Annotated in this window: 62 protein-coding genes, 3 tRNA genes and 1 pseudogene (2 of these 66 running past the window's edge); 19 read left to right on the forward strand and 47 right to left on the reverse strand. The window is 66.4% G+C overall.

What is annotated here, in order from left to right:
* The 3 genes in view from ACIQCM_RS08605 to pdhA are tightly spaced (each overlapping or abutting the next) and all read right to left on the reverse strand, a layout consistent with a single transcriptional unit that may run on beyond the window.
* Positions 1-772, reverse strand: the 5' portion of a protein-coding gene (locus ACIQCM_RS08605) for a dihydrolipoamide acetyltransferase family protein (protein WP_400606187.1). It extends 659 nt beyond the left edge of the window; the window shows 772 of its 1,431 coding nt (coding positions 1-772); the start codon lies at positions 770-772; its stop codon lies beyond the left edge, outside the window.
* Positions 769-1,779, reverse strand: a complete 1,011-nt coding sequence (locus ACIQCM_RS08610) for an alpha-ketoacid dehydrogenase subunit beta (protein WP_400606185.1) — start codon at positions 1,777-1,779, stop codon at positions 769-771. Before ACIQCM_RS08610 ends, ACIQCM_RS08605 begins: the two co-directional genes overlap by 4 nt.
* The gene (gene pdhA, locus ACIQCM_RS08615; RefSeq protein WP_400606183.1) at positions 1,779-2,948 is read right to left on the reverse strand and encodes a pyruvate dehydrogenase (acetyl-transferring) E1 component subunit alpha; all 1,170 of its coding nucleotides are present in this window, start codon (positions 2,946-2,948) and stop codon (positions 1,779-1,781) included. The genes ACIQCM_RS08610 and pdhA overlap by 1 nt, the downstream gene beginning before the upstream one ends.
* 195 nt (positions 2,949-3,143) lie before the next feature.
* On the opposite strand from pdhA, the gene ACIQCM_RS08620 reads away from it, so the two are divergent.
* Together ACIQCM_RS08620 and ACIQCM_RS08625 are read left to right on the forward strand one after the other, a co-directional pair.
* Complete coding sequence (locus ACIQCM_RS08620; protein WP_400606181.1) at positions 3,144-3,617, forward strand: Lrp/AsnC family transcriptional regulator; 474 nt, start codon at positions 3,144-3,146, stop codon at positions 3,615-3,617.
* A gap of 292 nt (positions 3,618-3,909) precedes the next feature.
* Positions 3,910-4,326 carry a hypothetical protein gene (locus ACIQCM_RS08625; protein WP_400606179.1) on the forward strand — a complete coding sequence of 139 codons (417 nt, stop codon included), beginning with the start codon at positions 3,910-3,912 and terminating at the stop codon, positions 4,324-4,326.
* Between the two features lie 150 nt (positions 4,327-4,476).
* On the opposite strand, the gene ACIQCM_RS08630 is transcribed toward ACIQCM_RS08625, so the two are convergent.
* Both ACIQCM_RS08630 and ACIQCM_RS08635 read right to left on the reverse strand, forming a co-directional pair.
* Positions 4,477-6,093 carry a cation acetate symporter gene (locus tag ACIQCM_RS08630; RefSeq protein WP_400606178.1) on the reverse strand — a complete coding sequence of 539 codons (1,617 nt, stop codon included), beginning with the start codon at positions 6,091-6,093 and terminating at the stop codon, positions 4,477-4,479.
* On the reverse strand, positions 6,090-6,470 hold the full coding sequence (locus tag ACIQCM_RS08635; protein WP_400606176.1) for a DUF485 domain-containing protein: 381 nt from the start codon (positions 6,468-6,470) through the stop codon (positions 6,090-6,092). Before ACIQCM_RS08635 ends, ACIQCM_RS08630 begins: the two co-directional genes overlap by 4 nt.
* 182 nt (positions 6,471-6,652) lie before the next feature.
* Here ACIQCM_RS08635 and ACIQCM_RS08640 point away from each other — a divergent pair, with 182 nt between their 5' ends.
* The 4 genes from ACIQCM_RS08640 to ACIQCM_RS08655 are packed head-to-tail and all read left to right on the forward strand — an operon-like array spanning position 6,653 to position 10,417.
* On the forward strand, positions 6,653-7,855 hold the full coding sequence (locus ACIQCM_RS08640) for a sensor histidine kinase (protein ID WP_400606175.1): 1,203 nt from the start codon (positions 6,653-6,655) through the stop codon (positions 7,853-7,855).
* A 24-nt stretch (positions 7,856-7,879) separates the two neighbouring features.
* The gene (locus tag ACIQCM_RS08645; RefSeq protein WP_400606173.1) at positions 7,880-8,596 is read left to right on the forward strand and encodes a LytR/AlgR family response regulator transcription factor; all 717 of its coding nucleotides are present in this window, start codon (positions 7,880-7,882) and stop codon (positions 8,594-8,596) included.
* Positions 8,593-8,943 carry a hypothetical protein gene (locus tag ACIQCM_RS08650; RefSeq protein ID WP_400606171.1) on the forward strand — a complete coding sequence of 117 codons (351 nt, stop codon included), beginning with the start codon at positions 8,593-8,595 and terminating at the stop codon, positions 8,941-8,943. The genes ACIQCM_RS08645 and ACIQCM_RS08650 overlap by 4 nt, the downstream gene beginning before the upstream one ends.
* 7 nt (positions 8,944-8,950) lie before the next feature.
* The gene (locus tag ACIQCM_RS08655) at positions 8,951-10,417 is read left to right on the forward strand and encodes a cation acetate symporter (protein WP_400606169.1); all 1,467 of its coding nucleotides are present in this window, start codon (positions 8,951-8,953) and stop codon (positions 10,415-10,417) included.
* A 19-nt stretch (positions 10,418-10,436) separates the two neighbouring features.
* On the opposite strand, the gene ACIQCM_RS08660 is transcribed toward ACIQCM_RS08655, so the two are convergent.
* From ACIQCM_RS08660 to rpsB, 6 genes are all read right to left on the reverse strand, one after another.
* Entirely contained in the window at positions 10,437-11,021 is a 585-nt protein-coding gene (locus ACIQCM_RS08660) for a DivIVA domain-containing protein (RefSeq protein ID WP_400606168.1), read from the reverse strand.
* Between the two features lie 75 nt (positions 11,022-11,096).
* Positions 11,097-12,020 carry a phosphatidate cytidylyltransferase gene (locus ACIQCM_RS08665; RefSeq protein WP_400606165.1) on the reverse strand — a complete coding sequence of 308 codons (924 nt, stop codon included), beginning with the start codon at positions 12,018-12,020 and terminating at the stop codon, positions 11,097-11,099.
* Positions 12,020-12,577, reverse strand: coding sequence for a ribosome recycling factor (frr, locus tag ACIQCM_RS08670; RefSeq protein WP_400606163.1), 558 nt, complete (start codon positions 12,575-12,577; stop codon positions 12,020-12,022). Before frr ends, ACIQCM_RS08665 begins: the two co-directional genes overlap by 1 nt.
* A gap of 127 nt (positions 12,578-12,704) precedes the next feature.
* A complete protein-coding gene (gene pyrH / locus ACIQCM_RS08675) occupies positions 12,705-13,442 on the reverse strand; it encodes a UMP kinase (RefSeq protein WP_079595549.1) in 738 nt (245 codons plus the stop codon).
* Positions 13,443-13,571: 129 nt separating this feature from the next.
* Positions 13,572-14,408 (reverse strand): translation elongation factor Ts, encoded by an 837-nt coding sequence (tsf, locus tag ACIQCM_RS08680; protein ID WP_400606160.1) that lies wholly within the window; start codon positions 14,406-14,408, stop codon positions 13,572-13,574.
* A gap of 130 nt (positions 14,409-14,538) precedes the next feature.
* Entirely contained in the window at positions 14,539-15,390 is an 852-nt protein-coding gene (gene rpsB, locus ACIQCM_RS08685) for a 30S ribosomal protein S2 (protein ID WP_377215444.1), read from the reverse strand.
* Positions 15,391-15,863: 473 nt separating this feature from the next.
* Here rpsB and ACIQCM_RS08690 point away from each other — a divergent pair, with 473 nt between their 5' ends.
* Positions 15,864-16,454 carry a M23 family metallopeptidase gene (locus ACIQCM_RS08690; protein ID WP_400606158.1) on the forward strand — a complete coding sequence of 197 codons (591 nt, stop codon included), beginning with the start codon at positions 15,864-15,866 and terminating at the stop codon, positions 16,452-16,454.
* On the opposite strand, the gene ACIQCM_RS08695 is transcribed toward ACIQCM_RS08690, so the two are convergent.
* The gene (locus ACIQCM_RS08695; RefSeq protein WP_400606157.1) at positions 16,429-17,637 is read right to left on the reverse strand and encodes an acyl-CoA dehydrogenase family protein; all 1,209 of its coding nucleotides are present in this window, start codon (positions 17,635-17,637) and stop codon (positions 16,429-16,431) included. The genes ACIQCM_RS08690 and ACIQCM_RS08695 overlap by 26 nt on opposite strands.
* 415 nt (positions 17,638-18,052) lie before the next feature.
* On the opposite strand from ACIQCM_RS08695, the gene ACIQCM_RS08700 reads away from it, so the two are divergent.
* Complete coding sequence (locus ACIQCM_RS08700) at positions 18,053-18,253, forward strand: helix-turn-helix domain-containing protein (RefSeq protein ID WP_400606154.1); 201 nt, start codon at positions 18,053-18,055, stop codon at positions 18,251-18,253.
* Here the strand turns inward: ACIQCM_RS08700 and ACIQCM_RS08705 are convergent.
* From ACIQCM_RS08705 to ACIQCM_RS08715, 3 genes are all read right to left on the reverse strand, one after another.
* On the reverse strand, positions 18,250-21,252 hold the full coding sequence (locus ACIQCM_RS08705) for a phage tail tape measure protein (protein ID WP_400606152.1): 3,003 nt from the start codon (positions 21,250-21,252) through the stop codon (positions 18,250-18,252). The two genes, ACIQCM_RS08700 and ACIQCM_RS08705, sit on opposite strands and share 4 nt — an antisense overlap.
* Positions 21,253-21,472: 220 nt before the next feature.
* Positions 21,473-22,531, reverse strand: a complete 1,059-nt coding sequence (locus tag ACIQCM_RS08710) for a phage minor head protein (RefSeq protein WP_400606150.1) — start codon at positions 22,529-22,531, stop codon at positions 21,473-21,475.
* A 1-nt stretch (position 22,532) separates the two neighbouring features.
* Positions 22,533-22,778 carry a hypothetical protein gene (locus ACIQCM_RS08715; protein ID WP_400606148.1) on the reverse strand — a complete coding sequence of 82 codons (246 nt, stop codon included), beginning with the start codon at positions 22,776-22,778 and terminating at the stop codon, positions 22,533-22,535.
* Positions 22,779-22,848: 70 nt separating this feature from the next.
* Between ACIQCM_RS08715 and ACIQCM_RS08720 the strand changes: the two genes are divergently transcribed.
* Complete coding sequence (locus ACIQCM_RS08720; protein WP_400606145.1) at positions 22,849-23,262, forward strand: hypothetical protein; 414 nt, start codon at positions 22,849-22,851, stop codon at positions 23,260-23,262.
* Between the two features lie 364 nt (positions 23,263-23,626).
* Positions 23,627-24,082 (forward strand): DUF4145 domain-containing protein, encoded by a 456-nt coding sequence (locus ACIQCM_RS08725; protein ID WP_400606144.1) that lies wholly within the window; start codon positions 23,627-23,629, stop codon positions 24,080-24,082.
* 50 nt (positions 24,083-24,132) lie between these two features.
* Here ACIQCM_RS08725 and ACIQCM_RS08730 read toward each other — a convergent pair whose 3' ends face one another.
* The 17 genes and pseudogenes from ACIQCM_RS08730 to ACIQCM_RS08810 all read right to left on the reverse strand — a co-directional run bounded on the left by ACIQCM_RS08730 (position 24,133) and on the right by ACIQCM_RS08810 (position 31,749).
* Positions 24,133-25,308, reverse strand: coding sequence for a tyrosine-type recombinase/integrase (locus ACIQCM_RS08730; RefSeq protein ID WP_400606141.1), 1,176 nt, complete (start codon positions 25,306-25,308; stop codon positions 24,133-24,135).
* Positions 25,308-25,592, reverse strand: a complete 285-nt coding sequence (locus ACIQCM_RS08735) for a hypothetical protein (RefSeq protein ID WP_400606140.1) — start codon at positions 25,590-25,592, stop codon at positions 25,308-25,310. Before ACIQCM_RS08735 ends, ACIQCM_RS08730 begins: the two co-directional genes overlap by 1 nt.
* A complete protein-coding gene (locus ACIQCM_RS08740) occupies positions 25,589-26,230 on the reverse strand; it encodes a hypothetical protein (RefSeq protein WP_400606139.1) in 642 nt (213 codons plus the stop codon). The genes ACIQCM_RS08735 and ACIQCM_RS08740 overlap by 4 nt, the downstream gene beginning before the upstream one ends.
* 16 nt (positions 26,231-26,246) lie before the next feature.
* The gene (locus ACIQCM_RS08745; protein WP_400606136.1) at positions 26,247-26,690 is read right to left on the reverse strand and encodes a hypothetical protein; all 444 of its coding nucleotides are present in this window, start codon (positions 26,688-26,690) and stop codon (positions 26,247-26,249) included.
* A gap of 13 nt (positions 26,691-26,703) precedes the next feature.
* Positions 26,704-27,147: a hypothetical protein gene (locus ACIQCM_RS08750; RefSeq protein WP_400606134.1), complete on the reverse strand. Its 444-nt coding sequence runs from the start codon at positions 27,145-27,147 to the stop codon at positions 26,704-26,706.
* 291 nt (positions 27,148-27,438) lie between these two features.
* Positions 27,439-27,897 (reverse strand): hypothetical protein, encoded by a 459-nt coding sequence (locus tag ACIQCM_RS08755; protein ID WP_400606132.1) that lies wholly within the window; start codon positions 27,895-27,897, stop codon positions 27,439-27,441.
* Entirely contained in the window at positions 27,894-28,493 is a 600-nt protein-coding gene (locus ACIQCM_RS08760; protein ID WP_400606129.1) for an HGGxSTG domain-containing protein, read from the reverse strand. The genes ACIQCM_RS08755 and ACIQCM_RS08760 overlap by 4 nt, the downstream gene beginning before the upstream one ends.
* Positions 28,490-28,846 carry a hypothetical protein gene (locus tag ACIQCM_RS08765; protein WP_400606127.1) on the reverse strand — a complete coding sequence of 119 codons (357 nt, stop codon included), beginning with the start codon at positions 28,844-28,846 and terminating at the stop codon, positions 28,490-28,492. Before ACIQCM_RS08765 ends, ACIQCM_RS08760 begins: the two co-directional genes overlap by 4 nt.
* Before the next feature lie 3 nt (positions 28,847-28,849).
* Positions 28,850-29,026 carry a hypothetical protein gene (locus ACIQCM_RS08770; RefSeq protein ID WP_400606124.1) on the reverse strand — a complete coding sequence of 59 codons (177 nt, stop codon included), beginning with the start codon at positions 29,024-29,026 and terminating at the stop codon, positions 28,850-28,852.
* Entirely contained in the window at positions 29,023-29,169 is a 147-nt protein-coding gene (locus tag ACIQCM_RS08775) for a hypothetical protein (protein ID WP_400606121.1), read from the reverse strand. The genes ACIQCM_RS08770 and ACIQCM_RS08775 overlap by 4 nt, the downstream gene beginning before the upstream one ends.
* Complete coding sequence (locus tag ACIQCM_RS08780; RefSeq protein ID WP_400606118.1) at positions 29,166-29,372, reverse strand: hypothetical protein; 207 nt, start codon at positions 29,370-29,372, stop codon at positions 29,166-29,168. The genes ACIQCM_RS08775 and ACIQCM_RS08780 overlap by 4 nt, the downstream gene beginning before the upstream one ends.
* Entirely contained in the window at positions 29,369-29,725 is a 357-nt protein-coding gene (locus ACIQCM_RS08785; RefSeq protein WP_400606435.1) for a hypothetical protein, read from the reverse strand. The genes ACIQCM_RS08780 and ACIQCM_RS08785 overlap by 4 nt, the downstream gene beginning before the upstream one ends.
* Before the next feature lie 315 nt (positions 29,726-30,040).
* Positions 30,041-30,193: pseudogene (locus tag ACIQCM_RS08790) on the reverse strand (helix-turn-helix domain-containing protein); the annotation flags it as partial.
* A 95-nt stretch (positions 30,194-30,288) separates the two neighbouring features.
* Positions 30,289-30,603: a hypothetical protein gene (locus ACIQCM_RS08795; RefSeq protein WP_400606116.1), complete on the reverse strand. Its 315-nt coding sequence runs from the start codon at positions 30,601-30,603 to the stop codon at positions 30,289-30,291.
* 54 nt (positions 30,604-30,657) lie between these two features.
* On the reverse strand, positions 30,658-31,149 hold the full coding sequence (locus ACIQCM_RS08800) for a hypothetical protein (RefSeq protein WP_400606114.1): 492 nt from the start codon (positions 31,147-31,149) through the stop codon (positions 30,658-30,660).
* Between the two features lie 16 nt (positions 31,150-31,165).
* The gene (locus ACIQCM_RS08805) at positions 31,166-31,507 is read right to left on the reverse strand and encodes a hypothetical protein (protein WP_400606112.1); all 342 of its coding nucleotides are present in this window, start codon (positions 31,505-31,507) and stop codon (positions 31,166-31,168) included.
* Positions 31,504-31,749 (reverse strand): helix-turn-helix domain-containing protein, encoded by a 246-nt coding sequence (locus tag ACIQCM_RS08810; protein ID WP_400606109.1) that lies wholly within the window; start codon positions 31,747-31,749, stop codon positions 31,504-31,506. The genes ACIQCM_RS08805 and ACIQCM_RS08810 overlap by 4 nt, the downstream gene beginning before the upstream one ends.
* Before the next feature lie 90 nt (positions 31,750-31,839).
* On the opposite strand from ACIQCM_RS08810, the gene ACIQCM_RS08815 reads away from it, so the two are divergent.
* Positions 31,840-32,478, forward strand: coding sequence for a helix-turn-helix domain-containing protein (locus ACIQCM_RS08815; RefSeq protein ID WP_400606106.1), 639 nt, complete (start codon positions 31,840-31,842; stop codon positions 32,476-32,478).
* The gene (locus tag ACIQCM_RS08820) at positions 32,471-33,664 is read left to right on the forward strand and encodes a tyrosine-type recombinase/integrase (protein ID WP_400606104.1); all 1,194 of its coding nucleotides are present in this window, start codon (positions 32,471-32,473) and stop codon (positions 33,662-33,664) included. Before ACIQCM_RS08815 ends, ACIQCM_RS08820 begins: the two co-directional genes overlap by 8 nt.
* A 92-nt stretch (positions 33,665-33,756) precedes the next feature.
* Here the strand turns inward: ACIQCM_RS08820 and ACIQCM_RS08825 are convergent.
* From ACIQCM_RS08825 to ACIQCM_RS08845, 5 genes are all read right to left on the reverse strand, one after another.
* Positions 33,757-33,830, reverse strand: a tRNA-Ile gene (locus tag ACIQCM_RS08825).
* Between the two features lie 79 nt (positions 33,831-33,909).
* Entirely contained in the window at positions 33,910-35,106 is a 1,197-nt protein-coding gene (locus ACIQCM_RS08830) for a glycosyltransferase (protein WP_400606103.1), read from the reverse strand.
* A 93-nt stretch (positions 35,107-35,199) separates the two neighbouring features.
* Complete coding sequence (locus ACIQCM_RS08835; protein ID WP_400606101.1) at positions 35,200-36,108, reverse strand: DMT family transporter; 909 nt, start codon at positions 36,106-36,108, stop codon at positions 35,200-35,202.
* A complete protein-coding gene (locus tag ACIQCM_RS08840) occupies positions 36,108-36,731 on the reverse strand; it encodes a CDP-alcohol phosphatidyltransferase family protein (protein WP_400606099.1) in 624 nt (207 codons plus the stop codon). The genes ACIQCM_RS08835 and ACIQCM_RS08840 overlap by 1 nt, the downstream gene beginning before the upstream one ends.
* An 80-nt stretch (positions 36,732-36,811) precedes the next feature.
* The gene (locus tag ACIQCM_RS08845; protein WP_400606096.1) at positions 36,812-37,654 is read right to left on the reverse strand and encodes a phage holin family protein; all 843 of its coding nucleotides are present in this window, start codon (positions 37,652-37,654) and stop codon (positions 36,812-36,814) included.
* Between the two features lie 178 nt (positions 37,655-37,832).
* Between ACIQCM_RS08845 and ACIQCM_RS08850 the strand changes: the two genes are divergently transcribed.
* The 3 genes from ACIQCM_RS08850 to ACIQCM_RS08860 all read left to right on the forward strand — a co-directional run bounded on the left by ACIQCM_RS08850 (position 37,833) and on the right by ACIQCM_RS08860 (position 39,782).
* On the forward strand, positions 37,833-39,056 hold the full coding sequence (locus tag ACIQCM_RS08850) for a multidrug effflux MFS transporter (RefSeq protein WP_400606094.1): 1,224 nt from the start codon (positions 37,833-37,835) through the stop codon (positions 39,054-39,056).
* Positions 39,057-39,085: 29 nt separating this feature from the next.
* The gene (locus tag ACIQCM_RS08855; protein WP_400606091.1) at positions 39,086-39,301 is read left to right on the forward strand and encodes a hypothetical protein; all 216 of its coding nucleotides are present in this window, start codon (positions 39,086-39,088) and stop codon (positions 39,299-39,301) included.
* A gap of 73 nt (positions 39,302-39,374) precedes the next feature.
* Entirely contained in the window at positions 39,375-39,782 is a 408-nt protein-coding gene (locus ACIQCM_RS08860) for a hypothetical protein (protein ID WP_400606089.1), read from the forward strand.
* Between the two features lie 54 nt (positions 39,783-39,836).
* Here the strand turns inward: ACIQCM_RS08860 and ACIQCM_RS08865 are convergent.
* The 6 genes from ACIQCM_RS08865 to ACIQCM_RS08890 all read right to left on the reverse strand — a co-directional run bounded on the left by ACIQCM_RS08865 (position 39,837) and on the right by ACIQCM_RS08890 (position 46,094).
* Positions 39,837-39,909, reverse strand: a tRNA-Asn gene (locus ACIQCM_RS08865).
* A 133-nt stretch (positions 39,910-40,042) separates the two neighbouring features.
* Positions 40,043-40,115 (reverse strand) — tRNA-Asn (locus tag ACIQCM_RS08870).
* A gap of 84 nt (positions 40,116-40,199) precedes the next feature.
* Positions 40,200-42,113 (reverse strand): DNA primase, encoded by a 1,914-nt coding sequence (gene dnaG, locus ACIQCM_RS08875; protein ID WP_400606087.1) that lies wholly within the window; start codon positions 42,111-42,113, stop codon positions 40,200-40,202.
* 82 nt (positions 42,114-42,195) lie between these two features.
* Positions 42,196-43,506, reverse strand: a complete 1,311-nt coding sequence (locus ACIQCM_RS08880; protein ID WP_400606085.1) for a deoxyguanosinetriphosphate triphosphohydrolase — start codon at positions 43,504-43,506, stop codon at positions 42,196-42,198.
* A complete protein-coding gene (gene dusB, locus ACIQCM_RS08885) occupies positions 43,490-44,671 on the reverse strand; it encodes a tRNA dihydrouridine synthase DusB (RefSeq protein ID WP_400606083.1) in 1,182 nt (393 codons plus the stop codon). The genes ACIQCM_RS08880 and dusB overlap by 17 nt, the downstream gene beginning before the upstream one ends.
* A gap of 61 nt (positions 44,672-44,732) precedes the next feature.
* Entirely contained in the window at positions 44,733-46,094 is a 1,362-nt protein-coding gene (locus ACIQCM_RS08890) for a YibE/F family protein (protein ID WP_400606082.1), read from the reverse strand.
* A gap of 152 nt (positions 46,095-46,246) precedes the next feature.
* On the opposite strand from ACIQCM_RS08890, the gene ACIQCM_RS08895 reads away from it, so the two are divergent.
* Positions 46,247-46,954: an alpha/beta hydrolase gene (locus ACIQCM_RS08895; protein ID WP_400606079.1), complete on the forward strand. Its 708-nt coding sequence runs from the start codon at positions 46,247-46,249 to the stop codon at positions 46,952-46,954.
* Positions 46,951-47,751 (forward strand): DUF1295 domain-containing protein, encoded by an 801-nt coding sequence (locus ACIQCM_RS08900; RefSeq protein ID WP_400606076.1) that lies wholly within the window; start codon positions 46,951-46,953, stop codon positions 47,749-47,751. Before ACIQCM_RS08895 ends, ACIQCM_RS08900 begins: the two co-directional genes overlap by 4 nt.
* Before the next feature lie 70 nt (positions 47,752-47,821).
* Here the strand turns inward: ACIQCM_RS08900 and ACIQCM_RS08905 are convergent, their stop codons facing one another.
* The 3 genes from ACIQCM_RS08905 to ACIQCM_RS08915 form a co-directional block, all read right to left on the reverse strand.
* The gene (locus tag ACIQCM_RS08905) at positions 47,822-48,883 is read right to left on the reverse strand and encodes a GNAT family N-acetyltransferase (RefSeq protein WP_400606074.1); all 1,062 of its coding nucleotides are present in this window, start codon (positions 48,881-48,883) and stop codon (positions 47,822-47,824) included.
* Positions 48,884-48,885: 2 nt separating this feature from the next.
* Positions 48,886-50,271: a glycine--tRNA ligase gene (locus ACIQCM_RS08910; protein WP_400606072.1), complete on the reverse strand. Its 1,386-nt coding sequence runs from the start codon at positions 50,269-50,271 to the stop codon at positions 48,886-48,888.
* Positions 50,272-50,405: 134 nt separating this feature from the next.
* Positions 50,406-51,416 (reverse strand): DMT family transporter, encoded by a 1,011-nt coding sequence (locus ACIQCM_RS08915; RefSeq protein ID WP_400606070.1) that lies wholly within the window; start codon positions 51,414-51,416, stop codon positions 50,406-50,408.
* 32 nt (positions 51,417-51,448) lie between these two features.
* Between ACIQCM_RS08915 and ACIQCM_RS08920 the strand changes: the two genes are divergently transcribed.
* Positions 51,449-51,682: an RNA-binding S4 domain-containing protein gene (locus tag ACIQCM_RS08920; RefSeq protein WP_400606068.1), complete on the forward strand. Its 234-nt coding sequence runs from the start codon at positions 51,449-51,451 to the stop codon at positions 51,680-51,682.
* Between the two features lie 36 nt (positions 51,683-51,718).
* Here the strand turns inward: ACIQCM_RS08920 and ACIQCM_RS08925 are convergent, their stop codons facing one another.
* Complete coding sequence (locus ACIQCM_RS08925; protein ID WP_400606066.1) at positions 51,719-52,369, reverse strand: alpha/beta hydrolase; 651 nt, start codon at positions 52,367-52,369, stop codon at positions 51,719-51,721.
* A 115-nt stretch (positions 52,370-52,484) separates the two neighbouring features.
* Here ACIQCM_RS08925 and ACIQCM_RS08930 point away from each other — a divergent pair, with 115 nt between their 5' ends.
* Positions 52,485-53,009, forward strand: the 5' portion of a protein-coding gene (locus ACIQCM_RS08930) for an SGNH/GDSL hydrolase family protein (protein ID WP_400606419.1). The gene runs 363 nt beyond the window's last position; the window shows 525 of its 888 coding nt (coding positions 1-525); it begins with the start codon at positions 52,485-52,487; its stop codon lies off the right edge, out of view.

Here is a 53,009-nt window from a genome sequence, read left to right on the forward strand (position 1 = left end):
TGAATTTCCGGACACCCTTGATGGGCGTGCGGACTTCGCGCGGCTGGCCGGAACCACTGACGGAAGCGGCACCGGTTTCCGTGGACTGTGCGCCGCCGGCGTAGGCCTGGACATCTTCGCGGGTGATGAGCCCGCCGGGCCCCGTCGCAGCGACCGAAGCCAGGTCAACGCCCAGGTCCTTGGCCAGCTTCCGCACCGGCGGAGTGGACCGCGGGCGCTCACCGGAAGCAGCCGGCGCCGCGGGAACAGGCGCGGCAGCCGGCGCGGGCGCAGGCGATGCGGCAGCAGGCGCGGGCGCAGGCGATGCGGGAGCAGGAGGCGCAGACACCGCGGCGAAGTTCCGCGGCCGCCGTGCAGGACGGCCGGAACTTTCGACGACGGCGCCATACCCCACCAGATTGGGTTCGCGTTTGGCGGTGCCGCCTGCAGCCGTACCGCCGCCGGCGGGGCCGGCACCAGCCTGCCCGGAAGTACCCGGGGAGTCACCGCCGCCTGCACCGGAAGGCGCGTCGCCGCCGTCGTCCGCTACCTCGAAGGTGACGATGGGCTTGCCCACCTCCACCACCGTGCCGGGCTGCTCGTGGAGTTCCCTGATGACGCCGGCGAACGGGGAGGGCAGCTCCACGACGGCCTTGGCCGTCTCCACCTCGGCGATCACCTGGTTGAGCGTAACGGTATCCCCCACCCCCACCTTCCAGCTGAGGATTTCGGATTCGGTGAGGCCCTCACCCAGGTCCGGAAGCCGGAATTCCTTGATCATGGTGGCGCTCATCCTTCCAGCCCGCTCAGGGAGTTGGGCCGGCCCAAGGCGCGGTCCACGCCGTCCAGGATGCGGTCAAGGCCAGGCAAGTGGTGCATCTCCACCTTCGAATAGGGATAGGGAACATCGAATCCGGTCACGCGCACCGGTGCGGATTCCAGGTAGTAAAAGCATCGTTCGGTGATACTGGCGGCCACTTCCGCGCCCACGCCGCCGGACTGGCCGGCTTCGTGGGTAATGACCATGCGCCCGGTCTTCCGCACGGAGGCAACCACGGTGCCGTAATCCACGGGAGCGAGGGAGCGCAGGTCGATAACCTCGATGGAGATGCCCTCATCCGCTGCGGCAGCGGCGACGTCAAGGCAGGTCTTGACCAGGGGACCATAGGCCACGAGTGTGACGTCGGAGCCCTGCGTGAGGACACGCGCCTGCTCCATCGGGAATGCCGAGCCCGGGTCGATGGACTCATCCACCTCGCCCTTGTCGTGGTAGCGGCGCTTGGGCTCAAAGTAGAGGACGGGGTCGTCGCAGGCGATGGCCTGCTGGATGACGGTGTGGGCGTCCTGCGGGTTGGATACCGTGACCACGCGCAGCCCGGAGGTGTGCGTGAAGTAGGCCTCAGGGGATTCGGAGTGGTGTTCGGGCGAACCGATGCCGCCGCCGAACGGGACACGGATGGTGATGGGCATCTTGACGGCCCCGCGGGTGCGGTAGTGCAGTTTGGCCACCTGGCTCACGATCTGGTCGAAAGCCGGGTAGATGAACCCGTCGAACTGGATCTCCACCACCGGCCGGTACCCGCGGTAGGCCAGGCCGACGGCGGTTCCCACAATGCCGGATTCCGCCAGGGGCGTGTCCACCACCCGGTGCTTGCCGAAGTCCTTCTGCAGCCCGTCGGTTACGCGGAACACGCCGCCCAGCGTGCCGATGTCCTCGCCGAGCAGGACGACTTTGGGGTCATTTTCCAGCGACTTGCGCAGCCCTGTGTTGATCGCACGGGCAAAGGTCATCTGCGTCATCAGCGTGCACCTTCCTGGGAAGCGGCGCCTGCGGGGTCACCGAAGGACGCAAGGTAACGGGCGTAGTGGTCCTGCTGCCGGTCCAGCCAGGAGTGGGGCGTGCTGTAGACGTGCTTGAAGACATCCAGGGGTTCCGGGTCCGGCATTGTGATGCAGCCCGACCGCATTTCCTTCGCTACGGCGTCGGCTTTATCCTTGACCCGTTGCTCCAGCTCCTCGGTGAGGAGGCCCTTGCGGTCCAGCAGGGAGGCAACGCGGGTGATGGGGTCCTTCGCAGCCCAGTCCTCGAGTTCATTGGGGTCCCGGTAGCGGGTGGGGTCGTCCGCCGTCGTGTGGGGTCCCATACGGTAGCTGACGGCCTCGATGAAGGTGGGCCCGCCACCGCGCCGGGCCCGGTCCAGCGCCACCCGGGTGGCGGCCATGACGGCCAGGACGTCGTTTCCATCCACCCGGAGACTGGGGATGCCGAAGCCGGTGGCCCGGTCTGCCAGCTGGATGTGGGACTGCAGCCGCACAGGCTCGGAAATGGCCCAGTGGTTGTTGGTGCAGAAGAACACGACGGGAACCTGGTAGCTGGCGGCAAAGACCATCGCCTCGTTGACGTCGCCCTCGCTGGTGGCACCGTCACCAAAGTAGGTCATGGCCACGGAATCCGAGCCGTCGTTCTGGATGCCCATGGCGTATCCGGTGGCGTGCAGTGTCTGTGCGCCGATGATGATCTGCGGGGTGGCCATGTTCACCGTGGCCGGGTCCCATCCGGAGGAGGCATTGCCGCGCCACACCCGCACCAAGTCAGTGAGGTCTACGCCGCGGCAGTAGGCGACCCCGTTTTCCCGGTAGCTGGAGAAGATGAAGTCATCCTCCCGGAGCGCCCGGGCGGAACCGACCTGCGCGGCCTCCTGGCCGAGCAGCGGAGGCCACAGGGCAAGTTCACCCTGGCGCTGCAGGGCGGTGGCTTCAACATCTATCCGCCGGATGACGGTGAGGTCTTCGTAGAGCGAGCACAGCTGCTCGTCCGTCACGTCCCTGACCCAGAAATCGAATTCGGGATGGCTGATGCGCTCCCCTGCCGGGGTGATCAACTGGACCAGGTTCTGCCCTGCTCCTTGGGTACTCCGGGCGCCGTTCCGGGATCCTGCCCCGCTTTGGCCCGCTTCGTCTGTAGACACGATAGCCCGCAACCTTCTTACGTCGTTGACCTGCGGTTGGAGGAGCTTGTGGCCCCGGCCAGCGCCGGCCTTCCGGGCGCCGTTGCCCCGGATATTGTGACCCTACTCACAATGCTCAGGGGGCACAACCACTTTGAAATTCCTTGAGCATAATGCTCTGTCCGGGCACTCGTGACCGTGCTAACGTTGCGCATTATGCAAGCTTTGGATGGCACTGACACCCGCCTGCTGTCAGCCCTCGCCCAGGACCCCCGCAGGACGGTGGTGGCACTGGCCCAGAAGCTGGGACTTTCCCGGAATACGGTGCAGGCGCGCATGGCCCAGCTGGAGAAGAAGCACGTCTTCCTCTCGTTCGAGCGCCGCATCAACCCGGCGTCCCTGGGGTATCCGCTGATGGCATTCATTTCCGTCCATGTCCAGCAGCAAAAACTGGGTGAACTGGCCGGCAAGCTCGCGGACATCCCGGAGATCCTGGAAGGCTACGGCCTGACCGGGTCCGCGGACCTGCTGTTGCGCGTGGTGGCGCTGGATGCGGAAGACCTGTTCCGGATCAACGGCAAGATCCTGGCATGCGAAGGGGTCGACCGCACGGATACGGCGCTGGCCATGGGCGAACTCATTCCGTTCCGCGTCCAGCCTTTGCTGGAGCGGGGATCCGCCGCGACCTGACGGCAGCGGCCGGGACGCAACGAAAGTACGGACCCCGCCGGGTGCCCTATAGGCTGTTGCACGTTATTGCGCGGATTCAGCCCGCGCGTCCAGGCGGTGCCCCGCACCATGTCCGGAAAGGCTCCCCTTGAGCGGTCTCCAGGAACCTTACCCGCCACAGCAGCATGGCCTCCCGCGCGGCCTGCCGCCCCTGCCGGAAAGGCAGCCGGGGCAATCGCCCGGACAGGATCCCGACGACGGCGGGCGGCCGGGCGGGCGGCGGCGGGCCCGCGTTCAGAGCAGGCGCCGGCCAGTGGTCCTGCTTGCCGCCGCCGGCGCATTGGTGGTCCTGGTGGTTCTTGGCATCATCATGTTTTTCAACATCACCGGCAGCACCAGCAACAAGGCGCGCGGCCTGGCGGAGGACTTCACGGACCTGGTGATTGCTGGCGATACGGCCAAGGCCTACCGCGAGTACCTTGACCCGGCCCTGCAGGAGCAGCTTTCCAAGGAGCAGTTCATGACCGGACTCGGAACGCTGAAGCTGGACGGGGCGTGCGAGCCGGCTTTCAGCGACTTCACCGTGGGCAACGGCCAGGGCGAGGACGTGAAGCGCGCTGATGTCACCGGGTTCATCACCTGCGGCGACAGGAAGATCGACCTCTCCTACCGGTTCGAGGGTGCTGACCAGCTCAGGATGACCAGCATCACCCTGCGCCCGGCGGACTAACACCCCCGGACCGCTTCCCCAGCCCCGCAGGCAACCCGAAGCCCCTGCGCACTGGACCGTTGATCCAGGGCGCAGGGGCTTCGTTTTGTGCGGGTTGAACTGATTGCCAGGGCGCTTGGATGCAGTGCCCCTTGCCCGGACGCGGGCGGCTTAGTGGTCCACTGCTTTCTCGGCGCCCACGCCGGTCAGCGACCGCACTTCCATTTCTGCCTGTTTGGCGCTGTCCTCCCGGTTCTTGTCTAGGACCGTTCCCAGCCAGCCGAGGAGGAAGGCCAGCGGGATGGACACGATACCCGGGTTGCTGAGCGGGAAGATGGCAAAGTCGGCGCCCGGAATCATGGACTTCTCCGTCCCGGAAACCACCGGGGAGACCATGATCAGGATGATCGCCGACGCGAGGCCGCCGTACATGCTCCACACCGCACCCTGCGTAGTGAACTTCCGCCAGAACAGGGAGTACACGATGGTGGGCAGGTTGGCTGAGGCGGCCACCGCGAAGGCAAGCGCCACCAGGAAGGCGACGTTCTGGCCGTTGGCGAGGATGCCGCCCAGGATGGCCAGGACTCCGATGACCACAACGGTGCGGCGGGCCACCTTAACCTCGGTGTCGGCGTCGGCCTTGCCCTTGGAGATGACGCTGGCGTAGATGTCATGGGCGAAGGAGGCGGCTGCGGTGATGGTCAGGCCGGCCACTACGGCGAGGATGGTGGCGAAGGCCACCGCCGAGATGAAGCCGAGCAGGAGCGGACCGCCCAGGTGGAAGGCCAGCAAAGGGGCAGCCGAGTTGACGCCGCCGGGAGCGGACTTGATGGTGTCGGCACCCACCAGGGCCGCGGCGCCGTAGCCCAGGACCAGGGTAAACAGGTAGAAGAGGCCGATCAGCCAGATGGACCACACCACTGACTTCCGGGCTTCCTTGGCCGTGGGAACGGTGTAGAAGCGCATCAGGACGTGGGGCAGGGCTGCGGTGCCCAAAACCAGTGCCAGGCCCAGGGACATGAAGTCCAGCTTGGAGGTCTCGGACTTCCCATACTGCAGGCCCGGGTTGAGGACGGCGGGGTTGTTGGCGGTGTCCACTGCTGCACCGAGCAGGCTGGAGAGGTTGAAACCGTAGATGGCCAGGACCCAGAGGGTCATGACCGCGGCACCGGCGATGAGGAGGATGGCCTTGATGATCTGCACCCAGGTGGTGCCCTTCATGCCGCCGATCAGGACGTACATGATCATGAGGCCGCCGACGACGATGATCACCAGCGCCTGGCCGCCCCAGTCGCTGATACCGAGCAGGAGGGAGATGAGGCTGCCGGCGCCGGCCATCTGCGCCAGGAGGTAGAAGAAGCAGACGGCCAGGGTTGACAGTGCTGCCGCGATCCGCACCGGGCGCTGTTTCAGCCGGAATGAGAGCACGTCCGCCATGGTGAACTTGCCCGTGTTGCGGAGCAGCTCAGCCACCAGGAGCAGTGCCACCAGCCAGGCCACGAGGAAGCCGATGGAGTACATGAAGCCGTCGTATCCGTTAATGGCAATGGCACCGGTGATGCCCAGGAAGGAGGCTGCGGACAGGTAGTCGCCCGCGATGGCGGTGCCGTTCTGGGAGCCGGTGAAGGACCGGCCGGCCGCGTAGTAATCGGCGGCGGTCTTGTTGTTCCGGCTGGCGCGGAAAACGATGACCATGGTGACGGCCACGAAGAGGCCGAAGATGCCCATGTTCAGCAGCGTGGTGTCCTTCAGGGCGGACACGTCCACCGCAGCGGGGATTCCGATCATTTGTTCACTCCGCCCACTGGGTTGCCGTGCTTATCAAATTCATGCCCTTCGATTTCGTGGCGGATCTCCGCCGCGATCGGGTCCAGCCGCCGGTTGGAGTAGCTCACGTACCAGCCGGTGATCGCAAAAGTGGAGACGAACTGGAGCAGCCCCAGGATCAGGCCGATGTTGATGTTCCCCCAAACCTTGGCGGACATGAACTCCACCGCATAGTCCGCGAGCAGGACGTACGCGAAGTACCACAGCAGGAATGCCGCGGCCATGGGAAAGACAAAGCTGCGGTGACGTTTGCGCAGTTCCTGGAACCGCTCCGTCGATTGGACCTCTTCAAAGTCCACGGACGCCGCTGCGTCCGGAGTGTGGGTATCGTGACCCATCATTCCTCCTCATTGAGACTTGCCTGGACACACCGGGCGGCAGGACCTTGCAAGGCATACCGGCGCTGTGACTCCCATCACTCTGCTGTGTGCGGTGGACAACATTCCAGCCCCGCCGCGCGCGCGGTCGCTCAACGGTCCCGATGCTGCGACAAACGGCACCCGCCGCTACGCTGGGCACCATGCCCGACTCCCCCCTCCTGACCGCCGCGGCAGTGGCCGTCATCGCCCTGGCCGTCGCCGTCGTCGTCGGCGTGGGGCTGAAATTGCTCCGCTCCTTCCGCGAGCTGGGCACAGACGCCGAGCGGGCCACGTACCACACGCTGCACGCGGCATCCCAGGCGGGCCAGCACCTGCGCCGCGGGCTCAATCCCGCCGGAGCGGCCAAGGCAAGCCGGCAGCTCCGGGCCCTGCTGGGCTGCGAAGCCCTGGCCATCACGGACACGGCCGGCGTGCTGGCTTGGGACGGCGCCGCTGAGGAACTGAAGCCGCGCCTGATGGACCTGGCGGCGGGGCTCCTGGCGGGCGGCCGTACCGCGGTGCTGCGCGCCGGCAGCCCGTCCGGGCCGGAACCGGCTGACGCTACCGGCGGCGCCCTTGCCGCGGTCATCGCGCCCGTGCGGGCCGGCACCCGGGTGGTCGGTGCGGTGGCGGCCTTTGCGCCCACCGCCGGTGCCGGGCTCGTGCGGGCGACCAGCGAGGTGGCGGACTGGGTGGCCGTGCAGGTGGAACTGGCCGAACTGGACGCTTCACGCACCCTCCTGATGGAGGCCGAAGTGCGCGCCCTCCGCGCCCAGATCAGCCCACATTTCATCTACAACTCGCTGAATGCGATTGCGTCCTTCATCAACACGGACCCTGCCCGGGCACGCGAACTGGTGGTGGAATTCGCCGACTTCACCCGCTACTCCTTCCGGAGGCACGGTGACTTCACCACGCTGGCGGAGGAACTGCGCTGCATCGACCGTTACCTGCTGCTGGAGCGGGCGCGGTTCGGCGAGCGCGTGCAGGTGAGCCTGCGCGTGGCGCCGGAGGTCCTCAGCACCGTCATCCCGTTCCTGAGCCTGCAGCCTTTGGTGGAAAATGCCGTACGGCACGGGCTGGAGGCCAAGGAGGGGCCCGGGCACATCAGCATCACGGCCAACGATGCGGGTGCCTTCGCCGAGGTGACCATCGAGGATGACGGCGTCGGCATGGACCCGGCGCAGCTCCAGTCCGTCCTGGCCGGGCACGCGGACGGCGACCATGTGGGACTGCGCAACGTGGACGCCCGGCTGCGGCAGGTCTACGGCAACGACCACGGCCTGGTCATCGAGACCGCGCCCGGCGAGGGCACCCTCATCACCATGCGCGTTCCCAAATCCCAGCCGGGGCACGATGCCTGACGCCCCGTTGGCTAACCTAGGAACATGATCAATGTCCTCGTCGTCGACGATGAGCTTCCCGCTGTCGAAGAGCTCGCGTTCCTGCTGGGCAGGGACGAACGGGTAGGGAAGGTCTTCCGCGCCACGTCCGGGAGCGAAGCGCTGAAGGCACTGGCCGCCGGCGGTGTGGACGCGGTCTTCCTGGACATCCACATGCCCGCCCTCTCCGGCCTGGACATCGCCCGTGCCATCGCCGGAAGCAGCAACCCGCCGGCGGTGGTCTTCGTCACCGCGGACGAGGACCACGCGCTGGACGCATTCGAGCTGGCCGCCGTGGACTACCTCCTCAAGCCGGTGCGGGCGGAGCGGCTGGCACGCTCTGTGGCGCGGATCAGTGAGATGCACGACGGCGCCGCCGCGCCGGAGATGATCACGGTCGACCAGGGCGGGACCACGAAAATGATCAGGCGCGACGACGTCACTTACGTCCAGGCGCAGGGAGACTATGCGCGGCTCCACACTGCGGACGCCAGCTACCTGATCCGGGTGCCGCTGGCTGACCTGGAGCAGCAGTGGGCTGAGGCCGGTTTCATCCGCACGCACCGTTCGTACCTGGTGGCGCTGAAGCACGTTACCTCGATGAAGCTCGCCGCCGACGGTCCCAGTGTCACGGTGGCCGGCGCGGGACTGCCCATCAGCCGGCGGCATCTGCCTATGGTCCGGGAGAAGCTCGAGGCCACCCGGATCAGGCCGCAGTCATGACCCGGGTCCGCGTAACCGCGCCGCGTACCGCGGTGCAGCCGGCCAAGGAAAGCCGCGAAGCCGCGCTGGACTCCGAGGTGGGCCAGTTGTTCGTCCGCTCGCTGATCCGGTCGCAGCTCCGGCTGGCCCTGGTGGTGGCCGGCGGCTTCCTGCTGATCCTGGGCGCATTTCCCCTCCTGCTCGCCGCCGCACCCGGCCTGGCGGAGACCAGCGTCGCCGGCATTCCCTTCAGCTGGCTGCTGCTCGGTGCCGGCATCTACCCGGTGATCGGCCTGAGCGCCTGGCTGTTCATCCGGGCCGCGGCCCGGAACGAGGCGCGGTACCGCGACCTCGCAGAAGACCGGTGAGGCGGGGATGAACCCCGCAGTAGCACTGGTCGCCGTCGCCCTGGTGGTGCTGGCCACCGCCGCCATCGGCTTCTACGGTCTCCGGATTTCGCGCACCACGGGCGACTTTTACGTTGCCTCCCGGACGGTGCGGCCGTGGTGGAACGCCTCAGCCATCGGGGGTGAGTACCTGTCCGCTGCCAGCTTCCTCGGTGTGGCGGGTCTCATCCTGTTGTCCGGCACCGACGCTTTATGGTTTCCGGTGGGCTACACGGCCGGATACCTCATGCTGCTGCTGTTCGTGGCGGCCCCGCTGCGCCGCTCCGGGGCCTACACCATCCCGGACTTCACCGAAGCGCGGCTGGACTCCCCCGCGGTGCGGCGGGTGACCAGCCTGGTGGTGGTCGTGGTGGGCTGGCTGTATATCGTCCCGCAGCTGCACGGAGCCGCGCTGACCATCCGGATCACCACCGGGCTGCCGTCCTGGGCGGGCTCCGTGGCCGTCGTGGTCGTCGTCTGCCTGACGGTTGTCGCCGGCGGAATGCGGTCCATCACCTTTGTCCAGGCGTTCCAGTACTGGCTCAAGCTCACTGCCTTGGCGGTGCCCGTCATATTCATCATCTTCGTGTTGGCCGGCAACGGGACTCCCGCGCTGTCAGGGCCGGACATCAATCCGACCGGCGCGGTTCCGGCAGGGCCGTACCAGAACATCTCACTGCTGGTGGCACTGCTGTTCGGCACCCTGGGACTGCCCCACGTACTGGTGCGCTTCTATACCAACCCTGACGGCCAGTCGGCACGGCGGACCACCCTGATCGTCCTTGGACTGCTGTCAGTGTTCTACCTGTTTCCTACCGCGTTTGGCTTCGTGGGCCGGGTTTTCGCACCGGACCTCGCCCGCACCGGCCAGGCCGACGCAATGGTGCTGCTGCTGCCCGGGCGCCTGGTGGGCGGGACCGCCGGGGACCTGCTGTCCGCACTGGTGGTGGCCGGCGCTTTTGCCGCGTTCCTCTCCACCACCTCGGGGCTGGTGGTGTCGCTGGCCGGAGTCATCAGCCAGGATGCGCTGGGCGGCGGAGTGGGCGGGTTCCGCCTGGCCGCAGTGGTCTCAGCGGTGGTTCCGCTCGGCTTCGCGTTCATGACGGATTCCTTCGCGCTGGCCGGCAGCGTGGGCCTGGTGTTTGCGTTCACCGCCTCCACCGTATGCCCGGTGCTCCTGCTGGGGATCTGGTGGCGGGGCCTGACGGACGCCGGTGCCATTGCGGGGATGCTGACAGGCGGACTGCTGTGCGGCGGCGCCCTCGTGGCGGGGGCGCTGGCCGGTGCACACAACATCCCGGGCTGGCTGGCGCAGCCAGCGGCCTGGACCGTGCCGGCAGCGTTTGGCGTCATGGTGCTCGTGTCGCGGGCCACCGCGCGGCGGGTGCCGGCCACCATGCAGCGGGTCATGACGCGGCTGCACACTCCTGAGCGGCCCCTGGCCACCGAACGCTGATCAGCGGCCGCACGGCCTGCTAGTCGATGGCGGCCATGAGCTCGACCACGCGGTCCAGGAAGGCGTCCACCTGCGCTTCTTCATAGCCGTCGCGGCCCTCGGCGGGGCGGAAAACAGCCCGGCGGACGCTGTCGACGCTGAGCGGCTTGTCGTGCTCCAGGTAGCCAATGAGCTCGCGGCACAGCCGGTCCACGTCCGCCGTGTTGTAGCTGCGGGCCTTTTTCCTGGACGGCCGGCGGAAGCGGTCACCGTCGGGCCGGTGCAGTCGTCCCCGCAGGGTACCGGACAGCTGCCCGATCCCACGCAGCCATGCTTCCTCGCCGCGGGCCGCAATGAGGTCGTCCCGTTCCCTGCGGGCAAAGGCATCCTCCAGCCGGTCCAGGGCAGCATCCACGTGCGAAGCGGAATAGCCGCCCTTCACCGGATCGAAGGAGACGCTGCGGACATCCCCGCTGGTGACGGGATGGGTAGCCTCTTCCGGAGTCTCCAATGACACCCGTGCCCGGGCCAGGAACTGGTCCACCTGCTTGGCGTTGTAGCCGTAGTCGCTGCGGCCCACACGCTCAAAGGACGCGGGAATCTGCCGGTGTTGGTCCAATGCCACTGTGTTTTCCTTCAATGTTCTTCTGCCGGATTGCTTGCACCAGTCTAGGTGCCGCGGACGCGGCCGGGATGGATGTCAGGCCCCTGCTGCCAGCCCGAACAGGATGAATGCCACGGGTGCCGCGAAGACGATCGAATCGAGCCGGTCCATCACGCCGCCGTGGCCGGGAAGGATGGAGCTCATGTCCTTGATGCCGAGCTCGCGCTTGACCATGGACTCGGCCAGGTCCCCGGCCGTAGATGCGGCCACCAGGGCCACGGCCAGTACCACTCCGACCCACCATGGCTTGTCCAGGACGAAGACGCTGGCCAGCACGCCCACCACCGCGGCCCCGGCCACGGAGCCGGCAAAGCCTTCCCAGGACTTTTTAGGGCTGATCTTCGGCGCCATGGGATGTTTGCCGAGGGACGCGCCCACCAGGTAGCCGAAAGTGTCGTTGGCCACCACCAGCAGGAGCATGATGGCTACCTGCAGCGCGCCTTCGGGTACGGTGCCGCCGGGCCACAGTCCCAAGGGGGACGCTCCGGTGCCGGCGTGCAGCGGCAGCGCGGCGAAGCTGATGAAGAAAGGCACCCAGCCGAGGGCAAAGACTCCGGCGAAGATGCTGTTGGCCGAGCCCGCGGCGCCCTCAATGGAGCGCCACAGCAGCACCGCAACGGAGCTCAGCAGCATGGCGAAGAGCAGGCTTTCGATGCCGCCGAAATACGCCGCGAATGGCATGGCCACGGTGCCGGTCATCACGGGAATGATGGGCAGCCTGGTCCCGTTGGCTTCCAGGGCACGGAAGATTTCCCACACGCCGAAGACAGCGAAGGTGGTTGTGACCGCCACGAAGCCGAGCGGAAGGAACAGCAGGCCGCCCAGCACGCCGAACAGCATGGCCAGTCCCACCACCACCGCAGCGGGGAGGTTGCGTCCCGCCTTGGGGGTGGGGTTGGCCCGGGGCCGCTTTCCCCGTGTGCGCGGGCCCGGCGCCGGGGCCTGTTCTGCCTGGCCCATCAGACTTCGAGCAGCTCAGCTTCCTTGCGCTTGAGCAGTTCGTCGATGCCGTCCACGTGGGCCTTGGTCAGGCTGTCGAGTTCCTTTTCGGCCCGGGTGCCCTCGTCCTCGCCGGCTTCGCCGTCCTTGACCAGCTTGTCCAGCGTTTCCTTGGCCTTGCGGCGGATGTTCCGGATGGACACCTTGGCGTCCTCGCCCTTGGTCTTGACGATCTTGACGTATTCCTTGCGGCGTTCCTTCGTCAGCTCCGGAATGGTGATCCGGATGACGTTGCCGTCGTTGGACGGGTTCGCACCCACCTCGGAGTCGCTCAGCGCGCGCTCGATGTCCCGCAGCGCGGTCTTGTCGAACGGCGTGATCAGGATGGTGCGGGCGTCCGGAATGGCGAAGGAGGCCAGCTGCTGCAGCGGGGTGGGCGAACCGTAGTAGTCCACCAGCACCTTGTTGTAGAGGCCAGGGTTGGCGCGGCCGGTACGGACGGACGCGAAGTCTTCCTTGGCTACCTCGACTGCCTTGTCCATCTTTTCTTCGGCTTCGAGCAAGGTTTCTTCGATCACGGTCTCTCCTGACGGTTCTGGTGCAGTCCGGGGCGCCGGTTCCATGCACAAGGTGGTTCTCTGTAGCTGCTTTCGTCCCCGGCGCGCGGCCGGGGACGAAACTGTCCTGCAAACATCCTAGCCGCAGCTAGGCAGTGACCAGCGTGCCCAGCTTCTCACCAAGGATGGCGCGGGTGACGTTGCCTTCACCCTCCATGCCGAACACCACCATGGAGAGGTTGTTGTCCTTGCACATCGTCATGGCGGTCTGGTCCATGACCCGGATGTCCCGACGCAGCGCGTCGTCATAGCTGAGGGTTTCCAGCCGCTCCGCGGTGGGGTCCTTCTTGGGGTCGGCGGTGTAGACAGCGTCCACGCCGCTCTTGGCCATCAGCACCACGTCCGCGTGCACCTCGAGCGCCCGCTGGGCGGCAACGGTGTCGGTGGAGAAATACGGCAGTCCTGCGCCCGCCCCGAAGATGACAACGCGGCCCTTTTCCATATGCCGGATGGCACGGCGGGGAATGTACGCCTCGGCCACCTGGCCCATCGTGATGGCACTCTGGACCCGCGTTTCAACGCCGGCCTGTTCCAGGAAGTCCTGCAGCGCCAGGCAGTTCATGACGGTTCCCAGCATGCCCATGTAGTCGGCGCGGGAGCGGTCCATGCCGCTCTGGGAAAGTTCGGCGCCGCGGAAGAAGTTGCCGCCGCCTACCACGATGGCCACTTCCACCTCGGGCACGGCCGCTGCGATCTGCTTTGCGACGTCCCGCACGGTTTCGGGGTCGACACCCAGCTTTCCGCCGCCGAAGACCTCGCCTGAAAGCTTCAGGAGGACCCGGCGCCTGCTTTTCTCTGGCTGGATTACAGTGTTGACGGCTTCCATGATGCCTTCCCGTTGATGATCTGAAAAAAGGTTATCCTGCCCGGGCCGATGGTCGGAACCGGCTGGACGGCAATCTGCGCGCATGCAAAAGGGGCGGCCACCGAAGTGGCCACCCCTTGCATGGATCGACTAGGAGCCGACGCGGAAGCGTGCGAACGCCGTTCCCTTGACGCCGGCCTCTTCGAGAACCTGGGCCACGGACTTCTTGGCGTCCTTGGCGAATGCCTGGTCAACCAGGACCTCACCCTTGTAGAAGCCCGTCACGCGGCCTTCGACGATCTTGGTGAGTGCGGCTTCGGGCTTGCCTTCGGCCTTCGCGGTCTCTTCGGCAATGCGGCGCTCGGACTCGACCAGCTCGGACGGAACGTCCTCGCGGGTCAGGTAGTTCGGGGCCATTGCGGCGATGTGCACGGCAACGTCGTGGGCTGCGGTGGCAGCGGCTTCGCCTTCACCGTCGACCGCGAACAGCACGCCAACCTGGGCCGGGAGGTCCTTGGAGGTCTTGTGCAGGTAAGCGTCAACCGTTGCGCCTTCGAGGCGGGCAATGCGGCGGACAACAACCTTCTCGCCCAGGACTGCGCCTTCTTCGACGACGACCTCGGACAGCGGCTTGCCGTCAACTTCGGTGGCCAGCAGGGTCTCGAGGTCGGCTGCGCCGGACTCGACGGCCACGGCCAGGACCTTGTCGGCCAGCTGGATGAACTTGTCAGCCTTGGCGACGAAGTCGGTCTCGCAGTTGACTTCAATCATGACGCCAACGCCGTTGCTGACCTTGGCGGCGACCAGGCCTTCAGCGGTGGAGCGGCCTTCACGCTTCGTAGCGCCCTTGAGGCCCTTGATGCGGATGATTTCGATGGCCTTCTCGGCGTCACCGTTGGCTTCGTCAAGAGCCTTCTTGACATCCATCATGCCGGCGCCGGTGCGCTCGCGCAGGGCCTTGATGTCCGCGGCAGTGTAGTTCGCCATGTGAACCCCTCTGTCTAGAAATTTGATGTGGTGTACGGACTGACAGGACAGCAGCCCGCCTGGCGGGCCGCCATCCTGTCAGCAGCTCCGGCGCCGCGGGCGGCGCCGGAGAATCCGGATTTACTTGTTGTTACTTGGCGTCTTCGGCCGGAGCTTCGGCTGCAGCCGGAGCTTCTTCTGCCGGAGCAGCGGGAGCAGCAGCGGCTTCTTCAGCCTTGTTGCCCTCGAGGAGCTCGCGCTCCCATTCGGCCAGCGGCTCTTCCGGGGCTTCGGTGGCGCCCGTGCCGCGGTTGTTGCGGGCGATCAGGCCCTCGGCAACGGCGTCGGCAACAACGCGGGTCAGGAGGTTCACGGAGCGGATGGCGTCGTCGTTGCCCGGGATCGGGAAGTCGACCTCGTCCGGATCGCAGTTGGTGTCCAGGATGGCGACAACCGGGATGTTCAGCTTCTTGGCCTCGTCAACGGCGAGGTGTTCCTTCTTGGTGTCCACGACCCAGAGCAGGGACGGAGCCTTGGTCAGGTTGCGGATACCGCCGAGGTTGGCTTCCAGCTTGGTGAGTTCGCGCTTGAGGAGCAGCAGCTCCTTCTTGGTGTACGCGGAACCGGCGACGTCGTCGAAGTCGATCTCTTCGAGTTCCTTCATGCGCTGGATACGCTTGGCGACGGTCTGGAAGTTGGTCAGCATACCGCCGAGCCAGCGCTGGTTCACGTAGGGCTGGCCAACGCGGGTTGCCTGCTCGGCAATTGCTTCCTGGGCCTGCTTCTTGGTGCCGACGAAGAGCACGGTGCCGCCGTGGGCGACAGTGGCCTTGACGAACTCGTAGGCGCGGTCGATGTAGGACAGCGACTGCTGCAGGTCGATGATGTAGATGCCGTTGCGCTCCGTGAAGATGAAGCGCTTCATCTTCGGGTTCCAACGGCGGGTCTGGTGTCCAAAGTGGACGCCGCTGTCAAGCAGCTGGCGCATGGTTACGACGGGCATGCCGACGCTCCTTCCGGCAGGTCATTCATGAGACAGCCCTAAGGCTTCTTACCCTGCCAATAGTTGACGGTTGATTTAGCGTGGCCCGGACGGGCCGTGCTCCTGGCATCCACTGCGCTTCCCATCCGTGCCACATGGCCCGGACCGCAGGAGGCGCAGTCCTCCACAGCCGAAGTTTTGGGGCTTCTGTTGTGAAGGGCTGGATACGCGTAGTCAGCCGCCGCTCCCCCACACTCCTGAATGAGATGTGCTGACGCTGCCCGGACAGGGAAAAATTCCGTTGGAATAATCCACCGGAACGGGAAGCGTTGAGGGCGCAGCAAACTGCTCCCCCAAGTGTACTACAGCAGCCCGCGCCGAAGGTACGGCCGGACGGGCGGCCGGGGGCTGGCCGGGACAGGTGGTTCGGCACTTTTCCACATAGGGCGGCACAGCCCTGCCGCGCCGGCGGACCGCCGCCCCATGCTGGGCAGATGAAAACCATGGGGCTCCTTGCCGCTCTGCTGTTCCTGCCGGCTTCCTCCGCTGCCGGTTCCGTGCCCGCTCCGGCGGGCACCGGCCCCGCCTGGCAATGGCCGCTGCAGCCCCGGCCGCCGGTCCTGCGGAATTTCGACCCTCCGCCGCAGCCCTGGCTGAGCGGCCACCGCGGCGTGGACCTGGGAGCAGCGGGCGACGGCGTCAAGGTCACCTCCCCTGCGGACGGCACGATCAGTTTCGTCGGGACGGTGGTTGACCGGCCGGTCCTCACGGTCGACCACGGCAACGGACTACGGAGCAGTTTCGAGCCGGTGGAGAGCACGCTCGCCAAGGGGACGTCCGTGCAGGCAGGCCAGGCGGTGGGCATCCTCAGGAACGGGCACTGCGGTACCAGGCCCTGCGTCCATTGGGGCGTGCGCCAGGACGGTGACTACGTCAATCCGCTGAAGTTCGTCATGGACCTGCGGCCCTCCGTCCTGCTGCCCCTGTATGCAGGAGAGCCGGATCAGCAGGACGGCGGAATAAAGGCAGGCACGTCGCGGGATAACGCGCCCAGGCAGGTCAGACGATGGCCGAGATCCCGGTGACGCCGCGCCCGGCCACCAGGGTGTTGATCTCGTGGGTGCCTTCGTAGGAATAGATGGCTTCTGCGTCAGCGAAGATCTTGGCCATGCCGAAGTCGGTGACGATGCCGTTGCCCCCCAACAGGCTGCGGCCCAGGGCGGCGCTCTCGCGCATCCGGGCGGTGGTGAAGGCCTTGGCCAGGGCGGACTGTTCATCCTTGGCCTGGCCGTCGGCTTCCAGCTGGGAGAGCCGGACCATCATGCCCATGGAACTGACCGCGTTACCGAGGATCTGCACCAACTGGCCCTGGACCAGCTGGTAGGAGGCCAGCGGCTTGCCGAACTGGTGCCGTTCCACCGCGTACTGGCGGGCGACATCGAACGTGGCCAGCTGCAGGCCCACAGCCTGCCAGGCCACCGCGAGCCGGGTCACCTTGAGGACCTTGTTGACGTCCTTGAAGCTGTTGGCGCGGGCGAGCTTGAAGAAGTCCGGGACCACCACGTTCTCCAGCGTAATGTCGGCGTTTTGCACGGTACGGAGCGAGATCTTGTTTTCGATCTTCGCAGCCCTGAAGCCGGGGAGGGTGGTGTCCACCAGGAAGCCCTTGACCTGGCCATCGGCCACGTCGCGTGCGAACACCACTACCCAGTCGGCGAACGTTGCGTTTCCGATCCAGCGCTTGGCGCCGTTGAGGACCCAGTGGTCCCCTTCCCGCCGGGCGGTGGTCCGCGTGCCGCCGGCGACGTCGCTGCCGCCCAACGGCTCCGTCAGGCCGAATGCACCGATTTTCCGGAGGGAGTAGATATCGGGCAGCCAGGCCTCCTGCTGCTCCGTGGACGCCAATGCTTCGATTGAGCCGGTAAAGAGGCCGTCGTGGACACCCAGGAAAGTGGCGATGGAAGCGTCGGCGCGGGTTACTTCCGCGTGCAGCAGCCCCGCGAACAGGGTGGAATAGCCCTGCCTCCGCACAGGGCTGACCAGGTCAATACGGGCGAGCCGGGGAATCAGGTCCATCGGGAATTCGGCCCGGTTCCAGCAGTCCGTGGCGATCGGCGTCACTTCACGGCCCAGGAACGTACGGACTTCAGCGAGCCGGTCCCGTTCCTTGTCCGTCAGCAGTTGTTCAAAGGCATAGAAATCACCGTCAGCATAGGGCAGGGCGGGTGCCTCGACGGCGGGCGCGGCGGGAGAGGACACAGCGGACATGGCTACCTCGCAATGGGTCTGGTGAGTCTGCGGATTGGATCGGAGCGATACGTTCCCGGCATCGGGAGCATCAAAGTTACTGGTGAGTAACATACCGCATCCATGCCCTTAAGCAAAGAAGCCGCGGCCAACGTTGAACGTTGGCCGCGGCTTCGGATGAGGGTAGGGCTACTCGGACTTGAACCGAGGACCTTAGGATTATGAATTGCTGTTTTTGGTTAGTTCTAGGTGGACACGGTTGATCCCTAGATTCCGGGGTTTTCGGCCCTTCCCGGAGACTTGAATGACCGGTCATTCTTGGTTGGTTTTAGGTGTTTCCGGTGGGTAAGCGGTGGGCGACTAGGTAAGCGACGGGCGGGGAATACCGCTCCACGTGCTGGTGACATTGCCCTGACAGCTATCCATACTGGCGGACATGGAAGATACACCCGGCAACCCCATACCCAACCCGCCGCTGACCCTCGACGGTGCCGCGGCCGCCCTGCACTGCTCCCCGGAGACGCTTCGAGCATGGCGGAAGACGGGGAAAGGACCCAAGGCCCGCGTCGTGGCCGGCAAGCTCCTCTACCGCGTCAACGACCTGGATACCTGGCTGGAGGATCAGCCCACGTCCTAACGGCCGACTCTCCGGAACTGTGACTGCCGGTCTGCTTCCCTGATAGCACCGTTGGCTTCCTGGCGGGCTACCTCTGTCACGACGCCCCGGACCTGTTCCCCGGTGAAGGGGTTGGTGACCATGACAGTGAGTCCTTCGAGGGAGACTGAGGGCACTACCTGGGACGCCGCCGAAAGCTGCGCGGCCGACGTGTACGACCCGACAGCGCCGCCGCCGGCCAGGCCCTGGATGTTCCCGGTCCTGACTCCCGCACGGAACCGGTAGACGGCGTCGTGCCCGCCCATCATCTGGACTTCCTGGGCGGTGAGCATGTGCTCCCCGTTGGACGCCCAGATCGGCACGTCATCACTCGTGCCGGTACCCGGGCCCGTGATAGCACCACCGGCGGCCTTCCGCGGCCGGAACGTGTCACCGTTCAGGTCCGCCTGCGTCGGGTTCCTGATCTCCGAGATCATCTTCGTGTACTGCTCCACCACGCTCATCCGCACCACGCGCCCGTCCAACGCGTCAGCCTGACCCTTGATGCTCTGCAGCTTCGAACTGGCACTGTCGTTGACCCACGTATCGATCGGCACCTTCTTCGGAATGCCCAGGGCTTTGCGGGCCAGCGTGTCCGCGGCGTCTCCGGTGATGCCCAACTGCCCGGCGGCCGTCACCAGGTCCTTGTACGACTGCGACAGCGACGCCTGCAGGCCCTTCTGCGCGGCCGCGCTGCCCTGGGTGGCCAGCGTCTCCTTAGCGGTCGCCTCCGCCGACGTTATGGCGGCCTTGGCGATGTCGTTGAATGCCGACTGGTTGGCCCGGCCCGCTTCGGTGTTGATGTCGAGCGTCGTGCCGTTCTTCGTCACCGACTCGGTCATTTTATCGATGGCGGACTGGTACGCCACGGCGGCGTCCGAGGAGGACAGCGAGCGCAGGCCGGCGGCGAACAGGGACTGCGTGAACTTGTCCACGTCGGTGATGGCGCCCTCCGCGCTCATGCCGATCTCCTCGAGTGCCTCAGCGACTGCTTCCGATGCTGCGGCCGCACTGGACGCCGCCTCGCTCGTGCCGATGAGTGCCTGCGCGGTCTTGTCTCCACCGTCCGCTGCGGCCTGCAGCGCCGGGGGGACCTTGCCCATGGCGAACTCCAGCAACTCGGTTTCGGTGAGGGCCACGTTGGACTCGCTGGCCATGCTGCGCAGCGCGTCCATGTACGTGGGGAACCGGTCCGCCACGTCCTCCAGCTTGATGCCCTGCGCCTCCGCGCTGTCGGCAATGGACTTGAAACCCTTGGCCGCCAGTTCAAGGTTGCCACTGGACGCCGCCGCCGCGATGGATTGGTCGGCTTTCTTGAGCCCTTCCGCGAGCTTTGCCATGCCATTGTCCACGCCGAGCGCCGTTGCCCCGAAGGATTCGATGGCGGAATTGAAGTCCTGGTTGATCAGCTTATTCAGCGCCTCTCCGGCACTGTTGATCTCGCCCTCAAACTCCTTGGCGCCGATGTCCTTGAATATCTCGTCCAGGCTTCCTGCGTTCTTGCTGAGGCCCACGAGCTTCTGGGTGAACTCCTCAGTCGTTACCCCGGCTTCCTGCATGCTGTCGTTGATGCCGTTGACGATCTGGAAGCCGACGAACGCGAGGGCCGCTATGCCTGCCGCCTGGCCGACTCTGCCCAGTCCCCTGCTGCTGCCGTCCGCCCGGGTGTTGAGCTCCTTGAATGCGTCGATGCTGTCTTTGACCTTGGGGAGCATGACCAGGAGGCCGCCGCCTGCGAGCGCGGCCGTGCCTGCTACCCCGGCGAGGCCCGTGGCGGCACCCTTGACGGGGTCCGGGAGGTTCCCGAAGGCCTGCGCGAGGCCGGCGACGTTCTCCGCCGCCCCGGAGATGACGGGCAGGAGTACGGCGCCGGCGTCGATGGCCGCGTCCTTGATGTTGTTCCAGGCGATTTTCACCTTGGACTCGGTGGTTTCGTAGCGCTTTGAGGCCTCATTGATGAGGGCAGTGTTCTCTTCCCAGGCGGTCGCCTGCAGGTCGAGGGAATCAGCCAGAAGGCCACCTGCGCCGGCGAGGCGGAGGATCACCGAGGTTTCCTCAGTGCCCTTGATGCCGAGATCGGACATCGTCTGCACGACGTTGCCGCCCTCGTCCTTGACCCTGGACAGTCCCTTGACCATCATGTCGACGGCACGGACCGGATCCGTCTCGAAAGCAGTGGCGAAGTCTTTCGCGCTGAGGCCGGAAACCCTGGCCAGATTCTGGAGACCCTCCCCACCCTCCTTGATGTCCGCGTACATGCGCTGCATGACCCGGGACATCACGCCGCCGCCGAGCTGCGCCTCAATACCCACGGACGCGAGAGCGTTCGACAGGGCCAGCACTTCGCCCTCGCTGGCGCCTACCAGCTTCCCGGCACCCGCGATCCGCTGCGCCATGTTGAGGATCTCTTTTTCCGTGGACGCGCCCGCATTGCCGAGAGCCACCAGCGTGGACCCGAAGTTATCGATGTCATCGCCCGTCGTGCCCATGACGTTGGCGATCTGGGCGATGGCCGTGGCCGCCTCATCGGCTGTCAGGTTTGTGGTCTCGCCGAGATCCACCATCGTCCGGGTGAAGGCCGCTACATCCTCGCGCTTTACGCCCAGCTGCCCAGCGGCCTCAGCAACAGCCGCGATCTCCTCATGGGTGGCCGGGAGGGTCTTGGCCAAGTTTCGAAGCTCACCCTCCAGCTCGGCCATCTGCTCGGGCGAGCCATCAACGGTCTTCGTCACGCCAGCCCAGGCGGACTCCCAACCCATCGCCGCTTTGGCGGCGGCGCCCAAGGCGGCGACGGTGACCGTTCCGAACGCCGCCATGTCTTTCCCTGCGGAGTCCATCGCCTTGCGTTGATCGCCGATGGACTTACTCGCCTGGCCGGTCTTCTGCACGACATCGTCGGTCGCCTTGGCGGCCTTTCCCAGCCCGGCAACGTACCCGGCAACTTCGGCTTCCAGCCTGACGATTACTGATCTGACGGACATCCGGGCTCCCCGCTCTCTGGTCGATTTTCAGGCTCATTCCCCATGCTGGCAGAGGCTCCGGACCCGGCTCTTCCGGTCTTCCGACGGCGGAAATGGGGGTCCGCTAATTGACCATTCGCGGGTTCAGCACCCGGCTAAGCAGGTGGAATAGGGGCAGAGGCGAGGGCACAGCATCCGGTTTGGCCCGGACCCACCGGTAACCCACCGCAAACACCGACTATTACTGCGCAGCTTTCGCCTTCAGCACGCTGACGGGTGTCACCGTCATGGAGTCCCGCCACTGCCCGTTCTTTGTCCGCGTTGTCAGGTCGTCCCAGCTGACCTTCCCGTCGTCCAGGAGCTTCAGGCGCTCCCTGCCCATGATGGCGGCCTGTGTCTCAGGGGTCAGTCCGTCGAACCATTGCCGGGCGTCCGGGAACTCGTCGGCCGGCTCATCCATGCCCTTGAATCCGAGCTCCGCCCATGACTTCGTGACCGGTACACGGGCGCACCGGCCCTGGTGATGGTCCAGCGGGCCCGGCTCCTCGACGGGGTGGAGTGTGCCGTGGTTGGCGAGGCAAGAGGGGCAGGTGCGGGCCGTCAGGGCGGCGGACCAGCGCCATCCGGCCATGATGTCCCGGTTGCGTTCCTCCGAGACTTTCGCGGCCGCCCTGTGGGCGTCCAGGACCTCGTTTCGGCTGATGACCAGTGCCCGGGTAAGGCCCCCGTTGAATTTGTTCTCTGCGTTGCGGATGATGCGCGCCGCGGTCCGGTTCGGATTGTCTCCCAGCGCGACGGCCCGGATGAGTTCGTTTTTCATGAGCCGTTCGACGTCGGCTGCCAGCGGCCGGGTGTCCTTGTGGATCTGTTGGAGCGAGCGGGTGACGATGGCTTCCATGGCGTCCGCTGATGCGTGTTCCCAGGCAATGACGATACCGGCGTGTTCCGCCGGGAGCTGGGACGCGATCGCGCTGATGTGGGCCTTGTAGGCGTCCGTGGTCACCGGCCCAAGGTCGTCGGCCACAAGGGGTTCGATCCCGTCTGCGAGCTCTTCGAGTGCTTCCCGCGCCAGTTCCAGGGTCTTGGCCAGACGCACGTTCTGATCGACCTGCCGGTGGGACAGGCGACCGTCCTTCGCCGCGAGCATGAGTTCCGCGAAGGACGCCTCGAACTCCGGCTGCAGGTAGTCCCACGCCTCCACCCAGGCTTTCGTCAATGCCCTTGTGTGGTCACCCATGACAGCATCCAGCGCCCGCCTGGTGTCGTCGCTGATTCTCTGCGTCTCCGGTGTGAACGGCACGTCAGCGGGCCTCCGGGTCGAGGAGGGTGGCTTTGTAGCGTTCCAGACATTCGAGGTCCCGCGGGGTGCCCTCCATCTCGCCTGACCGGATCCAGTCGATGGCGTCGTTGACCTGTTCGAGGGCGGCCTGTTCGTCCGCTGAAAGCTGTACCGGTGGCAACGTGTCCATGCCCACCACTATGTCGCCCGCGGCCGCGGAGTCCCTTCCGAGCTTCCGGCGGCGGAAGTGCACTGCTGACAGGTCCACTTTCCCGCTCCTATACTCAGGGAATGGGTTGCCGGCAGGAGGTCGGCGCGCCCTTCACGTTGGGGGAAAAATGAACAAATCCGTGACACTGCTGACCCTGGCCGCGGCCGTGATCCTGACCGGATGCTCGGACCCGGCCACAGCAACATCCCCATCACCAACCCCGACGCCGCCGGCGACCTATGACACGGTGGCGGAACTGAAGGATGCCTTCGTAGAAGCCGGCGGCGAGTGCGATGACTGGGAACAGACGAACAAGGTGCAGATCGCTGCCCAGTCTGGGACCTGCGGGACGGACACAGTCCTGTCGGTCTATCTCTCATCCGAAGCAGTGGAGCGCCGGATCGAAACCACCAAGGGCTCAATCTTCGGCACAGTGGGCGGGGATTGGCTCGTCGGTGAGAACTGGATCATCAACGCTGACGGCACCAGCGACCTGAAGGAAAAGCTGGGGGGCCGCATCGTCTCATTCGCGGAGAACTAACCGTCTGCTAAGAGCCTGTTCTGAGGGCACGGTGGCCGCGTAGGCCCGGTATTCGCCTACCGATGAGCGCCTATGCTGGCCAGTTCCCTTCCGGTCCACCGCTTACCCACCGCTATTAGTCACTTCCCAGTAGGATTCAGGCGGTACATGACGAATATGCAGGGGGAACAACATGGCGTCTACAACGTGCGGGCGGTGCGGGAAGTTCAGCCACATGACGAGTTTGGGGCAGTCAACAGTCGAAGAATCAATACCCCCGGGGCACTACCGCATCGAAAGTTGCTTCCGGTGCGACCGGTGTGGGCGGCTCAACGTCGGCGGACTGGAGACTAGCGCTAAGCCATCGAACGCACAACATGAGGCCATGATGGCCGTCTACTGGCACACAACAGAACCGGCTTACTGGTATCCGAAGTTCGTGGAAGGACAGGACTACCCGGACGTACCGGCGCATGTGGCACGCCCAGCATCTGAAGCTCACGAGTGCAACAGCATTTTCGCGTACATGTCCACTATCCTCATGGCCAGATCTGTGATTGAAGCGGTGGCCAAGGACAACGGCATTGATTCTGGAAGCCTCTACAAGAAGATCGACGCCATGCACGGCAAGGGCCTTATCAATGAATTCGCCAGGCAGACCGCGCACACCATCAGAACTTTCGGGAATGACATGGCCCATGGTGACTTTACCGTCGACGTCGGTCAGTCCGACGCGGCTGGCGTGCTCAAATTTATGGATTACATACTTCGCGAGGTGTACCAGGCACCAGCCGAGCTGCAGCGCCTCCAGGACGCGGCTGAGGCCCGGGCGGTGACATAGGAGGGCCCCGCGACGTGGGGGACGCCGCCGGGCCTTCGAGGACCAAGCTATTAGGCAGCCCGCCCCAAGTCCAAATCAAGGGGACGCGTGGAGGTATTGAAAAAGTCCTCCAACGCTGCCGAGTAGTCCACGGTGGGCCGCTCCCGCTGAATGTAGTGGGCGAGGGTGACCGCGTCGGAGGTGTGGCCGAGCTGCTTCGCGGCCGCTCCGGAGCCGAGCTGCTTGGCCAGCATCGTCGCTACCGTCTTCCGGAGGACCTTCGGCGTAACCCACTCGAACTCCGTCCCCTTCAGGGCGCGGCGCCACGTCTTCCCGAAACTGTTCGGGTCATACAAGGTGCCCGCGTCGGACGGGAAAACCATCTCGCCCTCGGCTGCATCCCGGCGCCGGCGGAGCATGGTCAGGGCGAACCCGGGCAGTCGGAGCTTCCGGTCATCGCCCTCCTTCGTCTCCCGCTGCAGCACCATACCCTCCCCCGGCGCCCGGTACACGGTGTTGTTCACCTCGACCGTGCCCCCTGCCAGGTCCACGTCTACCCACTGCACACCGAGCGCTTCCCCGGGCCGGACACCCGTGGCGATCATGAAGTCCAGCACGTCGACCGGGGCGGTGGGCCGGTGCCTGCCCACGCCCTTCCACCCGGTCAGCTCCGCCACGAAGTGCGCGCGGAAGCCCCGGAACTCCTCCGACGTCATGGCCCGCACCACCGCCTGCTTGTCCTGAATGGGTGAGAGGTTATCGGCGGGGTTAACGGCCGTCGCGTCATGCCGGACCGCGTAGTCGAACATGCCCCGCAACACTGTCTGCGCTGTCTGGGCGTTCGCCGGGTGCACCTTGGCCATCGCCACAACCGTCTTGTCCAGCCGGCCGGCCGTGGCCTCCCCGATCCGGAGCCCGCCGACGGCCTTGGCCAGTGTCTTCAAAACGTCCTCGTACCGGTGCACGGTACGGGCCTTCCACTTTCCCTGCGCCTTGCCGTGTTCCAGCCACAGCGCCGCCAGGTCGGATAGTTTCGTGTCGCGGGACAGTTCGCCCTGGTCGAGGTGGCGTTGCCGGAGCGCCTCATCAAGGACGCGCCGCGCGCCGCCCTTCGTGGCAGCCCACCGGTTCACCCGTCGCAGCACCCCGTCATAGTCGCGGTAGTAGGCGTAGGCGAGGTACTGTCCCCGGTCCTCTTTGACCGTGACCTTCCCCCACGTACCGACAGGGGTGTTCGGCCGGGCCATCAGCCGATCAAGCCGTCTGCTAAGTCGAAGTTCTCAGGCCGGCCGATGTCTCCGCCCTGTTTCTGGGCGGCAGAGGGGCCGCCGCCGGGCGTCTCGCCCGCTGCATCCACCGGTAACCCACCGCTTTCCGATCCGCCGGGCAGCTTCCACGCCCTCACGGCACCGGTCAGGAAAGCCCGCCGCTCCGGGGACGCCTCGACCTCTCCCGCTTCGATCTGGCGGAGGTCTTCCTCCAGTCTCACGGCCGCCTCATGGAGCGCCTGGGCGAGGCCAGGGACCATCATGCCGACGCCCCGGCGAATGTCAGGCCGGCGTCCTGAGCGGCGCGGAGCGAGTCCGGGATGTAGTCACCGGAGTTGAAGCTCAAGCTCATCCTGCTGACCTTCGTGCCCACCTCTTTGTCGATCAGGTAGAAGTCGTGGGGGATCCGGCCGGTGGACAGGTAGTAGCGGATGACGCCGGCGCGGGTTTCGTGGCGGTGGGCTTCATGCTCGAGGACGCCCTCCTTGCCTAGGTTCCCGTCGGCCCTGTCCCATTCGCACTCGTCCAGGGTCTCGATGTCCCGCTTCAGGGCGTCGAGCTTGGCCAGGTGCGCGGCGGAAGCTTTCCGGGCGGCGGCGGCCAGCTTGTCCTCTTCGCGGGCTTCGGCTTCCAACACTTCCCGCTGGGCCTTGTGGAGCTTGGTGCGGGCCTCAGCGGCGGCACCGTCGAAGGCCCGTGCTTTCCGTTCCTGCGCCTGGATGTTCAGGCTGATGGTCTCGGCCGCGGATTCGTCGGCGAGGATCGCGGCGCCGGACTCGGCGTCGAGGCGGGCGGCTTCGGCGCGTGCAGCGGCGGCCTTGCCTTCCCATTCGGCGACGACGGATGCCGCCTTGGTTACTGCGTCCTGTGCTGATTCGATGCTCTTGCTGAAGATGGCCATCGTTGTCTCCTGTGGGCTAGTGGGTTTGGGTTTGGTGGTCGGTGGGTTCGGCGTACCGGAGGGGGTTGGCCATGCGGAGGATCATGATGAGTGCCAGGAGGCGGGCTTTCTGGGCTGCGCGCCGGGTCAGCCGGGCGTAGGCCCAGGCGGGCATCCAGGCCGGCTTGCCCGCGTCCTGCATGATGTGGGCCATGACGTACGCCTCGTAGTGGTCTGTGCTGATGAGGCCGTTGCGGTCGGTGTGGAATGCCCGCTGGAGCATCAGCTCGTGCATGAGGCACACATACCGGATCCGCCCTTCCCTATCGATGAGGGCGGTGTCGCTGGGGAACGGGTCCAGGCACATGCTGCACTGCTCCCCGACGGCGGCGGCGGAGGGCCGGCCGGTGAAGATGGGGCCCATGAGCGGGTGGATGTGCTCGGTTGCTGTGAGGACCCGGTCGAGGCTCTTGCCGGCCATTGGCGCCGCCGTCCTAACCCCGGTAGATGGTGGTTGTGCCGGTTGCCGGGTCACGGACGACCCTCTGCTTCGCTTCGGTAGCTGGCCGGTTGGTAGCCGGAGGCTGGGCCTCACGCGTGACGGTCTGGGCCACTTTCGTTACGTGGTTCTTCACGTATTCCTGGCGCTGGTCCTCGTTGGGCGTCGTCTTGGCAATGTGCCTGTACGCCTCGTCAGCGATCGCCCTGGCTTCTGATTCGGCGAGGTAGATGCCCTTGCTTCCGTCTGCGCGCATGATCGCCTCTGTGAGCGTCTTGGTGGCCGCGGCGGCCGCTTCGTGGGCTGCCCACACGGCGAGGGCTTTGTTGCTCTCTTCGGTGGTTCCCCACGCGGCCTGCATGATGGCGTTCTCACGTGCGAGCTCCGCGGGCTTTGGGCGTCCCTCAAGTGCGGCCAGGATGTCGTCATTCGTGGTCATTGCTGGCCCTCCTTGGGCGAAGTAGTTGTGGCCCGGGTAGCGTCCGGCCCCGCCTTCCACCAGCAGGGCCGGACGTTTCGTGCAACCCGGCCGGAGTTCCCGAAGGAACCATCCATGAACAGCATCCGACATACCTACACGCCGGGGTTTCCGCATTTCCGTGCTCGGAAATGTCGATATGTGGTGGGTAAGCGGTGGATGGTGGCCCTTGGCGCGGCCGGTCCGGCCCGTGTCCCCTGGTGTTTCGGCGGTCCGGGCGGGCGCGGCCTGCGAATGCACTCTTATCAGGGCCTACGCCACATGCCGGGCCAACAGGTAACCCTCGACGCTGTCCGCGTCCACGAACCAGCGCCCAGCGAACCTGCGGCCCGACAGTCGCTCCTCGGTGAGAAGTTGCCGGACACGGCGTTCGCTGCAGCCCAACCGGGCGGCCGCATCCACAGCTGTTATCTGGTCACCGGCAGGCCCGGGGGCCGCCTCCCGGGCTTCCACGGCGGGGGCGTGCAGCGCCGGCTGGGACTGGGCCGCGCCGCCTGTGGCTTCCAGCCGTTCACGGTCCCATTCGAGCGCCATCTTCCGGAAGGCGTCGAAGGTGGCAAGGAGATCCTCCCGGGCCTCACGGTCGGGCATCCCGGCGGTCCTGGCGGCCACGGTTTCGATGGGCAGCAGCGCCAAGATCAGCTTCGCGTTCCTCCCGGACACGCACGCGGCGAGCTTGTCGTTGCTCCGGGCCGGCCTGTACCCGCTCACTGCACCAACCTCCGCAGCTCCTCAGGTACCACCACCGGCAACAGCGAGCGCTGCTCCGTCGTGAGTCCCAGCCGGTCGAAAATCCGTTCCAGCGCTTCCACCAGCTGGCGGCTCTGCAGCTCGGTCACGCGCACCCGGCGCTCGTCCAGGTTGAATTTCCCCAGAGCCTCCAGGATCTTCGCCAGGCGGTCCTGGTAATTGCCCCACAGGACGATCTCAGCGCGCATCTGCTCCGTTCCCGTCAGTGACCGGTAGCTGAGGTCCTGCAAGGCGTTCACGCGGGCAGCCAGGGCCCTCTCCGTGCCGGATATGCGCGAGGCGAGCTCCGCGAGAGCCTCGACCGGGTCAAAGATCCTCTCGAAGCCCTCAGCGGCCAGCACAGCGGCCGCGTTCTTTTCCACGTCCCTGACCTCCGCCCGCCGCCTGGCAGCGTCCCTGACGGCCGGCGCGGAACCTCCATGGACCCGGCACACGCTCCCGCCCTTGATCGCGTACGCCCGGCACGGGGTCCCGTCTGACTTTCGGGCCTTGCAGTAGAACTCCGCCGATCGTTTGATGGGTGCCGGCTCCTGGGGTCCTTCGATGGGTAGGGTCATGGCATCACCGCCTCATTGTCGAAGCCGTCGACGTAGCCCTGTCGGAGGTCGCCGGTTTTGTCCATGAGCATGGCGAGTGTTCCTTTGAAGAACCCTTCTTGGGTTTCCCAGACTGTGCGGACGTAGCCTTTGGCGTAGTCGTCGGCGCCGCGGCGGTGGTAAAGCGTTTGGCAGTGCTTCTTGATGGGGGTTTCGTCGCCGTTGGCGAGTGAGATTCGTGCTGCGAGGCGGAGCCCGTCACTGAGGAAGAGCTTCATGTCTGCGAATCCAACGAGTGTGCCTGCCTTGTCGGTGATGGGGAGGGTTTCTACTTTGGCGGCGAGGAGTTGTTTGAGGCGGTTGGTGGTGTTCATGGGTCACCGTTCCCGCCGGTTGCTGGCGCCGATGTTTTGGCCGCGGTCGAGGATGAGGTTTGAGGCGAGGCGTTTCCTGACGAGTTCGGATGCGAGGTGTTCGGTGGTGCGTTCCTTGGTGACGGGGGCGGTGCTGAGGCGCCGCTTTTTGAATCCCTGATCGTGTTTCTGCTTGCTCATCGGGTGACCTCCGTTTTGGCGGGGTGGTTGGGGCAAATTTCCTGGTGGGCTAGTTCGACTGTCCAGAGGAGGGCCGAGTCGTTGGTGTGGTGTTCGGTGGGGATGCAGAGCTGGCAGGCGCTCGGCGGGGTGTAAGCGGTCATGGTGTCTCCGTGGTGTGGTTGGCGGGCTCGTAGGCGGCCCGGAGAACGGCTAGTTGGGCTTCGGCGGCGAGTGCCCGGTTCATCCATGCCCTGACGTCTTGGTGGGCTTGCTGGGCTTTTTCGCGGTAGGTGTCGCAGAGTTCGATGTACTGGGTTTTGGTGAGGCCCATTGCGGCGACTGAGGGTTGCTGTGCGGTGGTCATGGTGATCCTTCCGTCTCGTGCTCTTCCCAGATCTTGACGGGGGCCGCGTATTGGGCTTTAAGCCGTTCCCAGGCTTCCTGGTGGTATTCGGCGCTCCATGGATTTCCTGCGGCCTGGGGTTCGTATTCGTCTTCCCAGCAGCCTTGATTGAGCCAGGTGGCCGGCATCTTGGTGTACTGGGGATCCTGGCCTTTGCGTTCCGCCGCGTAGCGTTGTGCGCCCGCGAGGAGGTCTTCGGCGGTGGCCCCGTTTTTCCTTGCCCGCTTGTAGGAGTTGAGCGCGGCGGCTCTGCCTTTGTGTTTCGGGTAGATCTGGTACCAGGCCATGAAGTCCTCGTCGAGCTGCCGGTTCAACGCTGCCGGCGACAGCCGCGGCTCAGTTTCCGTGGCTCCGGTTTCGGAGCGCGGGGATGAGTTCTTAACTGGTTGGTTCTTAACTGGTTGGTTAGTAGGAACCTGGGGTTCCGGTTGGGAGCACGAAAAGTTCCGGTTGGGAGCCTCAAAAGTTCCGGCTGGGAGAGGAACTGACGTTCCTGTTGGGGCTGTACCATCCGGAACTAAGGTTCCGTGTGGAACTCCCGTTCCGGTTGGAACTGTGATGACGTAGACGCTTGTGTAACCTGTGTCGCCCGCACGTCCGCCCCTCCGCGTTTTTGAGATCCAGCCGCTCTCCTCAAGTGCAGCGAGGTTCTTCCGGATTGCCCTGTCCGTGATGTTCAGCCGGGCTGCCAGCGTTGCCTGGCTCGGGAATGCGCCGCCGCCCGTCGCGCTGTCTGCATACGACGCGAGAGCCAGCCCTGTGCGGAGCGCTCCTGCTGTCACTTCGGGGGCGAACGTGATCGCTTCGATCCATTCCCATTTGTTGGCCAATCAGGTTCACCTTCTTCCGTTGCGGCCGTGTTGTCGGCGTGGTTGGGTCACAGAGCGGCGAGCTGCTCGTGGTAGTCGCGGATAGCGGCGGTGGCAGCTGCTGTCTGCTCCCAATGGGGCCGGTCGTTGACCATGTAGCCGATGCCGTGTGCGGGGTGGGGTGTGGTGGCCGCGGCCGTGACGAGCCCGGCGAGTACCTCAGGGAAGCTGCGGCGGCCGCTGAGGCGCCTGGCGATGGTTTCCAGTGACCCGGGGTCGATGACGGGCTGCACGGCGTTCACGGCGCGGCAGATCGCCTCTACCTGGTGGTCGTTGAGCGGTGCGATGGCGGGTGCTTCGGTGGTTGAGACCTGGGTGTTCAATTTTGGTTCCTCGTTCTTCTAAAGATGTGGATGTCTAGTGGTGCGCTCACCCCCTCAGATGAGCTGCAACCCGCCGGACCATGAATCGAGCGCTGACGTCTGCTCTGCCTCGGTGAGGTCGGTGAACAGGATCTCCGCGGCCGCATCGAGATACGAGTCGTCCACGTAGCCGCAGACGCTCACACGGTTCCGGCCAGGGACGCACGGATGCCTCTGCCATGCCGCTGGGTCCGTGCAGACGGCCGTAGCCAGCAGGCAGCGCTGCTCTTGATCCGTTGCCCCGGCGAACTCGGTGATGAGCGTCTCCCCGGTGGCAGTGTCGTAGTTGAGGCTCCCGAAAATCCGGTAAAGCCGGCCGTCGGGTGCCTTCTTGACTAGGACCGGCCGACATGAATAGACAGCCCGGACCCGGGGCGCCACGGTCACCGCATCGGACGGGACATCGTGCTTGTGCTCGTCCGTCATGGAACCGCTGCAGGTCGTGCCGATGTGGAAGTACCGGGGCGAGCCTGTCGTGGCTTGAGGCGTGCGGGTAGAATCTTTCACAGCTGTTACTCCTTGATTAGTTCTTGGTGTTGCTGGCTGTTGCGGTCTGGACTGACTTCTTGGCGGAGGTGTCCAGGCCGCTTTTTTGTCGGGGTTTGGTGCCGATCCATATCCGGCAGACCCCGCCTGATCGACTCGGCCGGCGGGAGACGTGGAACCCGATGGACTGGATAAGCCCTCTCTGCGCCGCTACCCGGAACAGGCTCCCCCACTCCTGGGTGCTGGCCGGGGCGGTCAGGTTGTGCCGCTCCTGCAGGTCGTATGCGTCGAACGCCCTGCCCGTCGCAGCCTCAGCCTCGAGCGCGTGCTTGGCTTCCTCCCGCCACGAGAGGTTCTCCAACGCGATGGGCTGGCTCATGCAGCATCCCTAGGGTCGAGCTGGGCTTCCTCCCAGGCCAAAACGTCCTCGAGGCGATACCTCAGGAACTTCCCGACCCTCATGGCACGTGGACCCTGCCCCGGCCGTGAGCGCCAGAAGTACACCGTGCTCAGCGGGACTCCCAGCCGCGTGGCCAGTTCCTGAGTGGTCAGGTGCGGGCTTCCTTCAGCGGATGCAACGGCCGCCTTCGGATGAGTAGCTGTTTTCACTGGTCCCTCCATCTCTAATTTAGTGATTGAATCACTACTTGATAGCACTGACTCTAAGTTGCTCCTAGACCGATGTCAAGAATTAGAGCTAGTATCACTGATATGGAGATTTCGGGAAGTGTAACCAAGACAGTGGGAGAGCCCATCGGCGCACGCGTGGCCGCCAACATTGCGCGGCTACGGGAGAAGCGGGGACTGTCGCAGCCCCAGCTAACTGAACTGCTGAAGGAACGGGGCATTTCCTTCGCCCGCGGTGCAGTCAGCAAGATCGAAAAGGGGCAGCGGAAACTGGATCCGGACGAGCTCGTGGGGTTCGCCTTGGCACTAGGCACCACTCCGAACGCGCTGCTGTTCGGCGAGGACAGCTTCCTACCCACCGAAGAATTAGGCCTTACGCAAGCCGACAACTACCCGGCGGAGAGGGTCTGGACGTGGGCAGATGGAGAATTCCCGATCGAACCCGCGACGACGAAGGCACAGCTCGAATTTCAAAAGGAAGCAAGGCCCCACCTGCCGCCCGTTCTACTCAAGGACCTTCCCCGACAGGTCCGAGACGCCCAACCATCGAAGAACCTAGAAGACGCCTACAAGGCTGCCGCAAAGTACTTCGAACGCGATCGGACAGTCCTGGACCTGCTGATGGGAGAGCTGCGCCGCGAGCTTCCGGAGCCTTTCGACCTCGACAAATGGCATGAAGGACAAGACCTGCTGACTCCGTTAGGGGATGATCCCGATGCCTAGGCCGCCGCTGCAGATCGGCACGTGGGGGAAGATCAGCCGCGACGAAGTATCGCCCGGCGTGTGGCGTGCGATGGCCAGGTTCCGGGACTTCGACGGCGTCACCCGGAAGGTGGAGGCGCGGGCGCCGGCAACGTCCAAGGCGGACCGCGGCGGGAAGGCTGAGCGCCTCCTCATCGCCGCCCTCACGGATCGGGCGATGCCGGCCGGTGAGGACATCACCGGGGACATGCGCATCGCCAAGCTCGCCGTGATCTGGTGGGCGGAATTCGAGGACAACGACCGGGCCCTGAATACCCGCCGCCGGTACCGGGACATCATGGACAACTACGTCTGCCCCGGCGTGGGCGGCCTCCGGATCCGGGAAGCGACCGTCTCCACCCTGGACCGGTTCCTGAAGACCATGAGGACCAAGCACGGAAACGCCACTGCGAAGCTCTGCAAGACCGTCTTGTCGGGCATGCTCGGCCTTGCAGCCAGGCACGGGGCACTGGACGGGAACCCGCTGCGCGACGTCGCCACGATCCCCACCAGCCATAAGGAGGTCCGCGCCCTGACCGTGGCGGAGGTCGGCGCGCTGCGTTCCGGGCTCCGGCAGTGGGAGGCGAACAAGAAGCAGGCCGGCCGCTATCCCACAGTGGACATGCTGGACGTCGTGGACATCATGCTCGCCACGGGCGCCCGCATCGGTGAGGCCCTGGCGATCCGGTGGAAGGACATCGACCTGAAGGCGGAGCGGCCGACGGTGACGGTGAACGGCACCATCGTCTACATGGGAAAGGGCGAGGGCCTGACGATCCAGGACCACCCTAAGAGCGCGAATTCCCGCCAGAGGTACTTCCTGCCCGCTTTCGCCGTGGAAATGCTCCTGAGGCGGCAAATTGGGCAGCTGGAGGCCAACCCGTGGGATGTCGTGTTCCCGTCGGCCGTCGGTTCGCTCCGGGACCCTAACAACTTCCGGAAGCAGTGGCGTACGGCGCGTGATGAGCTGGGCTTCCAGTGGGTTACGCCGCACACGTTCCGGAAGACCGTAGGCACCCTGCTGGAGGCGTCGTCAGGCATGGCCATGGCGTCCGCCCAGCTTGGGCATTCCAGCGAAAACGTGACCCGGAAGCATTACGTCCAGAAGACGCACCAGGCGCCGGACAACACGACTCTGCTGGAGGCGTTCGGCCAGCGGCTGGAATGATTTCGGTGGGTTTCCGGTGGATTACCACCCCGGTACACCGGAAATGAAAAGCCCCTGATCTGCGTTTCCGCAGGTCAGGGGCTCTTTTCGGGTAGGGCTACTCGGACTTGAACCGAGGACCTTAGGATTATGAGTCCCGCGCTCTAACCAGCTGAGCTATAGCCCCCTGCCCCCCGCACTGCATATCCGGATGCAGGACACCCGGCCGGGAGGGCAGAATCACTCTAGCAAATACTGGAATGGGCTCAGACCACCTTTTCTTCGAACCCGGCGCCCCGGTACAGGTCCTCAAAAGTCTGCAGGGTGCCCTGGATGCTGTGCGGTTCCACCATCCTCCGGCTGGCCTGGCCCATGGCGGAGCGCTGGTCGGCGGGGAGCTGCAGGATCCGGGTGATCTTCCTGGCCAGGTCGTCGCTGTCGTTCGGCCTGAACAGGTAGCCGTTTTCGCCATCGCGGACCAGGTGCGGCAGCGCCATGGCGTCCGCCAGGACCACCGGCGTCGAGGCTGACATGGCTTCCAGCGTGACCAGGGACTGCAGCTCCGCCGTGCCGGGCATGCAGAACAGGTCCGCCCTGATGTACGCGGTACGGAGGTCCTCGTCACTGGCCAGGCCCAGGAACCGGACCCTTCCGTCCAATCCCAGCCGGGCCACCTGCGCCTCCAGGGCCGGCCGTACCTCGCCGCCGCCCACGATCTCCAGGTGCACGTCCAGTTCCGCGGGAGTCTTGGCAATGGCGTCGATCAGCACGTCCACATGCTTTTCCTCCGCCAGCCGGCCAGCGAACATCACTGTTGGGCGCGGGTGCGGGTCGACCACCTCACCGGGCTGGAGTTCGTATGCGGCGGAATCGATGCCGTTGGACAGCGGCAGGACCTTCCGCAGGAAGGCGTGGTCGTGCATCGCCTTTGCGGCCAGCGGCGTGGGCGTGGTGACCACGTCGGCCTGTCCCATGACCTTGCCCATGTCCTTCCAGGAAATGCGGCCGATGATGTCCTTGAACCACTGCGGGAACGGCAGGAAGGGATTCAGGTTCTCCGGCATGAAGTGGTTGGTGGCCACCACCCGCACACCGCGCTTTACGGCCTCGTACAGCACGTGCTCGCCGATCATGTAGTGGCTCTGGATGTGCACCACATCCGGTCTGATCCGATCGAAGAGCAGGCTGATTTCCTTCTTGATCTCCCAAGGCAGGCAGATCCTGAAGTATTCGTGGGTGGGGACTCCGTGGGACCTGAGCCGGTGAACGGCTGCCTCGGACCGGAACTCGGTGAAGCTCGGGCCGTTGTCGGCCCGGCAGGCCAGCACGTGGACGTCGTGGCCCCGGCCGGTCATTCCCTTGGCCAGCCGGTACCCGAACTGGGCGGCGCCGTTGACGTGGGGCGGATACGTATCCGCGGCGATCAGGATGGTCAGGGGACGCTGGTCGGCTGGCGTGGTCACGGGGAAAACTCCTGATGGTCACGGTGCGGACAGCATGGACTGACAGCACGGTTGGCCGCGGCATGGTGGCGCCCGGCTGCGTGGATTGCACTGCTAATGGGACGCCCTGCCCGCGGTCTTCCGCGCGTCCTTCTTGCGCTTGGTGACCTCGGGATGGTGCCTGGAGAGGGCGATGACCCCAACGATAGCAAGGGAAGCCGCCGTTCCCATGGCAATGGCCATGACGGCGTGGACGTCCGGGCGCAGCTCCCCCAGGATGGCGATGCCGATCGCGATCCCGACAATGGGGTCCACCACGGTCAGCCCGGCGATCACCAGGTCAGGCGGACCGGTGGCATACGCGCTCTGGACGAACCACGATCCCAGGACTCCGGCGGCAACGATGGCCACCACCGAATACCACTGCACGTTCAGCAGGAACAGTCCGTTGGCGTCCAGCAGGTGCTTGCCGATGATCCGGGTCAGGACGGCGACAAACCCGAACAGCACGCCGGCGCCCAGGATGTAGACGAAGGCATTCATCCGGTGCCGGAACATGGCGGCCAAGGAGCCGAACACTCCAACGGCCACGGCAAGCAGCAGGTCGATGGTGAGTTCGTCGCTGATGCTGACGTGGTGGTTCTCCTGCGTCACCGTCACCGCCAGCAGGACAAAAAGCGCCGAGCCGGTCACGCAGGCGGCGATGGCGACGACGGTGGCGCGGTTGATGCTGATGTCCTGGTCCCGGGCGTTCACGATAGTGGTGATCACCAGCGCGATCGCCCCAATGGGCTGCACCACTGTCAGCGGAGCGGACACCAGCGCCACTGCGTTCATGGCCATGCCGGCGCCGAGCAGGAGGAGGCCGAAGACCCAGCGGGGGTTGCGCAGCAGTCGGAGGAATCCGTTCGAACTCAGCGCAAGGCCGCCCGTGTCTGCTTTGACCGCGCTGCCCTGGCGCTGTGCACCCAGCGCCAGGCAGAACGCCCCAAGCACCGCGAGCAGGACGGCGAACCACACCATCAGGAGGCCCCGCCGTCGTTCGTTGGCTGGAGCCCGCCCTTGCGCAGCATGGCCCGGAAATAGTTGTACGCCGCCACCCAGTGGCCCACCAGGCCCAGCCCCAGGACCACCCATGCGGCGACGTACGCCGGGCCGGAGACCGGCGTGTCCAGCCGCGAAAGCACCAGCAGCGGCATTCCGAGCAGGAGCAGGCCCGTGCGGACCTTGCCCATCACGCTGACCGGCAGGTCCGGATGGCCGTGGAAGAGCGACAGCGAAAGCACCAGGAGCACGGCGTCCGGTATCACCAGCGCGGCCAGGTAGAGCCAATGGACGACGCCGGCAATCACCAAAGTGACGGCCACGGCGATCATGGCGAGCCGGTCCGCAATGGGATCCAGCACCCGCCCAAGCTTCGATGCCTGGTCAAAGCGGCGGGCGATGTAGCCGTCTATCCAGTCCGTGGAAGCCATAATGGCCAGGACGATGACGCCGGCGGCATACTCCTGCCTGGCCAGGACCAGCCAAATAAAGAGCGGCACACCCATGAAGCGGACCACGGTAAGCAGGTTCGGGATGGTGAACACGGAGTCGTGGTCCACCTGGGGGCGGCCGGGCCGGGAACCGGCACCAATGAATTTCACCCCGGGTCCCTTTCCTTCCTGCCAGTCGTGGCGGCGGCGGTGTGGCCGCCAGCAATCTCAATGCGGCCCGCGGGCCGGCCTCAGTAGGTGCGGATCAGCTTCCGAAGAAGCACCACCAGCACGGCTCCGGCCGCGGCCATGACGGCGAGCGGCTTCCAGCGTGCCGCGGGACCGCCGTCTGCGGTGGTGGACCCCGCGAAAGCAGCCTTCTTCCGGAGGGCAGCAGCCTGGGCGGCCTCCAGCTTCTCCCGGGCCGCCGCCGCCAGGAACCGGTACTGGGTTTTCACATCCAGTTCGGCGCCCAGGTCATCGCGGACCTCGCCGAGGTGGCGCCGGCGCTGGTCAAGGCGGCGGGCAAGCTCAGGCTCCGACGCCTGCGGAAATTCGCGCGCATGCTCCGCAGCTTTGGCCGCCTTCTCCGCCTTTTCCTTCGCTTCCGCTTCTTCCTTGGCTGCCTTGGCCGCCTTGGCCTCGGAACTCCTGGGGTCCAGGACGGCAGGGTTGTAGGCGGAGCCATCCCTGGCCACGCCGAGGTCGTGCTTCAGGCCCCGGATGGTTTCTTCCGGCAGCAGCGGCATGGCCTTCTTGAACTTCCCGAGACCCACCAGGGCACCGACGAGGGCGATGAGCAGGAACGCTGCGGAGACGATCAGCGCGGCAAGCCAGGCGGGCATTACCGTGGCCAGTCCCATGATGGCGGCGACAATAAGGCCCACAATGAGGAAGCACAGGAAGACGAGAGCCACCGCGAGAAAGGCCGCTGCGACCCCGACCTGGATGCCCTTGCGCTTTACTTCGGCCTTGGCAAAGGCGATCTCGTCGTTCAGCTGGCGTGGTGCCAGCCGGAAGAGGAGCTTGGCGGTGCGGGGCAGCGCGGTGATGCGCAGCCCCCTGCCCGCCTGGCCGCTATGACGTCCGCTCATCGGTTCCGCCTTACTGGTTATGGGTCGATTCGGCTTCCGTATTTCGCGGGAGGGTGCCACTGCACCGTCCCCGACCCCAAAACTATCATTCGGGCCCGCGGCTCCCTTCCCGGCCGGGCAGGGCGGCGTGGCCTCCGCACCGCGGATCCGGCAGGGCCGGGGCCTAGGATTGGTATCCGTGACCACTCCCTCCAATCCGGGCGATCAGCTCAGCCGGCGCCGGAAGCTCCTCTACATCCTCCTCCTGGGCGCACTGACGGCGCTGGGACCGTTCACCATCGACCTCTACCTGCCGGCCTTCCCTGCCCTGGAGGCAAGCCTGGGAGTGACCGAGGCCCAGGTGCAGCTGACCCTCGCCGGGACCACCCTGGGGTTCGCTTTCGGGCAGCTGGTGGTGGGGCCCTTCAGCGACAAGTTCGGCCGCCGGACCCCCCTGATCCTTGCCACCGCGCTCCACATCGCCGCGTCGCTGGGTGCGGCCCTGTCCACGGACATCACCACCCTGGGGATTTTCCGCGTGCTGATGGGCGTGGGCGCGGCAGGCGGAGGCGTGGTGGCCATGGCAATGGTCCGAGACCTGTTCTCCGGATATGCGATGGTTCGGATGTTCTCCCGGATGGCCCTGGTGAACGGGCTGGCACCCATCCTTGCCCCGGTAATCGGCTCACAGCTGCTCCTGGTGATGGAATGGCCGGGAATCTTCGTGTTCCTGGCCTCGTACGGCACGGTGGTCATCGTAGCCACTCTCTTCCTGGTCCGGGAGACGCTGCCGCCGGAAAAGCGCGGCCAATCCGGGCTGACGGCCAAGCAGCGTTACCAGGCCCTCTTCGGCGACAGGATCTTCGTTGGCTTGCTCCTGGTGGGCGGACTGAACTTCGGCGGCCTGTTTACCTACCTGTCCGCGTCGCCGTTCCTTTTCCAGGACGTCTTCGGGTTTTCCGCCCAGCAGTACGGCTACCTCTTCGGCATCAACTCGCTGGGCATCGTGGCCGGGGTGCAGACCAGTGCACGGCTGATCAGGCGCGTGCCGCCGCAGTGGATCATCGCCGGCGCCACGGCATGGATGTTCACTTCCGCCTGCCTGATCGTGCTCTTTGACCAGCTGGACATGGGCCTGTGGGGCGTCATGGTGCCGTTGTGGCTCTACATCTTCGGCACCGGGTTCCTGTTCCCCTGCGTCCAGGTGCTGGCACTGGCCGGCCACCCGGGGCAGGCCGGCACGGCGGCCTCGCTGCTGGGGGCCGCCACGTTCACCACCGCCGGACTCATCTCGCCGGTGGTCGGCTGGCTGGGCATCGACAGCGCAACCCCCATGGGCGCCGTGCAGGCCGGCTGCATCCTGCTGGCAATGGCGGCGCTCTGGCTGGTGGTCCGCCCCCGGACCGTTCCCTCGATCCACTAGGCACCCCTGTCTACGGAAGGACTATGCCCATGAGCCGCGAAAAAACACCTGCCGGTAACCCCCGGAACCGCCGCAGGCCCCACCGGAACCGGAGGGGGCTGTTCCTCGGCGCGGTGCTGGGCGCCGTCGCGGGCTATTTTGCCGGGCGCTCATCCGGCAACCCGGCCCTGGGGATCGCGCTGGGGATGGTGGCCGGATCGGCGTTGCTCTACCGGGTGAACCCCGGCCCGTGGAACCGGCCCTGACAGGATTCGCCGGGGCAGTCGGCAAGAGGCAGGACACCTGCCCCTGAAGGGGGTGCCGCGATAAAATAGGTCTGTGCCCCATCGGCAGGACCAGCCCCGGATTCCAGCCACATGGCAGCGGTGCGACGCCCGCATCCTCCCCCTGTGGTGGGAGCGGCTCTGCGCCGCCGACGGTCCGCAGTCCGCGGCGCTCTACGCCGCCGGGCTCTTCACCGAAGACCGGCGCCGGCCCATCGCCCAATGGTTCAACCCCGCTTTCGGTGCCGCGCTGCTGGTGGCGCCGGAAACGTCTCCCGAGTGGCCAGTACAGCGCTTCGGAATCTTTTACGCCCCGCCCGGCGGCGGGGTGGTGCACGTACACTCGGCACCCCACGAATGGAACCCCCGGCAGCCGCGCACCTCGCCCACCGGGCAGGAAGCGTTCATGGCGGCCATCGCCGAGGCTGAACGGTTCCTCCAAGTGGAAATGGACTTTGTCTGAGGAACGGAAAATCCCCGCCGCTCCATAGGGAGTGACGGGGATTTTCCGTGATTGCTCCTCCTGCTGGACTTGAACCAGCAACCCTTCGATTAACAGTCGAATGCTCTGCCAATTGAGCTAAGGAGGAATGAAGCAGGTATGACATTAGCAAAGGTTTCGGGAGAATACGAAATCGGCTCCCGCCGAGCCGCCCACCCCAATTCCACCTGCCCGAAGAGACAAAAAATCCCCGTTCCGGAGGCCGGAACGGGGATTGGAAGCTCCTCCTGCTGGACTTGAACCAGCAACCCTTCGATTAACAGTCGAATGCTCTGCCAATTGAGCTAAGGAGGAATGAAGCGGGTATCAGCCTAGCAAACACCCGGCCAGGAAATAAAATCGGAGCCGCTGTTGTGCCCAAAGCCACAGGCGGACTGCCTACGCCTCCGACCGCAGCGAGCGGCGTTCCATCTCCAGCATCATCAGTTCACGGTTAAGCCGCTGGTAGGTTCCGGGGTCCGCCACCGGGTCCAGCCGCTGCAACTGGCCCATCTTGTCAGCCTTGACCCGGGTGATCTGCAACTCGAAAAGACGTGCCAGGATATCCCGGCAATACTTCTGCACGGCCTCCTCGGTGCTGGCCGGCAGCGGGACCACGGCGAGCTCGGAGACCAGCGGGCGCAAAGGTTCCGGCACCTCCGCCATGATGTGCTCCACCCAGCGGACCGGGTCCCCCGCCAGCCCGGGACCGGTGGCGCGCATGGCGTCATGGACCGCCTGGAACGCGGGGGTGGCGAACCGGACCGCCTCGAACCGCTCCCACGCCGGTCCGCCCAGCAGCACCGGCTGCTGCAGCGCCACCTCCAGTGCCTGGCGTTCCATGGAGGCCACGGGGTCGCGGGGGTCCGGGCGGTGGAACGATGGAACAGCGCCCGACGACGCCCCGTCAGCCACGCCGGGAGCACCGGCAACGGCGGGCGTCCGGGCAGGTGTTCCCTGGGCGGGGGGCCGGCCGGTGTCTCCGCGCTTCACCGCGGCTGTGACCAGGCGCAGGACCTCGTTGGGGTCCGGCATCCCCAGCCAGCCTGTGAGGGCCTGGCAGTAGCCTGTGCGGGTGGACGCGTCGCGGATTGCAGCCACCACCGGCACCGAGGCTTTCAGGCCCTGCACGCGTCCTTCCACGGTGTCGAGGTTGAACTGCTTCAGCGTGGTGCGGATGGCGAACTCGAAGAGCGGCCGGCGCGACTGCACCAGGGCGTGCACCGCCTCGTCGCCCTTGCTTTGGCGGAGGTCACACGGATCGGCGCCGCCGGGCTCCACGGCCACGTATGTCTGGGCGGTGAACCGCTGGTCCTCTTCAAAGGCGCGGAGGGCCGCCTTCTGGCCGGCGGCGTCGCCGTCGAAGGTGAACACCACCTCTCCCCCGGTGCCGTCGTCCGACAGGAGCCGCCGGGCGATCTTGATGTGCTCGGTGCCGAACGCGGTACCGCAGGTGGCCACCGCCGTCGTAATTCCCGCCAGATGGCATGCCATGACATCCGTGTACCCCTCCACCACCACCAGCTGCCGCTCCTTGGCGATGCTGCGCTTGGCGAGGTCGATCCCGTAGAGCACCTGGGACTTCTTGTAGAGGGTGGTCTCCGGGGTGTTGAGGTACTTGGGACCCTGGTCATCCTCGTAGAGCTTTCGGGCGCCGAAGCCGATAGTGTCCCCCGCGATGTCCTTGATGGGCCAAATCAGGCGGCCGCGGAAGCGGTCGTAGATCCCCCGGTTACCTTCGGAAAACATGCCGGTCAGCTTCAGCTCGGCATCCGTGAAGCCGCGTCCGCGCAGGTGCTTAAGGAGGGCATCCCAGCCCTGGGGGGCGTAGCCGCAGCCAAAGTGCTCAGCGGCGGAGCGGTCGAAGCCGCGGCCGAACAGGAAGTTCCGGGCTTCGGCGGCACCAGGGGTGAGCAGCTGGGCGCGAAAGAACTCATCGGCGATCTTGTGCGCGTCCAGCAGGCGCTGCCGGCGGCCAACCTCCTCGCGGCTGGGACCGCTGCCGCCGTCCTCGTAGCGGAGCTCGTAGCCGATCCGGGCGGCGAGCTTTTCCACCGCTTCCTGGAAGGAGGTGTGGTCCTGCTTCTGGACGAAGGAGATAACATCCCCGTCTTCGCCGCAGCCGAAGCAGTGGTAGCGGCCCACTTGGGGGCGCACGGTGAAGGAGGGCGAACGCTCGTCATGGAAGGGGCACAGGCCCTTGTAGGTGCCCAGCCCGGCGCCCTTGAGTGTGACGTAGCCGTCAACTACTTCCTTGATGTCCGTACGCTGGCGTACTTCGTCGATGTCTTCGCGTTTGATCAGGCCGGCCACAGAGCCATCCTAATGCGGGGGTGCGACGGCGGCGGGCAGCTTATGGCGCAGCCCGCCACATGCCCGGCCAGGGCAGGGACGGTCACCACAGGGACGGCAGGCTGCCCACAAGGCGTTCGTACATGGCCAGCGCCGAGCCGTCCGTCAGGGAGGCCACCTGGTCGATGACCACGCGGAGGCGCGCGCCGTCGTCCCCGGCTGCCCGCCAGTCCGCGGCGAACATGGGTTCCAGATGCCGGTCACCCGTGGCGCTCAATGCGGTGACCAACGCGTGGAGGACCTCGCGCTGGCGTTCGTAGATGGGCTGCCGGTGGTCCGTAGTCATCACGAAGGTGGTGGCCAGGCCCTTCATCACGGCGATCTCCATGACGGTCTCGTCGGGAACCATGAGCTCCGCGTTGTACCGGGTCAGCCGGCCCGGACCGTAGACGGCGCGGGTAGTCTCCAGCGCGCTCTGGCAGAACCGGCCGATCAGCTGGCTGGTCATGTTTTTAAGGGCAGCCATTGACTTCCGGCTGCCGTCCGCTTCCCGGACCCATACGTCCGTGGCCTCGAGCCTGGCCAGGGCGGCGTCGATGGCGGCGGGATCGTTGTGCGGCAGGTACCACTGCCTGGCATAGCCCACCACGCGGGCGCGGTGGTCCGGGTTGTCCATCCAGCGCAGCTGGAAATGCCCCGCCACGATTGCGTCCTCGACGTCATGGACTGAGTAGGAGATGTCGTCGGCGAGGTCCATGACCTGGGCTTCCAGGCAGGAACGGCGCTCGGGAGCGCCCTGGCGGATCCAGTTGAAGATGGGGAGGTCGTCCTCGTAGGCGCCGAACTTGCTGGTCCGCTGGCCATGGATCACCGGGGCTTCCAACGCGGACCACGGGTACTTGGCGGCCGCGTCCAGGCTGGCCCGGGTGAGGTTCAGGCCCGCCGGCGCGCCGTCAGCGGTCAGCACCTTGGGTTCGAGCCTGGTGAGCAGGCGCAGGGTCTGGGCATTGCCCTCGAACCCGCCGATGGAGTGTGCCACCTCGTTCAGGGCCGACTCGCCGTTGTGGCCGAAGGGCGGGTGGCCCAGGTCGTGGCTCAGGCACGCGGTGTCCACCACGTCGGGGTCGCAGCCCAGCGTCCGGCCGAGCTCGCGGCCCACCTGCGCCACCTCCAGGCTGTGGGTGAGCCGGGTGCGGACGAAGTCGTCCGTGTCCGGGGCCACCACCTGGGTCTTGGCGCCGAGCCGGCGCAGTGCCGAGGAGTGCAGCACGCGCGCCCTGTCCCGCTCAAAATCCGACCGGTAGGTGCTCTTGGCCGGCTCTTCCACCCAGCGGGCGGAATCGTGGCTGCCGTACCCCGAAAGCAGGGGCACCGAGGGCGGCTCCGATACGGAAGTTTCAGCCACCGGACACATCCAGTTCCGCCGCGGCGATATCCCTCGACTGGTCTTCGTTGAGCGACCGGGAGTCCAGCCAGTCCTTGGGCAGGGCGGGCTTCTTCGGGGAACCGGCGCGGCCGCGGGGGCCCTCTGAATCGACGCCGGGATAGGGAACGTCCGGGTCCAGTTCGTCCAGCAGCGAGCGGAGGACTTCGAGGGTGGGCACCGTGGCGAGCTTGGCACGCAGGTCTCCGCCGACCGGATAGCCCTTGAAGTACCAGGCCATGTGCTTGCGGATCTCCCGGAGGGCCTTGTACTCGTCTCCACCAAAGGTTTCGATCATGAGCTGCGCATGGCGATACACGCCGTCGGCCACCTGGCCAAGGTTGGGCCGGTGCCGGAGGTCACTGCCTTCGAAGGCGGCCTGCAGGTCGCCGAAGAGCCAGGGCCGGCCCTGGCAGCCGCGGCCCACCACTACGCCGTCAACGCCGGTTTCCCGCACCATCCGGACGGCGTCCTCGGCGGACCAGATGTCGCCGTTGCCCAGCACCGGGATGTCCGGGAGTTCCTCGCGGAGCCGGGCGATGGCGGACCAGTCCGCCTGGCCGGAGTAGAACTGTGAGGCGGTCCGGCCGTGGAGGGCGACGGCGGCAACACCGGAATCACGGGCAATGCGGCCCGCATCGAGGTACGTGAGGTGGTCGTCGTCGATGCCCTTGCGCATCTTGATGGTCAGCGGGATGTTGCCTTTGCCGGCTTCCTTCACGGCGGTCTGCACGATGGCGGTGAAGAGATCGATTTTCCACGGCAGCGCGGAGCCGCCGCCGCGTCGGGTCACCTTGGGGACCGGGCAGCCGAAGTTCAGGTCGATGTGGTCAGCGCGGTCTTCCTCCACCAGCATCCGGACCGCTGCTCCCACCGTCTTGGGGTCCACGCCGTAAAGCTGGACAGATCGGACCTTCTCGTCCGCGTCATGGGAGATGATCCGCAGCGACTCCGGCGTACGTTCCACCAGGGCGCGGGAGGTCACCATCTCCGCCACGTACATGCCGCCGCCGTATTCGCGGCACAGGCGGCGGAAGGCCGAGTTGGTGATGCCGGCCATGGGCGCCAGGACCACCGGCGTGTCCACGGTGATGGGGCCCAGCTTCAGGGGCGGGAGTTCCAGCCTGGGTGCGGGAGGGGTTGCTGCAACAGTCACCTGTCCATTGTTGCAAAGCCGGGCAAATCGTGGCGGCGCGGTGCCGGTGCGGTGTTCCCGCTCAACTGTGCCGGGACCTCCGCCCGCGGCGCGTTTCCGGCAGGTCCGTGCTCTCTGCCGTCCCGGCGCCGCGTTCGGTGAGGGCCGCCGCTGCGAGCGCTCCGGTGTCCTCGACGTCGTCCGCGGTGTGGTGCAGGCGGGGTGCGGCACCCGGTGTACCGGTGGCCTTGACCACCAGCACGGCGATCAGGGTGGTGACCGGGATGGCCAGAACCAGGCCGATGGACCCCACCAGGGTGCGGATGACTTCCTCGGACAGTTCGGCGCTGGTCAGCGTTTCGGCCAGGGGCCGGTCGTAGAGCATCACGATGATCAGGATGGGCAGCGCGGCGCCGGCGTAGGCGAAGGCGATGGTGTACACGGTGGAGGCGATGTGGTCCCGGCCGATCCGCATGGCGGAGGTGAACAGCTTGCGTGCGCTGCTCGAAGGGGCGAGCTCGTACAGTTCCCACACGGCGGACGATTGGGTGATGGTGACGTCATTGAGGACACCCAGGCCGGAGATGATGAGTCCGCACAGGATCACGCCGGAGATGGAGATGTTCGCAGAGGTGTTGATCAGCGTGGTGGCCTCATGGTTGCCGACTCCGGCGAGGTTGGCGCTGCCTGTGGCCCACGCCGCCAGCAGCGCGGTGATGCCCAGCCCGAAGATGGTGCCCAGCAGGGCTGTGGAGGTCCTCGCCGAGAAGCCGTGGGCGAAGTAGAGGACCCCGATCATGATCACCGTGGAGCCTACCAGCGCCAGCAGCAGCGGCGGCTTGCCCTCCACCAGGCCGGGCAGCATAAAGCCGGCCAGCACGAAGTAGGCGCCCGCCAGTCCGATCAGGGCGCGCAGCCCCCGCCACCGCGCCACCGCGATAACCACCACCGCATAGAGCAGCGCGAGCAGGAGGATGGGCAGCGTGCGGACGAAGTCCACGAAGATATAGGCCGGGGATCCGGACGCCGAGGCCCCCTCGGCGCCCGACAGGTTCAGGTAGCGGATCTGGTCACCGGGGTTCACCCCGTGGGACTTGGCGACGTCCGGGTTGATGACCACTTTAACGGCGCTGCCGCCCTTGTCCGGCTCCGTGTACGCGAAAGTGCACTCCGAGCCGGCAGCCTGGCTGCCCTGCGGGTTTCCTTCCTGGCCCGCCTGGCCGGGGTCCTGGAGGCCGGCTCCCTGCATGCACGGTTCGGTGACCACGCGCTGGATTGCGCCGGTATCGAAAGTGACGCCCGACGCCGTGGAATACGGGTTGGCCAGCGAGATGCCTTCCTTGCTGCCGGAGGGCCACAGCATGGCCATCGCCACGAGCGTCAGCAACGTGAGCGGAACGAGGATGGCCGCCAGGATGCGGTTGGCCTTCCGGCGGGCAGCCATCGCCTGGGGCGTCGGCTCCGAATGGTCTGTAGGAGCATGGGAGTGACCGGCGCCCATCAGCAGTGAAACCTCATACCTTGAACTCTACGGCCGGCACCTTAGGGTTGATAAATGGCCTGCACGGGTACGCGGCAGGATGGAAGGCGGCATGTATGGTCCAGAGCAGCAACGGCGCAATTCTCAAAGTGCTGGCGCCCCTGGGACCGGTGCGCGGTGTGGCCCTGGTGCTGCACGGAGGCAAGTCCCAGAGCAGGGAACCCGTGGAGTCCAGGCACCTCAGCCCGGCCAGGATGGTGCCGTTTGCCAAGGACCTGCACCGTGCCGGCCGGCGGCACGGGCTGGCGGTCTGGATTCTGCGCAACAGCGTCCGGGGCTGGAACGGGGCGGATATGTCGCCGCTGCAGGACGCCCGGTGGGCGCTGCGGCTGATCCAGGAGCAGCATCCTGACGTACCGGTGTTCCTGGTGGGCCATTCGATGGGTGGCCTCACCGCATTGTCTGCCGCCGGCCATCCGCAGGTGGCGGCCGTCGTGGCGCTGGCACCGTGGCTGGGCCCGACCACCTCCACAGCGGCTGTGGCCGGGAAGAAGGTGCTGATCATCCATGGCACCAGGGACCGTTGGACCAGTCCCGCCGCGTCCCTCACCTTCGCCCGACGGGCAGCTGAAAGTGCCGCCGGAATGCAGTATGTGGCGCTCACGGGCGCCGGACACTTCATGCTCCGCAAGGTCCGGCTGTGGCAGTCGCTCACCACCGGGTTCGTCCTGAAGGCCTTCGCCGAGAGCACCGGCGCCCCCGCCGTTCCCTCCCGCACGTTCGCCCGCCTGCTTCCGGAGTCCGCGCTCCAGGTGACCCTGTGACTCCTTTCCCGTGGGCCGCCTTCGTGGCCTCGCTCCCCTGGACCGCTGGCGCCGTCGTCGTAGTTCTGATGCTGACTTTTGCCGTGGCCGTGCGGCAGGGGCGGCACTCGTTGATGGACGTGGCGTGGGGTCCCGGGTTCGTGGCGGTGGCGGTTGTGGCGTGGGTGCTGTCCGCCGGGCATGGCGACGACGGCCGGCGGCTCCTGCTCCTGGTCTTGACCTCCGCGTGGGGCCTCCGGTTGGGGCTGCACATCGGCTTGCGGGCCCGCGGCGGGCATGAGGATCCGCGCTACCGGAACCTGTTGGCCGGCGCGCCGGGTTCACGGAATGCCTATGCCCTGCGCCGTGTCTACCTGCCGCAGGGCGCGGTGATGTTTTTCGTATCGCTGGCCATCCAGGTGGGCATGTTCACCGCCGGGCCGCCGGGGTGGCTGGCAGCGGCCGGAACGGCGTTGTGGCTGGTGGGCTTCGTGTTCGAGGCCGTGGGCGACTGGCAGCTGGCGCAGTTCAGGAAGGACCCCGCCCGGAAGGGCACCGTGCTCGATACTGGGCTGTGGCGCTACACGCGCCACCCCAACTACTTCGGCGACGCCGCAGTGTGGACCGGCCTGTTCCTGGTTGCCGCGGACTCCTGGCCGGGGGTCCTGACCGTCCTCTCCCCCGCGCTGATGGTGTGGACGCTCGCCGCGAAGACCGGCAAGCCGCTGACGGAGAAGGCCATGTCCGGCCGGCCGGGCTACCGCGAGTACGTCGAGGCCACGAGCGGATTCATCCCGTGGCCTCCCAAGCGGCCATGACCGCAACCAGGCAGCGCCCAGTGCCGTTAAGGGTGCTCAAAACGACACTGGGCGCAGCCAGCTGGGTCGGTTAGTCCGAAACCACCAGCGTTTCGGCACCGGCGAGCCGGGCCTTGCCGCTGTCAAGGAGGGGTTCGACGGCGGCGCGCAGGGCAGTCATCGAATCGTCCAGTTCCAGCATGACCGGGTGCTGGTACGCGATCAGGGAAAGGATGTCGCGCACAGCTTCGGCAGCGTCCGCCGGGTCCAGCGCGGGTTCGTGTCCCACGAAGACGTCCGTCGGTGTTTCCCGGCCGGCGGCGCCGGGGCCGGCGTCATCGCTCCCGGGGGCGCGGGCGCCCGCCAAACCGGGGGCGGCGTCCGGATCCGCCGGAGCGGCATAGCTGACCGCGAATGCCCTGATGCGGCCCTTTTTGGCGGGCTTCACGCCGGCACCGAACGCCGATTCCGGCCTGGCCCGGAGCACGATGGCCCCGTGCGCCCCGGTGAGGTCGTCCAGGAACAGCTTCTGCACTTGGCCCACGGACAGCACGCCGGGCGGGTCCCAGCTGTGGATGGCCGAGTAGTAGCGGCCGACCACATCGGTCAATTCCACGGAACCGGTGGCCAGGTCCATGACCACATCGGAGCCGGCGTTTTCGCCGGCCGTTCCGCCGTCGTCCGGGAATACGGGGAGACGAAGCGCGCCCGGCTCCACTACCACCAGCCGGGAGCGCTGGATGGGCGCCAGGCCGAAGGCCTCCGCGAAGGCGGCGCCCGCGGTGCCCGGCTCCACCTTGGCGCGGAGCTTTTCACCGCCCGACGGCGCGTGGCCGGCTTCGCGCCGCAGCATGGTCAGCAGCGTGGCGCCGATGCCGGAGCGGCGGTGGTCGCCGGCCACCTCGATGTAGGTCCAGAGCCGTTCAGGATGCAGTGAGGCTTCGTAGACCACACCGGCAGCCACCGGGATTCCGACGCCGTCGATGACGTCCTCGGCCACGATGCAGCGGCGCCATGGTTCGCCGCCGGACCCGTCCGAGGAAACCGCCAGCGCACTGCGGAACTGGCCGGCCTGCGCGGTTTCGGGTCCGCCCCAGATTTCCAGGAGCGCGAGGTCATCGCCCTCGCGCCATTCGCGGTACTCGATGGCCATGCTCAGGCGCCGATCAGGCGTGCGGCCAGGTAGCCTTCCACCTTGTCCAGGGAGACGCGCTCCTGGCTCATGGTGTCCCGTTCGCGGATGGTCACGGCCTGGTCCTCCAGGGTGTCGAAGTCCACCGTGATGCAGAACGGCGTGCCGATCTCGTCCTGGCGGCGGTAGCGGCGGCCGATGGCGCCGGCGTCGTCGAAGTCGATGTTCCAGTTCTTCCGCAGCTGGGCGCCGAGGTCCTTGGCCTTCGGGGACAGGTCCTCGTTGCGGCTCAGCGGCAGTACGGCGGCCTTGACCGGGGCCAGGCGCGGATCGAGCTTCAGGACGGTGCGGACGTCCACGCCGCCCTTGGCGTTGGGGGCCTGGTCCTCGGTGTAGGCGTCCACCAGGAATGCCATGAAGGAGCGGGTCAGGCCGGCCGCCGGCTCGATCACGTAGGGGGTGTAGCGCTCGTTGGTGGCCTGGTTGAAGTAGCTCAGGTCCGTACCGGAGGCCTTGGCGTGCGTGGAGAGGTCGAAGTCGGTGCGGTTGGCGATGCCTTCGAGCTCGCCCCACTCGGAGCCCTGGAAGCCGAAGCGGTATTCGATGTCCGTGGTGCCCTTGGAGTAGTGGCTGAGCTTTTCCTGCGGGTGCTCAAAGAAGCGCAGGTTTTCCTGGCGGATGCCCAGGCCGGTGTACCAGGCCATGCGCTCCTTCATCCAGTACTGGTGCCATTCCTCATCCGTGCCGGGCTCGACGAAGAACTCCATTTCCATCTGCTCGAACTCGCGGGTGCGGAAGATGAAGTTTCCGGGGGTGATCTCGTTGCGGAAGGACTTGCCGATCTGGCCGATGCCGAACGGCGGCTTCTTCCGGGAGGTGGTGAGCACGTTGTTGAAGTTCACGAAAATGCCCTGCGCGGTTTCGGGGCGCAGGTAGTGCAGGCCCTCTTCGCTGGCGACGGGGCCGAGGTAGGTCTTGAGCAGGCCGGAGAACTCCTGCGGTTCGGTCCATTCGCCGCGGGTGCCGCAGTTGGCGCAGGCGATGTCCTTCAGGCCGTTCTCCGCGGGGCGGCCCTTCTTCTCCTCGTATTCCTCCTCGAGGTGGTCCGCGCGGTAGCGCTTGTGGCAGGACAGGCACTCCACCAGCGGGTCGGAGAAGACCTCCACGTGGCCGGACGCTTCCCAGACCTGCCGGGGCAGGATCACGGAGGAGTCCAGGCCCACCACGTCCTCGCGGCCGCGGACCATTGACTGCCACCACTGGCGCTTGATGTTTTCCTTCAGCTCCGCGCCGAGGGGCCCGTAGTCCCAGGCAGAACGCGAACCACCGTAGATCTCACCGGCCTGGAACACGAAGCCCCTCCGCTTGGAGAGGGAAATGACCTGGTCGAGGACGGATTTTGCTGCCATGGGGGAACTCCAATTTCTACAGGGCCGCTGGGTGCGGTCCGCGGTTGTTCCGGCCCCGGGGTTCCCGCGCGGAGAGCACGGGGATGCCGGAGGCCCGGATGCGGAAAAGGTGCAAGAAAGCTGCGAGACCTAGCCTACCGGCCCTGCCGCCGAAAGGCGCCCCGGGGCCAGGGCAGGGTAGTCAGGATGATGGCGGCGAGGGTGAGCAGGGTTCCCAGCACTGTGGCCGGGGCAACCACGGAGCCCGGGGCCGGCAGGGCGATGTCCAGGACCAGGGAACCCGTCAGCTGTCCGGCGATCATTCCCAGCCCGGTGACCAGCACGCCGAGGGTCCGCACCAGCAGGGCGCTCAGGCCGATGAACACGCACCCCATCGGCCCGCCCAGGTAGTACCACCACTCGGACGGCAGCGGATTCACCGGCCCGGACACGGCCACCTTGACAGCCAGCGCGCCCCAGAGAACCATCGTGCCGGCGACGAAGTTGACCAGCGTGGCGGCGATGGGCGATCCGTAGTGCATGGTGGCGGTGCCGTTCATGGCCTGCTGGAAGCTCATGAGGAAGCCGGCCAGGACGGGCAGCAGCACCGGCACCAGCAGCGCCCCCGGCCCGCCGGAACCGTCGGCCCCTCCGGCTGCAGCGGCGGCTCCTGTCCCTGTGAACCGCGGGGACACCGCCCACGCCACGGCCGCGATGGTCAGGACCGAGCCCGCGACCCGGATGCCGGTGACCGTTTTGCGGCCGGCCGGACCGATGCCCATCCGGTCCACCAGGAGGCCGCTGACGGTTTGCCCGGTCACGGCGGCCACAGTGAACAGCGCCACACCCAGGATCCCCACGGTGAAGGACTGTGCGAAAACGAAGAGCGCGCCGATGGCTCCGGCCAGCGCGTAGGCGGGCGGAAACGCCCTGCTCCGGAGGGCGGGAACGATCCTGGCCAGCCCCGCCCGGCCCCGGGGCAGGAGCAGCGAAACCGCCACCATCAGGACCAGCCCTGTGCTGAAGCTCACCACGGCAGCGGCAATGCCGTCATCCAGCCGGGTGCCCAGCGCGCCGTTGATCCGGCCCTGGACGGGAATGACGAGTCCGGCGCCGACGGCCAGCGGAAGCCCGGCCAGCAGCGGCAGGCGGGAGGGAGAAGTCATTGAACACACCTTACGTCAGGCATCATTGCTTCATGAGCAACCCCGTTGAAGACGTCCCCATCCGCGACACCATGATCCGACTGGGCCAACTCCTGAAGCTCGCCGGCCTGGTGGAGGACGGCGTGGAGGCGGCGGAACTGATCAGGAACGGGCTGGTCAAGGTCAACGGGGAGATCGAGGACCGCCGCGGCCGCCAGCTCCATCACGGCGACACCGTCACCGTGAACGGGCAGTCCGTGCGGGTGGCCCGCCCCGGCGAAGGGTAACCGGCCCGCGGCAGGCGCGCTCCGCCGTCGTACGCGCTACTTCCGCAGTACCTCGTGGGTGAGGAATTCACCCACATGCCCGATTTCCTGCTGGTTGATGCCGTGCCACATGCCCGTGTACAGCACCTTGGTAAGCTTCACGTGCTTGCGGACCCAGCCCATGGTGAAGTCGATCTTGTCAGGGGTAATGACCGGATCCTGCTGGTCCCGGCCCCAGAACATCGGAACGGTGCCGTCCAGCTGGTCGTCATGGAAGGTGGGGTCGTCCCCGGCGTCCACCACAAAGCCGGAAAGCCCGACGACGGCGGCAAAGTCCGTGGGCCGCTGACGCAGGAGCGTGGTGGCCATAGCCATGCCCATCGAGAAGCCCAGAAGGGTGACCGAGGGGTGCCCCGCCCGAATGGCGTCGATCCACTCCAGGACGTACGCGGAGGCGGCTTTGACCCGCTCCAGGGAGTAGTCGATGGACGCGGTGAGCGGGAACCAGGTGAAGCCGGGACCCATGGCGATGGGCGCGCGCACGGAGGCGACGGCGAAGTCCCCCGGCAGCAGGTCCGCGAGGCTCAGCAGGTCCTGTTCGTTGGCGCCGTAACCATGCAGCAGCACCAGCAGCGGCTTCCCGTCACGCTGGTCCTCCGGGTGGGACCACAGGACAACGGGGGCGGGAAATACTTCGGCTTCAGTCATGGTTTCCATTCTTACAGCACCTTCCCGGCGCACCAGCAGCAGCAACCTACGTTCGCGTAGGCACAGCGGCGAAAGGCAGGATAGGACCGTGAGTGAGACCAGCGCCATCCAGACCATGCCGGCCCGCCCGGGCTCCCACCCCTGGACCCGGTACGTGGCCATGGGCGACTCCTTCACCGAGGGCATCGGTGACCCCGAACCCTCAAGCCCCGGCGGTTTCCGCGGCTGGGCAGACCGCGTGGCGGAGGAACTGGGCCGGACCCAGCCGGACTTCGCCTACGCCAACCTCGCGGTCCGCGGCCGGCTCCTGCAGCAGATCGTGGACCAGCAGCTGGCCCCGTGCCTGGCACTGAAGCCGAACCTGGTGACGCTGTCCGCCGGCGGCAATGACCTGCTGCGTCCCGGCGGCGATCCCGACGCCCTGGCCGCGAAACTCGATTCCGTGGTGCAGATCCTGACCATGAGCGGGGCCACGGTCGTGCTGTTCAACGGCCCCGACACCGGTTCCTCGGTGCTGGGCCGGATCCGCAGCAAAGTGGCCATCTACAACGAGAACCTGCGCACGGTCGCGTCGCGGCATGATGCGGTCATCGCGGACATGTGGTCGCTCAGGCAGCTCAGGGATCCACAGATGTGGGAC

Origin of the sequence: Pseudarthrobacter sp. NPDC092439 (assembly GCF_044754945.1) — a bacterium.
GTDB lineage: Bacteria > Actinomycetota > Actinomycetes > Actinomycetales > Micrococcaceae > Arthrobacter.

Bases quoted from the DNA above. Each gene is read 5' to 3' on its own strand.
- ACIQCM_RS08910 (WP_400606072.1), bottom strand. From the start codon at position 50,271: ATGGCAGCAAAATCCGTCCTCGACCAGGTCATTTCCCTCTCCAAGCGG.
- ACIQCM_RS08925 (WP_400606066.1), bottom strand. From the start codon at position 52,369: ATGACTGAAGCCGAAGTATTTCCCGCCCCCGTTGTCCTGTGGTCCCAC.
- ACIQCM_RS08630 (WP_400606178.1), bottom strand. From the start codon at position 6,093: ATGATCGGAATCCCCGCTGCGGTGGACGTGTCCGCCCTGAAGGACACC.
- ACIQCM_RS08665 (WP_400606165.1), bottom strand. From the start codon at position 12,020: ATGGGCCAGGCAGAACAGGCCCCGGCGCCGGGCCCGCGCACACGGGGA.
- ACIQCM_RS08890 (WP_400606082.1), bottom strand. From the start codon at position 46,094: ATGGCTGCCCGCCGGAAGGCCAACCGCATCCTGGCGGCCATCCTCGTT.
- ACIQCM_RS08775 (WP_400606121.1), bottom strand. From the start codon at position 29,169: ATGACCGCTTACACCCCGCCGAGCGCCTGCCAGCTCTGCATCCCCACC.
- ACIQCM_RS08815 (WP_400606106.1), top strand. From the start codon at position 31,840: ATGGAGATTTCGGGAAGTGTAACCAAGACAGTGGGAGAGCCCATCGGC.
- ACIQCM_RS08655 (WP_400606169.1), top strand. From the start codon at position 8,951: ATGAACCCCGCAGTAGCACTGGTCGCCGTCGCCCTGGTGGTGCTGGCC.
- ACIQCM_RS08915 (WP_400606070.1), bottom strand. From the start codon at position 51,416: ATGACTTCTCCCTCCCGCCTGCCGCTGCTGGCCGGGCTTCCGCTGGCC.
- ACIQCM_RS08700 (WP_400606154.1), top strand. From the start codon at position 18,053: ATGGAAGATACACCCGGCAACCCCATACCCAACCCGCCGCTGACCCTC.
- ACIQCM_RS08760 (WP_400606129.1), bottom strand. From the start codon at position 28,493: ATGACCCTACCCATCGAAGGACCCCAGGAGCCGGCACCCATCAAACGA.
- ACIQCM_RS08780 (WP_400606118.1), bottom strand. From the start codon at position 29,372: ATGACCACCGCACAGCAACCCTCAGTCGCCGCAATGGGCCTCACCAAA.
- pyrH (WP_079595549.1), bottom strand. From the start codon at position 13,442: ATGGAAGCCGTCAACACTGTAATCCAGCCAGAGAAAAGCAGGCGCCGG.
- ACIQCM_RS08645 (WP_400606173.1), top strand. From the start codon at position 7,880: ATGATCAATGTCCTCGTCGTCGACGATGAGCTTCCCGCTGTCGAAGAG.
- ACIQCM_RS08730 (WP_400606141.1), bottom strand. From the start codon at position 25,308: ATGGCCCGGCCGAACACCCCTGTCGGTACGTGGGGGAAGGTCACGGTC.
- tsf (WP_400606160.1), bottom strand. From the start codon at position 14,408: ATGGCGAACTACACTGCCGCGGACATCAAGGCCCTGCGCGAGCGCACC.
- ACIQCM_RS08810 (WP_400606109.1), bottom strand. From the start codon at position 31,749: ATGGAGGGACCAGTGAAAACAGCTACTCATCCGAAGGCGGCCGTTGCA.
- ACIQCM_RS08765 (WP_400606127.1), bottom strand. From the start codon at position 28,846: ATGAACACCACCAACCGCCTCAAACAACTCCTCGCCGCCAAAGTAGAA.
- ACIQCM_RS08635 (WP_400606176.1), bottom strand. From the start codon at position 6,470: ATGGGTCACGATACCCACACTCCGGACGCAGCGGCGTCCGTGGACTTT.
- ACIQCM_RS08690 (WP_400606158.1), top strand. From the start codon at position 15,864: ATGAAAACCATGGGGCTCCTTGCCGCTCTGCTGTTCCTGCCGGCTTCC.
- ACIQCM_RS08735 (WP_400606140.1), bottom strand. From the start codon at position 25,592: ATGATGGTCCCTGGCCTCGCCCAGGCGCTCCATGAGGCGGCCGTGAGA.
- ACIQCM_RS08745 (WP_400606136.1), bottom strand. From the start codon at position 26,690: ATGGCCGGCAAGAGCCTCGACCGGGTCCTCACAGCAACCGAGCACATC.
- ACIQCM_RS08835 (WP_400606101.1), bottom strand. From the start codon at position 36,108: ATGGTGTGGTTCGCCGTCCTGCTCGCGGTGCTTGGGGCGTTCTGCCTG.
- ACIQCM_RS08805 (WP_400606112.1), bottom strand. From the start codon at position 31,507: ATGAGCCAGCCCATCGCGTTGGAGAACCTCTCGTGGCGGGAGGAAGCC.
- ACIQCM_RS08610 (WP_400606185.1), bottom strand. From the start codon at position 1,779: ATGACGCAGATGACCTTTGCCCGTGCGATCAACACAGGGCTGCGCAAG.
- ACIQCM_RS08750 (WP_400606134.1), bottom strand. From the start codon at position 27,147: ATGACCACGAATGACGACATCCTGGCCGCACTTGAGGGACGCCCAAAG.
- ACIQCM_RS08895 (WP_400606079.1), top strand. From the start codon at position 46,247: ATGGTCCAGAGCAGCAACGGCGCAATTCTCAAAGTGCTGGCGCCCCTG.
- ACIQCM_RS08705 (WP_400606152.1), bottom strand. From the start codon at position 21,252: ATGTCCGTCAGATCAGTAATCGTCAGGCTGGAAGCCGAAGTTGCCGGG.
- ACIQCM_RS08740 (WP_400606139.1), bottom strand. From the start codon at position 26,230: ATGGCCATCTTCAGCAAGAGCATCGAATCAGCACAGGACGCAGTAACC.
- rpsB (WP_377215444.1), bottom strand. From the start codon at position 15,390: ATGCCCGTCGTAACCATGCGCCAGCTGCTTGACAGCGGCGTCCACTTT.
- ACIQCM_RS08640 (WP_400606175.1), top strand. From the start codon at position 6,653: ATGCCCGACTCCCCCCTCCTGACCGCCGCGGCAGTGGCCGTCATCGCC.
- ACIQCM_RS08720 (WP_400606145.1), top strand. From the start codon at position 22,849: ATGAACAAATCCGTGACACTGCTGACCCTGGCCGCGGCCGTGATCCTG.
- ACIQCM_RS08770 (WP_400606124.1), bottom strand. From the start codon at position 29,026: ATGAGCAAGCAGAAACACGATCAGGGATTCAAAAAGCGGCGCCTCAGC.
- ACIQCM_RS08880 (WP_400606085.1), bottom strand. From the start codon at position 43,506: ATGTGTCCGGTGGCTGAAACTTCCGTATCGGAGCCGCCCTCGGTGCCC.
- ACIQCM_RS08905 (WP_400606074.1), bottom strand. From the start codon at position 48,883: ATGGCCATCGAGTACCGCGAATGGCGCGAGGGCGATGACCTCGCGCTC.
- ACIQCM_RS08695 (WP_400606157.1), bottom strand. From the start codon at position 17,637: ATGTCCGCTGTGTCCTCTCCCGCCGCGCCCGCCGTCGAGGCACCCGCC.
- ACIQCM_RS08820 (WP_400606104.1), top strand. From the start codon at position 32,471: ATGCCTAGGCCGCCGCTGCAGATCGGCACGTGGGGGAAGATCAGCCGC.
- ACIQCM_RS08650 (WP_400606171.1), top strand. From the start codon at position 8,593: ATGACCCGGGTCCGCGTAACCGCGCCGCGTACCGCGGTGCAGCCGGCC.
- ACIQCM_RS08920 (WP_400606068.1), top strand. From the start codon at position 51,449: ATGAGCAACCCCGTTGAAGACGTCCCCATCCGCGACACCATGATCCGA.
- ACIQCM_RS08855 (WP_400606091.1), top strand. From the start codon at position 39,086: ATGAGCCGCGAAAAAACACCTGCCGGTAACCCCCGGAACCGCCGCAGG.
- ACIQCM_RS08620 (WP_400606181.1), top strand. From the start codon at position 3,144: ATGCAAGCTTTGGATGGCACTGACACCCGCCTGCTGTCAGCCCTCGCC.
- ACIQCM_RS08845 (WP_400606096.1), bottom strand. From the start codon at position 37,654: ATGAGCGGACGTCATAGCGGCCAGGCGGGCAGGGGGCTGCGCATCACC.
- ACIQCM_RS08725 (WP_400606144.1), top strand. From the start codon at position 23,627: ATGATGGCCGTCTACTGGCACACAACAGAACCGGCTTACTGGTATCCG.